Raw genomic sequence first — 44414 nt, 5'->3', positions numbered from 1 at the left:
GTGCCGGTCTGGATGGTGGCGAAGCGGCCGATCAGCGAATCGACGCTCACTGCCGTGGTCTCGTCCTGCGGCATCACGCGCGCGAGCAGGCGCGATCCGGCACCGGTGAACGGCAGCGCGACGGCGGCGGCAACGGGTCCGGCGAGCCAGGCGCTGGCGAGGCTTCCGGTCAGCGCCTGCCAGAACTGCTGGCCGGCATAGCCGATCACGCCGAAGATCATCAGGAACAGCGCGAGCCACATCAGCAACGGCAATCGCCCCAGGCCGAGCAGCGACAGTAGCCCGTCGCTGGCCACGTCGCCCATATCATGGTCCGCATCGAAATCGCCCAGCCCTGCGACCTGCGCGCCGCCGATCAGCAGCATCAGCAGCAGCGCGGCGGCAAAAGGCGTGTTCTGGCTGGCGAGCAGGAAGTCGAGCATCGCGCCAGACTAGAGCGTTTTCCCATTGAGCGAAAACGTTCTTGTTCTTTGATGCTGCATTTTCCGAGCCGTTGACCGTAAACGGTCAACTTGAAAATGCTTTGGTCACTGGCTCTCGGCAACACCATCATATTTGAGTTCGAGATAACGCCCGCGGATCGCGAGCTTGTCGGCATCGCCCTCGGCAATCGTGCGGGTGGCGCTGGCGATTTCGCGCTCGATGACGCCAAGGCCATGGATCAACTGCTCGTCGGGGGTGCGCTCGCCGCGCTTCTCCTGGCGCATGCTCGCCGGGATCTTGCGATAGCCGGTGATGAGTTCGGGCAGATGCTCGCCCACCAGCTTGCGGATCTCGCGCGCGGGCTCGCTGTTCTCCTCGAGCGTCTGGAGCTGCGGCGCGAGCATGTCGAGCTGCACGCCGATCTGGTCGATCAGCGTCACCGCCGGCGCGGGCAGCGCGGGGCGCTGGCTCTCCAGCCAGATCTCGGTCTTGCCGGCGAGCACCTTCAAGGGCTCCTTGGCGAGCCGTTCGGGCGTCGGCACCTTGAGCTTCATGCCGCTGCCGAGCACCACGGTGGCGACCACCGCCGCGAGCACGGTGAGCAGCACGCCATAAAAGCCGATGCCGTCGATGATCGCGCCGACAATGCCCGCCGCCACCAGGATGACGCCGATGCTGATCGCGATCGCCGCGATCTTCTTCCACATATGCTCGCGCTTGAGCGCGCGCGACTTGCTGCCGATCGACGGCCCCATCTGGACGCGACGCTTGACCGCGGCGGCATCGGCGAGGATCTGGTCGGACTGGCTGGTCAGCGATTTGGACATGGGCAAGCCTGGTTCAAGCCTCCAGCGAGCTCAGCAGCGACGGGCCCGACGACGCGCCGCCGCCGCCCTGCGAGGCGCCCTCGGCGCGCGCGATATAGCCCTTGGACTTCTCGACTTCCTTGCTCAGCGTGTCGACCGTGGTCTTCATGCTGTCCAAGGCCTTGACCTTGAACGTATCGATATTGTCCATCGTGTCGTAGATGTTCTGGAAGGCGCGCTGCAGTGTCTCGACCGGGATGGTCGCCGAGGCTGCCTGTTCATGGATCTTGGCGGTCTGGTCCTTGAGCATCGTGCCGGTCGAATCGATGATGTTCGCGGTGGTGGTGTTCAAGGCCGTGATCTGGTCGAGCACCAGCTTCTGCCCGACCAGCGCCTGCGCGACGGTGACCGCGGTGCGCAGCGCGGCGACCGTGGTGGTGCTGGCGCGGTCGACGCCCTTGACCAGCTCGACATTGTTCTTCTTGACCAGATCGAGCGCGAGATAGCCCTGCACCGTCACCGCCATCTGCGTCAGCAGGTCCTGCGTGCGCTGGCGGACATAGAAGAGCGCGGTCTCCTTGATCGCCTTGGCCTTGGCCGGATCGGTCATCTCGAGCTCGGCGGCCTTGGCCTCGAGCCGCGCGTCGAGCGTCTTCGACACATGGATCATCTGCTCGAGCTTGCCCATCGCGGCCCACAGATTCTGCCGTTCGACATCGATCGCGGCATTGTCCATCAGCAGCTCGTCCTTGCCGCTCTGCAAGCTGGCGAGGATCGACTGGATGTGCCCCTGGCTCGACTTGTAGCTGTCGAAATAGTCGCGCATCTTGTTGCCGAAGGGGATGATGCCGAAGATCTTCTTGCGGGTGAACAGGTCGCCCTTCTTGCCGGGATCGAGATCCTCGACCGTGCGGCGCAGCTGCGCGAGGTTCGCGCCGACCGAATTGTCATTGTCCATCGCGCGCACGGGGCGATCGAGAAAGCGGTTCGACTGGCCCGCCGCGTCGGTGATCTCCTTGCGGCCCATATTGGTGATCTGGTCGACGCGCTTGCCGAACTCGGGCGAGTTGACGTCCTGCGCGACGAGATCGCTGATGAAGCCGTCGACCTTCTCGTCGAGCTTCGAGCGCACCTCTTCGGACACCGGGACCAGCCCGGTCGCCTCGGCCGCCGTGACCACGGGCACCGGATCGGGCGCCTCCAGCGTCAGTTTCTTGTCCGCAATCGCAGTCTGCGTCGCCATGGCCTGTCCAGCTCCCATTCCCGCCTGAACTCCAAAATGAGGGGAGTCCGGGCATCAGGCAAGTGATAAGTGTTACTGTGTTAAGATAACAATACAGCCGCAAAGCGCAAGGGCTTTGGCGCGCGACACGATCGGCGTTGGTGCCGCGCGCGCCCTGGCGGCGAAGCTAGACCCCGATGTCCCATAATGCGACACATGCTGCGGTCACCAGCGCGAAGACGAGCAGCAGCACGGCGATCTCGACGGGCCGGATGGCAAGCTTGCGGGCATGTTCCTGCTCGAACGCCGCGATGCGGTAGCGGATGGTCTCGTCGCTCTTGAGCAGGCCGATGTCGAGCACCGGCGCGGTGCGCAGATAGCGGACGATCTCCTCGCGTTCGGTGCTTCCGATATCGGGATAGCGCGCCAGCAGCTGCTTCATGCGCTTGCGCCGGGCTTCGGGATCGGGATGGGCGGCCGCCTTGGGCGACCGGGTTTCGGTATCGTTCATGGGATGGTTTTCCTGAGATCTTGATGCGCGCTCAGCCCTGGCCGAGCAGTTCGACCATGCGGCGGGCGGTTTCCTGTTCGGCGCGGACGATATGGCTGACGCCCAGCTGTTGCAGATGCTGGTACTCGTCCTCCGAATGCGCGCGCGCGACGACGGTCAGCGCCGGATTGAGCGTGCGTGCCCGCTGGTGGATCGCGCCTGCCTCATAGCCTTCAGGGATCGCGAGGATCAGCGCGGTGGCGCGCTCGATCCCGGCGCGTTCGAGCAATCCGGGTTCGATGGCATCGCCGCGCAGCGTGGTCATGCCTTCGACCTGCGCGCTCGCCAGCTTGTCCGGATTGTCCTCGATCACCACCAGGCTGCCGGGCCGCTGCTTCAGCGCGGCGGCGACATGGCGTCCCACGCGGCCATGGCCGATGACGATGATATGTCCCTGATCGGCTGGCGGGCCCGAGGCGGGCTCGTCGTCTGAAAAACGTTCGTGCATCCGCGTCACCCAGCCAAACAGGAAAGGGTTGAGGAAGATCGAGAGGATCGCGCCCGCCAGGATCAGGTCGCGCGCGTCCGCGGGCAGCACGCCCAGGCTGGTGCCCAGGCTCGCCAGGATGAACGAGAATTCGCCGATCTGCGCGAGGCTGCACGCGATGGTGAGGCTGGTCCGGTTCGATTTGCGGAACAGCCGCGCGATGGCATAGGCCGCGATCGACTTGCCGATCACGACGATCCCCAGCGTGGCGAGCAGCGGCAGCGGCTGTTCGACCAGCACGTAGGGGTTGAACAGCATGCCGACCGAGACGAAGAAAAGCACCGCAAACGCATCGCGCAGCGGCAGCGTCTCTTCCGCCGCGCGCCTGCTGAGCGAGGTTTCGCCCAGGATCATGCCCGCGAAGAACGCGCCCAGCGCAAAGCTCACCTCGAACACGAACGCCGCGCCAAAGGCGACGCCGAGCGCGATCGCGAGCACCGCGAGGCGGAAAAGCTCGCGCGATCCGGTATGCACCACCCAGTGCAGCACATGCGGGATGACCCGGCGGCCGATCACCAGCATGAACACCACGAAGCCTGCGACCTTGAACAAGGTTGCGGCCATCGGCTGGGCGATGGCCATCAGGTCTGCGCCTTCGGGATTGGTGGCGATGCGCGCAAGAGGGGGCAGCATCACCAGCGCCAGCACCATCACGATGTCCTCGACGATGAGCCAGCCGATCGCGATCTGCCCGCGTTCGGTCTCGACCAGACCCCGCACCTGAAGCGCGCGCAGCAGCACCACGGTGCTCGCGACCGACAGCGCGAGCCCGAAGATGAAGCCCGCGATCGGCGTCCAGCCCATCGCCCAGGACAGGCCCATGCCGAGCAAGGTGGCGGTGGCGATCTGGACCAGCGCGCCGGGAATGGCGATGTGCTTAACCGCCATCAGGTCGCGCAGCGAAAAGTGCAGGCCGACGCCGAACATCAGCAGGATGACGCCGATCTCGGCGAGTTCGTTGGCGAGCTTGCCATCGGCGACGAAGCCGGGGGTGAATGGGCCCACCAGGACACCGGCAAGCAGATAGCCGGCAATGGGAGATATCTTGAGCCGCTGGGCCAGCGCGCCCATCAGGAACGCGACGACCAGACCGGCAACGATGGTGCCGATCAGGGGAGTGGCATGATGCATGATCAGTCTCTCTTTGCGAGAGGGAGGGTCTCGGGCTGCGCCGCGGCCGGTGCCAGAGACACGGCGCGAAAGCTGCCCGGCGATCGGGCGCGACGAACGGATAAGGAGCAGGACGCCGATCCCCGCAGGATCAGCGCGCTGCTACCGTCAGACCGGTCGTCGCGGGATCAGGCGGTCAGCGGCGGCGATCGCGGCCGGGCTGGCCCAGGAATAGGCCGCAGCGGCATCGCCATCCCCGCCCGAGCCCAGCCGCAACCTGTCATGCGCGGGTTCGGCGACCGCGATCGCGTCGCCCTGCTGACGGCTGAGCGCGACCTGCGTGGTAGCAGGGTTGAACGCGGAGCCGACCTGCTGGCTGGCGGGCGTGGAGCCGGGCAGCAGCGCGCTGGCGAGCGCAATGAACAGCGCGATGATGATGACCCAGGCAGGACGCACGGCTGCGGCCACGGAGGCAGCGGCGGCATCGGGGCCTGTGGGGCGTGGCAGAGAGGTCATGCCCGGCCGATATAGGGAGCGGGTGCCGGGCGGTAAACCCGGCAAGGCCCGCATTGTCGGCTCAAGCCGCCAGCTGGTACGGCTGGATCTCGCCTGACAGGTACAGGTTGCGCGCCTTGGCGCGGCTCAGCTTGCCCGACGAGGTGCGCGGCAGCGTGCGCGGCGGCACCAGTTCGATCACGCAGTTCATGCCGGTGATCGAGCGCACCTTCTCGCGGATTTCGTCGCGCAGGCGGCGGCGCTCGGCCTCGTCGGTGGTGCGGCACTGCACCAGCACGGCGGGCGCCTCTTCCCCGGCGGGGGTGGTGATCGAGAAGGCGGCAATGTCGCCGGACTTGAAGCCGGGCAGCTGCTCCACCGCCCATTCGATATCCTGCGGCCAGTGGTTCTTGCCGTTGATGATGATCATGTCCTTGGCGCGGCCGACGATATAGAGATAGCCATCGACCATATAGCCCATGTCGCCGGTATCGAGCCAGCCATCGACCAGGCACGCATCGGTCGCCTCGGGATCGCGGAAATAGCTGTGCATGATCGACGGGCCGGCGGTCCAGACCTTGCCGATCTCGCGGTCGGGCAGCGCCCTGCCGTCGGCATCGCGAATCTCGATCGCCATGTCGCGGCACGCCTTGCCGCAATTGACGATCGAACGATAACGCTTGGGCTTGGAAGGATCGACCGGCGCGCCCGACAGGCGCTGTTCCTCGACCAGATCGACGACAATGCCCTCGCCCGGCGGCATCAGCGTGACGGCGAGCGTCGCTTCGGCGAGGCCATAGCTCGGCAGGAAGGCGCTCGCCTTGAAGCCGGCGGGCGCGAACGCGTTGACGAACGCCTGCATGACGTCGGGGCGGATCATGTCCGCGCCATTGCCCGCGAGCCGCCAGCGCGACAGGTCGAAACGCTCCTCGACGCGCGACTGGCTGCCGATGCGGCGCGCGCAGATGTCATAGCCGAAGGTCGGCGAATAGCTGCACGAGGTGCCGGGATTGCGGCTGATCAGGTCGAGCCACGCGAGGGGACGCCGCGCGAAATCCTCGGTCTTGAGATAATCGGTCGAGACCTGATTGGCGACCATCGAGAGCATGCAGCCGACCAGGCCCATGTCGTGATACCAGGGCAGCCACGAGATGCAGCGATCGGTTTCGCACACGTGCATGCCGTGCGAATGCGCGGCGAGGTTGCTCAGCAGCGCAGCGTGCGTGACCGCGACGCCATGCGGGAAGCGCGTCGATCCGCTCGAATATTGCAGATAGCAGATATCGTCCGGGCTGGCGCTCGGCAAATCGGCTTCGGGCGCGGCTTCGGTCGCGAAGCTCTCCCAGTCGATCCCTTCGACGCCGCAGCGCTTCGCCGCCTCGCATCCCATTTCGGCGAGCTCGGCGGGATAGAACAGGAATTTGGGGTCGCTGCTGCGCAGCTGGACGCTCAGCTGCTCGACATAGCTTTCCTTGCCGCCAAAGCTGGTGGGCAGCGGCAGCGGAACGGGCCAGGCGCCGGCATAGACCGCGCCGAAGAAAAGCGAGGCGAATTCCGCGCCGGTCTCGGCGACGATCGCGATGCGGTCCTCGGGCCTGACGCCGCGCGCGATCAGCCGCCGGGCATGGGCGAGCGCATCGCTGCGCAGCTCGCTAAAGGGATAGGGCCGCATCAGGGTGCCGCGCGGATCGTGGAAGTTGAACCCGCGCACGCCGTTCGCGGCATAATCGAGCGCGTCGCCCAACGTCGCGAAATCGGCGAACCGGCGCGGCAGCGCATCGGCGGTGGGAGTAGGCTGCAATTGCGTCATGCGTATAAACCCGTTGCTTTCCTCTGCGCGCGCCGGTGACCCGGTCTGTCGCGCCCGCATGGACCAGACCCGCTAGCGCCTGCCCATGCCGTGTTGGCCTGCACGGGAACGCCGTTCGGCATCCCCGCAAATTGCCCCATCTCGCCTCTAGCCGATGACAAGCGTTCTAAATTCGACCCGACTGTGGCACAAAAATGGCGCATGACCGCTCCCGATGATCGACGCAAGCGCGAAAAGCGCCCGCCAAAGCCGCTCGACGAGCGCGCGCTCAAGGATCTGGCGCTGCATTATCTCGGGCGTTTTGCGACCACGCGCGCACGGCTCATCCAGTATATGCAGCGCAAGGTGCGCGAGCGCGGATGGGCGGAGGAGCGCGCGCCCGATTACGACCAGCTGGCCGATCGCTGCGTGGAGCTGGGCTATGTCGACGATGCCGCGTTCGCCGCAATGAAGGGCGGCGCGCTGCTCAGGCGAGGCTATGGCGCGCGGCGGGTCGAGCAGGCGCTGGTCGCCGCCGGGGTCGGCGAGGCCGAGCGCGGCGAGGTGCGCGAGACCGCGAGCGATCAGGCGCTGAACGCCGCGATGGCCTTTGCCCGGCGCAAGCGGATCGGCCCGTTCGCCTCCGACCCCGCCGATCCCGACCGCAGGCGCAAGCAGCTCCAGGCCTTTATCCGCGCGGGCCATGATTTTGCACTCGCCCGCACGCTTGTTTTCGCCGATAGCATGGAGGAGATAGCGGGGCTGGACGAGCAATTCGGGAGAGACACATGGTGACGAGATTCTGCGGGGCGATGCTGGCGACGCTGGCGCTTGTGGCGTGCAACGCCTCTGCCCCCAGCGATGCGGTGGCGCAGCGTCCGGCTGCAGACACTGCCGCGCTGTCGCCCGCCGGGCTCGATCTCGTGCCGCTGACGATCAGGAGCGGCGCCAAGACGCACAAGTTCACCGTCGAGATGGCGCGCAGCTCGCAGGAACAGGCGCAGGGGCTGATGTTCCGCACCGAGCTTGCCCCCGATGCCGGCATGCTCTTCCCCTTCCCGACGCCGAAGCCCGCGAGCTTCTGGATGAAGAACACGGTGATCTCGCTCGACCTGCTGTTCATTCGCGCCGATGGCACCGTCGAGAGCATCGCCGCCAACGCCGTACCCTATTCGCTCGACCCGATCAGCTCGGGCGAGCCGGTCGCTGCGGTGCTGGAGATTACTGCGGGCCGCGCCGCCGAGCTCGGGATCAAGCCGGGCGATACCGTGACCTGGCGCGACAAGCGTTGAGGCACCGGTGGCAGCCGCGCGCAAACGGGGCATGATCGCTCGCCTGATCGCACTGGTTTTCAAGCTGATTTTCGGCTTTGTGGCGCTGTCGCTGCTGATGGTCGTGATCTATCGCTTCGTGCCGCCACCGACGACGATCACGATGCTGACCGACGCCAATGGCGCGACGCGCGACTGGACGCCGCTCGACCGGATCGACCGCAACATGGTCTCCGCCGCCATCGCCGCAGAGGACGGCAAGTTCTGCACGCATAACGGCTTCGATACCGAGGCGATCGAGGATGCGATGCGGCGCAACATGCAGGGCGGGCGCATCCGCGGCGGATCGACGATCAGCCAGCAGACCGCCAAGAACGTGTTCCTCTGGCAGAATGGCGGCTTCTTCCGCAAGGGGCTGGAGGCGTGGTTCACCGTGCTGATAGAGGCCGTGTGGGGCAAGCGCCGGATCATGGAGGTCTATCTCAACGTCGCCGAAACCGGCATCGGCACATATGGCGTCGAGGCGGGGGCGGAGCGCTATTTCGGCAAGGGCGCAGCCTCGCTCACGCGCGACCAGGCCGCGCGCATGGCCGCCGCGCTGCCCTTGCCCAAGAAGCGGTCGGTCAAGAATCCCAGCGGCTTCGTGCGCCGCTATGGCAACAACATCGCGCGCCGCATCCGCATCGTCCAGCGCGACGGACTGGATAGCTGCGCACGGCCCTGAGGCCGGGATTTTCCGCCCACATCATCGTCATTCCCGCGAAAGCGGGAATCCCGCTTCAACTCAAGGCTTTGTGCAAGAAGCGGGACCCCGTGAGTTCACGGAACAAGTGCAACACCTGCTAAGATGGTGTTTTCGCCCGGCGTACCTGTTCCGGCGCGGACCGTGCCCACCAGATCGGCATAGAAGCGGCCCGCCACTTCGGCGCTGCCCAGCACCACCGACCCGCAGCCCAGCAGGCCCGCGGCGACGGCACCGTGAAATGCCTCGGGCGCGGCAGCATAGGTCATGCGCGATGCGACCACGCTCGGTACCAGGCCATGTTCGGCAATGGCGGCCAGCACGGCATTGGCGAACAGCTTCTGTACCTCGCTCGGTTCCTCGCCCGTCACCAGCAGCCAGAAATAGCTGGTGAAGTCCATCTTGCCGATAATGTCCCCGCAAAGATCGCGTCCGCGGACGGTGATGCTGTGCGCGTCGGAGGTGCAGATCGAGGTGAACGGGGCGTCCTGCTTGCCAATGCGCATATGTGTTCCTGTTCCGCTGCGCGGCGCGCCCATACCGGGCCGCCGCAGGTTTTCGATTTACGAAGTTGATTTCGTATATCGAATTTTCTATGAGTGGCGATCAGGGAGATGTCAATATGGCCAAGCCGCTCGCCAATGTCACCGTGCTCGAAATGGGGACGTTCATCACCGGTCCCTGCGCTGGAATGATGCTTGCCGATCTGGGGGCCGATGTGATCAAGGTCGAGCGGCCTGATGGCGGCGACCCGTTCCGCGCATTTCGCGGCGGTTTCTACAGCCCGCATTTCCAGACCTATAACCGCAACAAGCGTTCGATCACGCTCGACACGCGCGGCGGACCCGACCTCGAGGCATTTGATCGCATGGTCGCCTCAGCCGATGTGTTCATCCAGAATTTCCGCCCCGGCGTCGCTGACAAGCTCAAGGTCGACCCCGAGCGGCTGCGCGCGATCAATCCGCGGCTGATCTACCTCTCGATCTCGGGCTTCGGCGCGACCGGGCCCGACCGCGACCGGCCCGCTTTCGATACCGTCGCCCAGGCCGCCAGCGGCTTTTTGCGGCTGCTGGTCAACCCCGCCAATCCGCGCGTCGTCGGGCCCGCACTGGCGGATGCGATTACCGGCTTCTACGGCGCGCAGGGCGTGCTGGCGGCGCTGCACGAGCGCGCCAGCACCGGCAAGGGCCGGCTGGTCGAAGTCTCGATGTTCGAGGCGATGGCGCATTTCAACCTCGACGATTTCACCCATTATTTCTCCGACGATCAGGTGATGGGCCCCTATAGCCGGCCCAATGTCTCGCAATCCTATGTCTTCCAGTGCCAGGGCGGCGAATGGATCGCTCTGCACATGTCATCGCCGCCCAAATTCTGGGAGAATCTGGCGATAGCGGTCGGCCAGCCCGGAATGCTGGAGCGGCCCGAATTTGCCAGCCGCGAGGCACGCATCGCCAATTACGAGAAAGTCGCCGCATTCCTCGCGCCGCTGTTCGCGGCGAAGTCCCGCGCCGAGTGGTGCGCGACGCTGGAGAAGCTCGAAGTCCCGCACTCGCCGGTCTACAGCGCGCCCGAAGTGATCGAGACACCCCAGGCGCAGCATCTGGGGCTGGTGCTCGAAGACCCCAATGGTCCGCACGGGCCTTTCCGCACCATCCGCTCGCCGCTCAGCTTCGATGGCGAGCGCGCGACCAGCGTCACCGCGCCGCCGGTGCTGGGCCAGCATAATGACGAGCTGCTGGGCGCGAACCCTGAAGCATCCGCAGCTGCGGAGTGAGGGCGCTCGCCGAAGGGGACGACATCACCTTGCCTGGGCCCGGGCAAGCGGCTAGCGCTGCTGTCATGGATGAGCCCGCCAAGCCCGGCAAGGACAGCGAATATCTTTCGACGCTCGAGCGCGGGCTCAAGGTGCTGCGCGCGTTCGATGCCACGCATCCTGAAATGCAGTTGAGCGAGGTTGCGCAGGTCACCGGGCTCAGCCCGGCGGTCGCACGGCGTTGCCTCAACACGCTGGTGCAGCTGGGCTATATCGCGCAGTTCGGGCGCAAGTTCCTGCTGCGTCCCGAGGTGCTGAGCTTCGGTACGGCTTATCTGTCGTCGATGAATGTCGAGCAGGTGGTGCTGCCGCCGCTGCAGAAACTGCGCGACGATACCGGCGACAGCTCGTCCATGGCGGTGCTGTCGGGGACCGACATCCTCTATGTCGCGCATGTCTCGACCAACCGCCGCATCCGGCTGGGCGCGAATGTCGGCACGCGCTTTCCCGTTCATGCGACTTCGCTGGGCAAGGTGCTGCTCGCCTTCCAGCCCGAGCCGGTGATCGCGCGCTACAGGACGACGGCAAGCCTGCAGCGCTTCACCGAGCGAACGGTGACAACCCCCGAGGGACTGGAGCAGCGGCTGCAGAGCGCGCGCGAGACCGGCTATGATTCGGCGCTCGACGAGCTCGATTACGGGATCGTCTCGGTCGCGGTGCCGGTGTTCGATGCCCAGCGCAACGCGATCGCCTCGATCAACTGCTCGACATCGACCACCCGGATCTCGCAGGACGAACTCGTCCGAACGCGACTCCCCCTGCTGCGCGAAGCGGCAGCGGAGATCGGCAATGCGCTGCAGCGCTGGCCGACGCTGATGCACTCGCTGCGACAGAACTGACCCCCTGCCCGCCCGCGGTCGGGCTCAGCGTCAAACGTAATCCCAGCGCATCGACACCGGCCTACCCCTTGCTGGGCAGCGGCCCGTTGCAGCCCCCGCCTCGTTTCGCCTGTCGATTATAAACTTCGCATATCGAACTTGACTTCGTTTTACGAACAATTTACCCGAGGCATAACCCGCCCGCAGAGCCCCTTGAGGGCCGGAAAAAGGAGGCGGCGGGAATCACTGGATGAGGGGAGCAGGTGCAATGCCCGCGATTTGGAACAAGGTGCTGCTGACAGGTTCGGTTTCCGCGCTGGCGCTTCTCGGTGTCACGCCTGCTGTCGCGCAGGAACAGGCCGCGCAAGAGGCCGGAGACGGCGAAATCGTGGTCACCGCGCTACGCCGCGATTCCACGCTGCAGGATACGCCCGCAGCCATCACCGCCTTCAACGCGGAGTCGATCGAGAATGCGGGCATCGACAAGGCCGCCGATTTCATCGGCCTCACCTCCAACGTCCAGTTGATCGAGACACAGAACGCCGGCAACGCGTTCGTCATCATTCGCGGGATCACCCAGAACCGCAATTCCGAGCCCTCGGTCGCCGTGGTGGTTGATGGAGTGCAGCAGGTCAATGCTGCCCAGTTCAGCCAGGAACTGTTCGATATCGAGCAGATCGAAATCCTGAAAGGACCGCAGGGCGGTCTGTACGGGCGCAACGCCATTGGCGGCGCGATCATCATCAACACCAAGCAGCCGAGCGACGAATTCGAGGGCCGGGTGTTCGCCGGGATCGACAACGGCTTCGGCTACACGCTGCGCGCGGGCATTTCCGGGCCGATCAGCGACACGCTGAAATTCCGCCTCTCGGGCTCGTACCGCGATACCGAGGGCTATATCCCGAACACCTTCCTCGGCGAGGATGCCGATCCGCTCGAGGATATCTCGCTGCGCGGCAAACTGCTGTGGACCCCGACCGATCAGCTCAGCGTCGACCTGCGCGCCTCGATGTCGCTGCTGCGCACCCAGGCGCTTTATTACAACATCGTCGCCGATGTGAACGACACCAGCCTGCCCGTGCGCGTCAACAATGCCGGGCAGAACGACCGCGACATCTATAACGTTTCGGCCAAGATCGACTACAAGGCCGATTGGGGATCGATCACCTCGGTGACGTCCTATGACACCTTGTCCGAAATCCTCACCGGCGACGCGTTCAACTTCCTGCCGATCCGCGAGTCGCTGTTCTTCGCCATTTTCGGCTTCGACCTCAACCAGAGCCAGTTCCTCAATGTCGAGGCGATCAGCCAGGATCTGCGCATCCAGTCGAACGACGACACCGCCTTCACCTGGTCGCTCGGCGGCTATTTCATCGACACCAATCGCTATATCTCGACCGGCAACATGGTCGATACCGGGCAAGGCGTGTTCCCGGTGTTCCGCACGCCCAGCACCGATCCGCGCAACCCGCAGGCGACCTTCCTGGCGGATGCGCAGAACAATTTCGCCTGGGCGATCTATGCCAATATCGGCTACGAGTTCTCGGACAGCTTCCGCGTCGATGCCTCGCTGAGATACGACAAGGACCGCCGCCGCAACCGCACGCTGACCCCGACCGCCTTCATCCCCGTCGTTCCCGGCTTCCCCACCGGACGCACCGGCGAGGTCCGCCGCGAGACCTTCGATGAATGGCAGCCCAAGGTCACGCTGACCTACAAGCCCGCCGAGAACGTCACGATCTATGGCGGCTACAGCCGCGGCTTCCGTTCGGGCGGCTTCAACCAGACCGGCGTCGGCGCGGTGGCCGCGGGCACGGGTGTGGTCGGCGTCGCGGATATCTACGAGGCCGAGGTCGCCGACACGTTCGAACTCGGCGTGAAGACGAACCTGTTCGATCGCATGCTGACGCTCAATGCCAGCGCCTATACCACCAAGTCGGAAAACGGCTATTTCTTCGTGTTCCTCGCCGCCAACTCGACGCAGAATCTGGGCAATGTCCCCGAGGTGCGGCTGCAGGGCTTCGAGATCGACGGCACGCTGCGCCCGGCGCGCGGATGGGACATCAATTTCGGCCTGGGCGTCACCTATAGCGAGATCAAGGAATTCCCCGACCCGACCGTGATCGGCAACGAGGCGCCGTTCATCTCGCGCTACACAGTGAACCTGGGCACGCAGTACGAGACCAATCTGGGCGACAGCGACCTCAAGGGCCGCATCCGCGTGGATTACAACCGCACCGGCAAGACATGGTTCGACGTGCCCAATTCGACCGTGCGCCGCCCGGTCGATCTGGTGAACGCGCGCCTGACGCTCGATGGCGGCGCGTGGTCGCTCACCGGCTTTGCCGACAATCTGTTCAACGAGAAATACAATGCCGAATTCTCGCCCGGCGGCTTCGTGTTCAAGGCCCGCCCGCGCGTCTACGGCATCGAGGCGCTCTACAAGTTCTGACGCTCAAACGACGGGAAAGCATCCATGGCACGCATCCTCATCCTCTATTATTCGGGCTATGGGCATACCGAGATCATGGCCGGCGCCGTGGCCGAGGGGGTGAATGCGGTCGAGGGTTGCGAGGCCGTGGTCAAGCGCGTGCCCGAACTGGTGCCCGACGCCGTCGCAGCGGGATCGGGCATGAAGGTCGATCAGGCCGCGCCCTTCGCCAGCCCCGATGAACTCGCCGATTATGACGGCATCATCTTCGGCACCCCGACCCGCTTCGGCAACATGGCCGCGCAGATGCGCAACTTTCTCGATCAGACCGGCGGCTTGTGGGCCAAGGGCGCGCTGATCGGCAAGCCCGCCAGCGTGTTCGTCTCCACCGCGAGCCAGCACGGCGGGCAGGAAACCACGATCACCTCGTTCCACACCACGTTGCTGCACCACGGCATGATCGTCATCGGCCTGCCCTACAGCTTCGCCGGGAACACCATCATGTCCGAGATCAGCGGCGGCACGCCCTATGGTGCGAGCACGATTGCCGGCGGCGACGGGTCGCGCCTGCCTTCCGAAAACGAACTTGCAGGCGCCCGCTTTCAGGGCGAGCATGTCGCCCGCATCACGCTGAAGCTGTCGGCCTGAGGGGGCTGCTGACCTGCGTGGACACAAGATGAGGAGGAAGCCATGAGCCAGCTAGTCAACCGCCTGCACCACACCGCTTATACCACCCGCGATCTCGAGGCGACCCGCGCCTTCTACGAGGACGTGCTAGGCTTCCCGCTGGTCGCGACCTATTGCGAGAAGGACGAGCTGTTCGGCAAGGAGCGTACCTATTGCCACTGCTTCTTCGCGATGAAGGACGGCAGCGCGCTCGCCTTCTTCCAGTTCGCCAACGAGGATGATCAGACCGAGTTCAGCCCGCCGATTCCGGAATCGCCCTTCCATCACATCGCGCTGCATGTCGATCACGACGCGCAGGCCGAACTCGAGCGCCGCATCGCCGCTGCCGGGATCGTCGAGCCGCAGACCTATATCCTCGAGCACGGCTATTGCCGGTCGGTCTATGTCAAGGACCCCAATGGCATGATCATCGAGTTTACCTGCGACGCGCCCGAGGCGCTGGCGATCGAGGATCAGGTCCGCGCCAAGGCGCGCAGCGAGCTCGCGCGCTGGCTGGCCGGCGATCACAGCAACAACAACACGTTCCGCAGCGCAGAAGCAGCCTGATCCATGGGTGGCCCGGTGTGCAGGCTGGGCCATAGCCATGTCCTGACGCCGCCTGAGCCGCGCCTGGGCGGTACGACATCCTGGCTCGAGGTCGATGGCGGCCATCTCGCGGTCGAGCGGGTGGGCCGCGGTCCGGCGGTGGTGCTGCTGCACGGCTGGACGCTCGACCGCCGGATGTGGACGATGCAGGCGCGCGCGCTCGCGAACCGCTTCACCCTGATCGCGATCGACCGGCGCGGCTTCGGCCAGTCGAACGCAGCACCGGACCGGCTGCGCGAAACCGATGATCTTGCCCGGCTGGCCGACCGTCTGGAGCTCGCCTCGTTCCATCTGGTCGGCATGTCGCAGGCAGGCGCCACGGCGATCGCCTATGCCCAGCAGCATCGCGATCGGGTCATCACGCTGGTGCTGCAAGGCATTTCGCTGGCTGAAATACCCGACCATGCCAATGCGTCGGATCGTATTCCGCTCTCGGATTATGCCGAGCTGGTGCGGCAGGGCATGCTCGCATCGATGAAGCGGCACTGGGCGCAGCATCCGCTGATGACCGGCCTGGTCGGCGAGGCCGCTGAGATCAGCGCGGCCATGCTTGCCGATTATGATGGCCGGGACCTGATCGCAGGACCTGCCGGTCCATCGGCGCGGCTCGACGCGGTGGCGACGCTCTGCATGCCGGTGCTGGGCATGACCGGATGCCAGGACACGCCTTGGCGACGCGACGTGACCGCAGCCATCGCCCGCACCGCGCCCTTTGGCCAGGCGCGCTTCATCCGCGAGGCCGGGCACATGTGCAATCTGTCGCACCCGGTGGAATTCAACGCCGCGCTCGCCGCCTTTCTGAACCGGCCCCTGCAGCCGGTCCCCGACGCCACCAACGATTGATCCGCTGGAGTATTTGCCGATGTCCGCGCCTGACCGCTTCCTCACCACCCATGTCGGCAGCCTGCCCAGGCCCGAAGCCCTGCTCGACCTTGTCTTTGCCCGCGAGGGTGGCGAGCCCGTATCAGAGGCGGATTTCGATGCCGCGGTCGAGCAGGCGACCGCCTATGTCATCAAGCGCCAGATCGAGGCGGGAGTGAGCATCGTCAACGACGGCGAGCAGTCCAAGCCGAGCTATGCCACCTATATCAAGCACCGTCTCTCAGGCTTTGGCGGCGAGGCGGGCCAGTACGAGTTTGCCGATCTGGAGGCCTTTCCCGGCGCAAAGGCGCAGGTGTTCGGCAACAAGGGCCGCGCGAAGCGCTCCGCCCCGGCCTGCACCGCGCCGATCACGGTCATCGACATGGAAGCGCCGCGCATCGACGCCGAGCGGCTTAACCGCCTGGCGAACGGCCATCTGACCTTCATGTCGGCCGCCTCGCCCGGCGTCACCGCGCTGTTCTTTCCCAACCAATATTATGCCAGCGACGAGGAATATGTCTTCGCGCTCGCCGAAGGCCTGCGGCACGAGTACGAGACCATCGCCGCGGCGGGGATCACCCTGCAGGTCGATTGCCCCGATCTCGCCATGGGTCGTCACGTACAGTTCACCGATCTCAGCCTCGAGGATTTCCGCAAGCGCATCGGCATGAATGTTGCCGCGCTCAACCATGCGCTGCGGAACATCGCGCCCGAACAGTTGCGCATGCACCTGTGCTGGGGCAATTATCCCGGGCCGCACCATTGCGACGTGGCGCTGGGCGAGATCGCCGATATCGTCTGGACCGCACGGCCGCAGACGGTGCTGCTCGAAGGCGCAAACCCGCGTCACGCGCACGAATTCGCGTTCTTCGAGGCGCATCCGCTGCCCGAAGGCAAGGTGCTGTGCCCCGGAATGGTAGAGCCGCAAAGCCCCTATATCGAGCATCCCGAGCTCATCGCGCAACGCATCGGCCGCTATGCCGATCTCCTGGGCCGCGAACGCGTGATGGCCGGCGTCGATTGCGGCTTTTCGGTCCATGCCGGCAGCAACAGCCTCGATCCGGAAATCGTCTGGGCCAAGCTCGCCGCGCTGGCGGAAGGCGCAGCAATCGCGACGGCTCGCTATTGGTAGACACAAACGGCCCGCTCGTCACGATCGACGGCGGCGTCTTCCGGCCAGCACCGGCTCGATCACGACGGCACCGCTCTGCCGCGCCGGGCAATGCCCCAGGCGCGGCCGAGCTGCGGACGCCAGGCCCTGATCAGTTGCGCTTGCGGCTGGTGCGCAAGGCGCTCATCGATCCGGTGTACCGCGTGCCGACCATGTAGCTGCCGATCGCCGCCGCCGGGCCGCCGCGCGCATTGTCGGGGCGCGGCTGGACCGCAGCGAGATCGATCGGAGCCACGCCAACGGCCTGAAGGGCGAGGTTCAACGCCGCAGCATCGCCCGCCTTCAGCGCGGCAAATCCTGCCTCGACCTCGGCAAGCTCCTTCTCGAGCGCATCGACCCGCGCCAGCGCATAGCTGGTCGGTCGCGCCTCGGTCGCGGTGATCGCGCCATAGGCCATGTCCATATTCTCGCGCAGGCGTTCCTCGCCCGTGATCGCCCCGCCCTCGGTGGTGGCGACGACCTGCTTGCGCAGCGCGTCGGCCTTGTCGACCAGCGCCCGCGCCTTGGCCTTGTTTGCAGCCGAGGTCGATTCATTGTCGGCGACGGCCTGCGCCTGCGATTTCACCGCGTTCAGACCGGCAGTCAGCGCGCTCATCCGCACGAACAGGCCCTTCACGCGTTCGGCCGCGTCATATTGCGCCTGGCGATCGGCCGTCGTGAACTTGGCGCGCTTGTCCAGCCCGACCACCAGCGGCATCTCGGTGACCTTGCCGGCCTTGGTCAGCCGGACCGTATAGGTCCCCGGCATCACGCGCTGGCCCTGGGTCGAGGCGAAGGCCAGCGAAGCGGCGGGCGGCACCTGCGGCGGCTTGGTACGCATCGACCAGACCACGCGGTTGAGCCCCTTGCGCTTCGATGTCGGCAGCTCGTCGATCACCTTTCCACTGGGATCGACGATCTCCAGCTTCATCCGCCCCAGCACGTGCCGGGCCTTCTGGTAATAGGTGATGACCGCGCCATCGACCGGGTTCTGGCCGACATAAGTCGCATCGCCCTCGGGCCAGCCGCCATTGCCGCGGATCCGCTGCTGCACGGGTTCCGACCGGATCAGCGTCACGTCGCTGGCCAAGACGTCAGGGTTCAACGCCCGCACCGGGCTGATGTCGTCGATGATCCAGATGCCGCGGCCGTGCGTGGCCAGCACCAGGTCATCGCCCTGCGCCGCCACGGCGATGTCGCGCACCGCCACCGCAGGGAAGTTGCCGGGCCGGAACTCCTCCCAGTTCGCGCCCCGGTCGCGCGAAATGAACAGCCCGAATTCGGTGCCGACGAAGAGGATGTCGGGGCTCAGCCGGTCTTCCTTGACGACATGGGCATAGCCGCGCACGCCCGGCGTGGCAGGACCGACCAGCCGGGTCCAGCTCTTGCCGTAATCGGCGGTCTTCAGGATATAGGGCGCCATGTCGCCGAAGCTGTGCCGATCGACCGCGACATAGGCCACCGCCGGGTCATGCCGGCTGGCCTCGACCCAGGCGATGCTGACATCGGGGCCGAGCTTCATCGCCTTGCCGACAATGGCCCAGTTCTGGCCGCCGTCGCGCGTCAGCTGGACATTGCCGTCATCGGTGCCGACCCAGATCTGCCCCGCCGTCAGCGGGCTTTCCGAGATCGAATAGATGGTCGTGTGCATTTCCGCCGACGAGTTGTCGACGGTGATGCCGCCCGACTTTTCCTGCTGCTGGCGTGCCGGATTGTTGGTGGTGAGATCGGGCGAGATCCGGTCCCAGGTCGTGCCGTGATCGCGCGTGCGGAACAGGAACTGGCTGCCGATATAGATCGTGCCCTTTTCGTGCGGCGACAAGGCGATCGGGGTGTTCCAGTTGAACCGCAGCTTTTCCTTGTAGCCGCCCTTGGGCTGGATATCGCGCGATTCGAGCGTCTTGCGGTTGATCCGCGCGATATTGCCGCCCTGATATTCGGCATAGACATAATCGGGGTCCGCGGGATCGGGGAACACCCAGAAGCCATCGCCGCCGTACAGATTCTCCCAGCGGCTGTTGGTGATCCCACCCGGATATTCGCTGTCGCCCACCCAGCTCGAATTGTCCTGCAACCCGCCATAGACCTGATAGGGGTCCTTGTCGTCGATGCTGACATGATAGAACTGGCTGATCGGCAGGTTGAAGCTCTTCACCCATTTGCTGCCGCCGTCATGGCTGATCCACAGACCGCCATCGTCGCCGCCGATGATATGCTTGGTATTGGTCGGGTTGATCCAGATGTCGTGCCAGTCGCCATGGCTGCCGCCCGATGCATTGGCGAAGCTCTTGCCGCCATCGTCGGACACGATCATGTTCAGGTTCATCTTGAACAGCCGGTTGGCGTCCTTGGGATCGGGCACGATCTTGCTGAAATAGAACGGCCGCCAGACCATGTTGCGGCTGCGGTCGCGCTCCTCGAAGCTCTTGCCGCCATCTTCGGACACGAACAGCGCCGAGCGCTCGCTTTCGATAAAGGCATAGACGCGGTTCGGGTCCGCGGGCGAGAACACCGCCTCGATCCGCCCCCAGGGCCCCTTGGGCAGGCCTTTGGTGGTGCTGGCATCCATCGCTTCCCACGTCCGCCCGCCATCGTTCGACATCTTCATGGCGCTGCCCGAAGCCACATCCGGGCCCTCTCCGCCAGACCGGAAGGTCCAGCCCTTGCGGCGGAAATCCCACAGCCCCGCCATCACCCGATCGGGATTGGCCGGATCGAGCGCGACCGACGAGCAGCCGGTCGACAGGTTGCTGCCTTTCAGGATCTGCGTCCAGGTGACGCCGCCATCGGTGGTCTTGTAGAGGCCGCGATCCGGGCTGTCCGACCAGAGCGCGCCGGGCGCGCAGACATAGACGATGTCGCTGTTGGTCGGATGGACGACGATCTTGGTGATCCGCTCGGTCTTGGGCAGGCCCATCCGCGTCCAGTTGTCGCCGCCATCGGTCGACTTGTAGACGCCGTCGCCGATCGACACCGAATTGCGCGTCCAGCTCTCGCCGGTGCCGACCCAGATGGTGTTTGGGTTCGACGGGTCGATCGTCACCGCGCCGATCGACTGGACCGGCTGCTTGTCGAAGATCGGACGGAAGGTGGTGCCGCCGTCCTCGGACTTCCAGACGCCGCCCGATGCCGCGCCGACATAGAGCGTGACCTTGCCGTCCTTGCCCTGCACGGCGTCGATCGCGGCGATGCGGCCCGACATCTCGGCCGAACCAATATTGCGGATGCCGAGCCCCGAGATCCCGGATGCCGCGGGGGCTGCCGGGGCTTGCTGGGCATGGGCCGGAGCGGAAAGAGCCAGCATGGTGCTGGCGAGAAAAAGGGTGCGGCGCATCGGATCAGTTCCCCTTGGGTGCGGTGGCCGGGCTGGCGGGCTGGGCGAACAGGCTGGCAGGCGCAGGAACGTTGGCGGTACCCGAGGCGATGATCGTCCGCTGCCGGTTATTGCCTTGCCCCGCCAGCCAGCTTTCGACCGACATCGGGAAATAGACGCCGGCGATCTTTTCATAGTCGCCGAATTCATATTCGAAGACCTGCGGCGCCCCGCGGATCTTGCGCGTCTCCACCATCTTCACCTCCAGCATCGTGTCGGGGTCGAGCAGATAGACGAACTCGTCGCCATCCTTTTCGGTGACCTTGAGCTTGTAGGTGTTGGTGCCGTCGAAATCCTCGCGGCCCAGATAGGTGACGGTCGACCCCTGCATGGCGGCCTTTTGCAGAGGCCCGCGGATCGATCCGGTATCGGCCATCGAGCGCGCCTCGTCGTCGCTCATCCGCTCGGCGTCCTTGCGCCCCTCGAACGGGTTAATGCGCCAGCCGGTCTTGCCGTCCCAGCCCTGCACCAGCGTGAGGCCCTGCAGGGCCATATCGACGCGGACGTCGCCCGCCTTGGTGCGGACCTCCTCATAGGTCAGCTGGAAATCGCCCGGGAAGATGACCATGCCGTCGAACTTGACCGACTCAATGGCATCCAGCGCAGCCGCGCCGCCACGAGCGGCAAGGTTCTGCGCCACCAGTTCGTCGGCAGACTGTGCCATCGCGGGTGCCCCGGCAGATAATAGCACACCCAGCAGCACGGCTGCGGACCGAAGCGATATCATATGGCGACTCCCCTGAAAGACGATGGCGCAGGTTATCAAGCTGTCTTGCGAAGACAACACACAAAGTCATCCGGGCAAAGCCGACAGGGAAAATTCATGCCACGCCCCCCGCCCGGCAACATGGCCGGACGGATCCCCGGACTGGTGCTCCACACGCCTGACGCCAGCGACATGCGGATTCCGCAAAACGGCGCGTGCGCGCGGTCGCCCGGCGGTTCGGGTCTGCGGCCTTCACGTCGCCTTTCGGCGTTGCTGCTTTTCGAGAATGGCGCGCTCGGCCTCGTCAACCGCTACCGAGTCCGCCAGGACGGCACCGCGCTGCCCCAGCGGGCGGTCGGGGCCGACCGTCGAATCGCGGAAGGTCTGCCGCTCGGTCTCGGCGTTGATTTCGGCGCCGATCAGCACCGCATAGGCCGAGAGGAACAGCCACATCAGAAAGATGACGATGGCCGCCAGCGATCCGTAGGTGGCGTTGTAGTCGCTCAGATTGGCCGCATAGAATCCAAAGCCCAGCGTGATGACTAGCCACAGGACGGTCGATGCGATCGAGCCCAACGACAGCCAGCGCCATTTGGCGGCACGCCGGTCCGGCGCATAGCGAAAGAAGATCGCGAAGGTCGCGCTGACCAGCATTGCTGCGACCGACCAGGTCAGCACCTGGATCAGCATCAGCGCCCCGGTTCCTAGAAACGGCGAGAGGAAGTTGCGGATATAGCCGAACAGCGAAATCGCGACCAGACCGACAATGGCGACCCCCGCCATGCCCAATGTGATGAGCGCAGCGACCGCAGTGGTCCGGAAGAATCCACGCGTCTCATGCTCTTCGTAGATGATGTTGAGCGCGCGCATGATCGCCGTCGCCGCGCGCATGGCGCCATAGGTCGACAGCAGCAGCGCCAGCACCAGCCCGAGCCCCTGTTGCGCGGCGCTGGTGGTCACGATCTGCAACAGCTGCTCGCGCAGGATGACGATGACCTCGGGTGGCACGACACCGACCAGCAGGTCGAGGCTGCTGGCGACCGTCGAAGGGTCGGCGATCAGCCCGTACAGCAGCACCACCACCGCGATCAGCGGCACGAACGCCAGAAACGCGAAAAACGCGACACCCGCTGCCAGCAGCGCCAGATTGTGGACGCCATCCATGATGTAGACGCGCTTGAAGATGGCCATCCAGGCGCTCCGTGGCATCTGCCAGGGCGCATCGGACTGCGCGCCGGGCACCTGTTCCGACAGCGCCCGGACCGTGTCCGGATCGGCATGGGCGGCCGCCGGCTGTTCGGCGGGGGAAGAGACCGTGTTCATTGCCCGCCCTTCTGGGCCGGCTGTTCGATGGGGCGCGCGCGCTCCATTTCCGCAGCGGCCCGATCCGCCTCACGCGCCGCCGCGAGCTGTGCGCGTGTCTCCGCCTCGATCTTGCGCGCCTCGGCCGACAGCGCGCGCGACTGCTGCTCGAACTTCTCGTCGAAACTCGGCTCGCGCTGACAGGCCGTGGCCAGCGTCAGGCAGGTAACTGCAGCAAGGATGAGGCGAGCGCGCATCAATAGTCCTTCCGATACTGCACGTTGACGTTCGAGCCGCCGAAACTGCCGACCTGGCTGAGCACCGACAAGGCCTTGCTCAGGCTGATCTCGATCTGCGTCGCGGTGAAGCCGCGCGTGTCGGTGATGATTTCGACATAGACGTCGTTCGAGATATACTGGCCGACGGCGAGCGACGTCCCGCGACCGGTCTCTTCATCGGCGCCCAGAATGCGCAGCCGGTCGACGCCCGATGCCGATTGCAGCACGCCCAGCGGGTTCAGCCCGCCGCTGCCGCCACGCAGGCTGTTGAGCGAGGCCGCCAGCTGCACCGCCTGGATCGGGGTCAGCTCGCCGATCGAATTGCCGAACAGGATGCGCGCCATCACCTCGTCCTGCGGCAGCGAAGGCGTCGACGAAAAGGCGATGTCCGGATTCTCGCCGGTACCTGACACGACGATGTTCACCGTCACGTCGCCCGCCTCGCCGCTCGCGCGCAGATTGATCGCAGGATTGGTCGCGCTGCCGCCGTTGAAACGCAGCCGCCCTTCTTCCAGGTCGAACGAGCGCCCGGCAAAGCCCAGCGTGCCGCGCACCAGATCGATCCCGCCGGTGATGCGCGGATTGCCCGTGGTGCCCGCAATCCGGATATCCGCCGCCCATTCCGAATCCAGCCCCATGCCCGAGACGAAGATCTGGTTGTCGGCAACCACCTTCACATCGAGCTTCCAGTTGCTGGGTACGCCCGATATCGGTTCGGGATCGCCCGTGATCCGGGCGCGGTCCAGCGCCGGCTTGCGCCGCACGCCGGTCAGCTTCGCGACCCGCGCCGAACCCTGGCGGACGATGCGATAGCGCGTTTCGGGAAGGCTGATCGTGCCCGAGATGACCGCGCCCTGCGCGGCGCTGTTGACGATGCGCAGCTGTCCGGTAGCGGTCGCCGCAAGATCGTTGCCCTGCGCGAGGCGTGCCCTGTCGAGGTCGAGCGCCAGCTGCACCGGGAAGCCCTGCGCCGAGCTCAGCGAGACAAAGCCCTCGCCGCGGATCGTGCCATCGCCGGCGCGCGCCGTCAGTTCCTCGACCTGGAGCCGGTCGCCGGTGAAGCTGCCGCGCAGCCGCATGTTGGTCAGCCGGGTGCCATATTGCTCGTTCTCGTAGGTCAGGCTGTTCGCCCGCACGATGCCGCGCAGCTGCGGCTGCTGGACACGTCCGGTGAAATCGGCCGCCACCCCGATCGCGCCGGTCAGGCTCTGGTCGGGCAAGGCCGCGAGCGAGAAGAGCGTGTCGGCAGGGCCGTTATAGCGCAGGCCTCCGCTCAATGGGGCAGCGAGCAGCCGCGTCGTCCAGCTCCCGGCGCCCGGCGGCAGCGGATTGAGCCTGACCTGCATCCGACCGATCACCGCGCCGCGCCGCCGGATGATCGCATTGGCCGAGCCGCCATCGGGCTGCAACTGTCCGACCACGCTCATGTCCACCGGCTGCGACACCGATGCCAGGCTGGTCCGGGTGAAGTCCTCGATCCGCAGCCGCGCGTCCGCCGAGGGGAAGCTGGTCGCGCTCGCCTGTGCAAAGTCGAGGCTGCCCGATGCGGTGCCGCCCAGGCCCAAGCCGGGCATGATCGGGTTGATCAGCGCCAGATCGACATCGCTCAATCGCGCCTCGACATTCATGCCCGCGCCATAGCTGCCGGCAAGCTGGATCGTGCCGCGCGACAGGTCGATCGTCGTGGGCATCAACCGGTATTGCGCGTTCTGCGGGATGATCCGGGCGGGGCTGCGCGTCTTGAAATCGATGCCGTTGGCGCGCCCATCGAGCGCGATCCGCCACAATTCGGGCTGCAATGCGGCGTTGGCAGCGACGCGGAACGGAAAGCCGTTGCGCCCTTCGGCCATGACCCGGGCGCTTCCCCGGCCGCCGCGATAGTCCACCTTGGCCCGCGCGGCGATGATCTGCAGCTGGTTCATGCGGGCACCTGCGATCTGCACGTCCGCGACGACCTGCGGGGTCTCGGCCAGGACCATGTCCGCCGAGACGATCGCGCGACCGATGGTCAGCCCGGCCCGGCCCGGCAGCCGCGCGTCGCGGGCATTGAGCGCCACGACCGCGCGCTGATAGGCGCCCGCGGCAGACAGGCTGACATTGCCGTTGATCCCCGCACCATCGGCGGCAAGATCGCCCGCAAAGGGTCCGGCGGCGGTCTGGCGGACGCGTCCGGTAATGCCAATGTCGGCAAAGCGGGTGCCGGGATTGACCGCGATCTCGAGCGGGCCCCGGCCGGTGAAGATATCGACATCGGCAGTGAACGGGCCGTAATCGGTGTCGCCCGATCCCTCGACCGCATAGCTTGCACCGTTGCCGCGCAGGGTCGCGACGACATTGGACATGCCGACGCCAAGCCCGGGCCGCGCCGCCCGGATGGTTGCGACCGGACGCGTCACCGTGCCGGTCACTGCGACGGCAAGCGGCCCGTACTGGTTCGAACTGCCGGAAGCGTTGAAGCGGATCTGGCCATCCGCGCCATAGGACCCGCTGCCCTGCGACAGGCGGAACGAGGGCGCCGCCACGCTGAGGCGCGAAATGCGGCCGATGCCGTCGCTGCCATAGCTGACATTGGCGTTGATCAGCGATTTGCCGCCGAGAAACTCGCGCAGGCCATCGTTGAAGATCTGGCTCGACCGCGCGCGGACGGTGCCCGCGAGGCGAAAGCCGCCATTGCCCGTCGTCTCGAGGTCGATATCGGTCGCGACGTTGAAGATGCCGACGCTTTCGACCCGATAGCCGTTGACGCGGCCGTTCAATGCGCCGGTGTACAGCCCGGTGTTGAGATCGGCGAGGAGAACGGCGGTCGCATCGATCCGGCTCGAGCGGATGCGCATATTGTCCGACATCAGCCGCGCGTTGGAATAGGCGAGGTCGCCGTCGAGCCGCACATTCTCGAGCAGCCCGCCGGCAGCCGCGTTCAGCCCCGCGATCCGGCTCGCACGCGCGCTCACCGGGATGATCCAGGCGTCGCGGTCGAGCCGCGCCGCGCCGCTGGCGCGCAATCCGAGGATCGCCATGTCGTTGAAGCCGAGCCTGGCTGCGTTGACCTCATAGGCGATGGTCGGTGAGGCAAATGCACCGTCGAGCGTGAGATTGGCCACGATCCCAGCGCCATTCAGGTTCTCGGCGATGGTACCCGGGCGCATCAGGCGGAAGCCGATGGCCAGATCGCGCATCCGGCTTGCGCCCAGATCGACCAGGCCCTTGGCGTCCAGCGCGAAATTGGGGTTTCCGACCCGCGCGGCGAGATCGAACCGGCGCTCGTTGGCGGTGGTCGTGATGTCGATCGCGGTCTCGGGTGCCAGCAGCGTTCCGGGCTGGCTCTTGAGCAGCAAGGCCGGACGCATCGTGCCGCGCGCGGCGAAGGTGCCGTTGCGGGCGGTCAGTGTGACGTCGCCGAGCGACTTGTTGCCCAGCGAGCCGCTGAGCGCGCCATTCCAGGCGGTCCAGTCGCCCTTGCCGCTGACGTCGACCCGCATCGGCTGGGCAATGCCGGTCAGGCCCGCGATCAGACCCTCCGCTGGCGCATCGAGCCGGAAGGTCAGGTCGAGCGTGTTGGTTTCGGGCACCGCGCGCAGATCGATGACCGCGCGTTCGCCGCCCGCAAATCCCGCGCCGGCGGTGGTGGCCGCGCGCGCGCTGACCACGGCGGTGCGGTCGGCAATATGAACCTTGCCGGTCAGCGAGGCACGGTGTCGCTGGCCTGTGACGGCGGCGTCGATATCGATCCGGCGCAGCTGCAGCTCGGCGATGTCGATGTCGAGATCGGGCAGCAGCGGCTCGTTGGTCGGCGGGGTTTCGTTGAACGCGGGCAGTCGCCGCAGGCGCAGCTGCGGTACGATCAGCGAGCGGATATCGACATGGCTGCCGATAAAGGCAAACGGCCGCCAGTCGACCTCGACCAGCGGCGAGGATGCGAACACGCCCTGCGGATCGCGCAGGCTGAGATCGCGAATGCGCATTTCGCCATAGAGCGATCCTTCGATCGCGCCGATGCCGATGCTCATCCCGTTCTCGAACTCGAAGCCCTCGATTTGCTTGGCGACGAAGCGCTTGCCGCTGCTGCTGTCCAGCCAGACATAGGCGATGGCAAACAATGCCAGGATCGTGCCGATCAGCACCGCAAGGCCGATCGCGATCCGGCGCGGCCAGGATGCGCGCGCCGGGCGCGCCACGGCCTGCTGCTCGTCCGGTATGGCGACGCTGTCTTCGGTGCCGGCCATCAGAACGCCTGCCCGATCGAGATATAGATCGCGACGCGCGATTCACCGGGGCGCCGTCCCAGCGGCGTGGCGACATCGAGCCGCATCGGGCCGAAATTGGTATAGAAGCGCCCGCCGATGCCGACGCCATAGCGGAGATCGTCGAAGCCGGGCGTCGAGCGGGTCGAGACTCAGCGGCGGCAAAACCACCCTCGCCGCGACCGGATCAAATTCACCGTTTACATCCGTAGTCGGATCGATTACACCCGTAGTCGTATCTCCTGCAACAAGGCGAAGGCGACTCGATGGCTCCCGAACGGATCAGTGATGCGGAACATGCGGTGATGGAGGTGCTGTGGCAGCGCGCGCCGCTCACCGCGACCGAGGTGGCCGACGCGCTGGCCGATGCGCGCGAATGGTCGTTGCAGACGGTCAAGACGCTGCTGTCGCGGCTCACCAACAAGGGCGCGGTGTCCTATGATCAGGACGGCCGCCGCTATCTCTACAGCCCGATTCTGGCGCGCGAGGACTATGTCGGCGATGAATCGCGGCGGTTGGTCGATCGGTTGTTCGGCGGCCGCGCTGCGCCGCTTATCGCGCATCTGGCAGAACAGCAGAAATTCACGGCGGAGGACCTGGCCGAGATCGAACGGCTGATCGGGGAGTTGAAGTCATGATCGGGGAATGGCTCGCATTTGAATCGCTCAGCGATTTCGCGCATGGCGTGGCCGGGCAATGGCTGGTCGACACATTGATCGTCACCGCCGCGCTGATGGCGCTGGTGCTGGTGCTGCGCCGCCCGGTGGCGAAGCATTTCGGCGCGGAACTCGCCTATGCGCTCTGGGCGATCCCGCTCGCGCGGCTGTTCATGCCGCCGCTCACCAAGACCATCGAAATCCCGGTCAGCGCGCCCGCTGCGCCTGACGTCATCGATGGCGGCACGGCGATCGTCCCGGCCGCGGTGGCCGCTGCCGCGCCTGCCGTCGACGCGATGCCCGAGCCCAGCCTGGTGCAGAGCCTGCTCGCCGATGCCGACTGGTTCGCGATTGGCGTGACGGTCTGGCTGTGCGGCGCGGCGATCTTCCTGATCGCGCAGCTTTCGGCCTATCTGCAGAACCGGCGCGAACTGCTCGAGGATGCGGTCGAGGTGACCCGCATCGACGATATCCGCGTGATCGAGATTGCGGGCATTTCCGGCCCATTCGCCTTCGGTCTGTGGCAGCGCTATATCGCGCTGCCGATCGGCTTCACCCGCGATTACAACCCGGTGGAGCGCGAACTGGCGCTGGCGCACGAGCGATCGCACCACCGCGCGGGCGATCTCTGGGCGAACTTCGCGGCGCTGGCGATGCTGTCGCTGCACTGGTTCAACCCCATCGCCTGGATGGCCTGGCGCGCCTTCCGCTTCGATCAGGAAGCGGCGTGCGATGCCCGCGTGCTGCGTCGCCGGACGATGGCTGAGCGCCAGGCCTATGCCCGCGCCATCGCCAAGGCAGCGACCGGCCAGACGCTTGCCTTTGCCAGCCCGCTCAACCCCAAGGAAAAGATTGTCGAAAGGCTGAAGATCATGAAGCAGTCGGAAGCGTCCAAGGGCCGCAAATGGCTCGGCGGTTCATTGATCGGCGGCGGTCTGGTCACCGCGATGGCGATGACCGCGACGGTGAGTTATGCCGTGCAGCCAGTGGCGCCGGAAGCTCCCGACGCGCCGCAAGCGCCGAGCGCTCCCGATGCGCCTGATGCACCGGAGGCTCCCGAAGCGCCTTCGGTCGAGGTCGATAACGGCGTCTATGTCTATACGCTGCGCCGCGATGACGGGAAGAAGGTGGTGCTGCGGCTCAACCGTCCGGCCCGTCAGAAGGAACTCGACCGGATGGCGGCGGATGCCGAGCGCTCGCGGGCCGATGCCGATCGCATGATTGCCGATGCGGATCGGGCGGTTGCCGATGCCGATCGTGCGGTAGCCGATGCCGGCCGGGCGGTCGCCGATGCCGAACGCGGCCGTGCCAACGCCTATGCGCATGCTTCTCGTGTGGTGGTCCGCAGCGGCAAGCCCGGCGACAATGTGATCGAACTGGGCGACGGCCACACGCTTCGCATCCAGACCAGCGATTGCGAGGGCAAGGCTAAATCCGCCGCGTTCATGACCCAGACCGAGACCCGCAATGGCCAGGTGACGCGCACCAAGGTCGTCACCTGCGGCCAGGTGATGCCCGACGAGGCGGAGATTGCCGCGCATATCGAACGCGGCATGATCGAGGGCCGCAAGTCGATGGAGCGCGCGCGCGCCGAAATCCGTCGCAACCCGCACCTGAGCAGCGAGGAACGCGCCGAGGCACTGCGCGACCTCGATGAGGGCCTGCGCGAGATGCGGCAGAGCCTGGCCGAAGCGCGCCGCGAACTGCGTCGCGACATGGCCGAAGCCCGGCGCGAGATGAGCCGCATTCCGGCGCCGCCCGAAGCGCCCGAGCCGCCCGCTCCTCCGGCGCGGACCTGGTGATCGCGAACGACGGAACGGCTGAGGGGGCTGCGCGGCAAATGTTGCGCAGCCCCTTTCGCTTGCGGGTGATCGGTGCCACCTAGGGCGCATGGAACTGCCCGCTGATCTGCCCACCGGCCTTGCCGAGCCGCTCGAACCGCTTGTCCGCCGCGTGCTCGCGGGCAATCCGTCGCCCTTCACCTATACCGGGACGCAGACCTATGTCGTCGGCGACGGCGCAGATGTCGCGGTGATCGATCCGGGTCCGGCGGACGAGGACCATATCGCGGCGATCCTGGCGACAGTGGGCGAGGCGCGCATCGCGGCAATCTTGTGCACGCACACGCACCGCGACCACAGCCCCGCTGCCGCGCCGCTCAAGGCGCGCACCGGGGCACCGGTCATCGGTTGCGCGCCGCTGATCCTCGCCGACGATGGCCCGCGCGCCGACGAGGCGTTCGACACGACCTACGCACCTGACCGGGTGCTCGCCGATGGCGAGCGCGTATCGGGCAGCGGCTGGACGATCGAGGCGGTGGCGACCCCCGGGCATACCAGCAACCATCTGTGCCTGGCGCTGGTCGAAAGCGGCGCATTGTTCACGGGCGATCATGTGATGGGCTGGTCCACCAGCGTCATCTCGCCCCCCGATGGCGACATGGCAGCCTATATGCAAAGCCTCGCCAAGCTGCAGGAACGATCGGACCGCATCTATTACCCGGCGCATGGCCCTGCGGTGGAAAATCCGGCGCAGCTGGTGCGCGGTATGATGGGCCATCGCAAGCAGCGCGAACGTCAGGTGCTGCGCCAGCTCGAAGCGGGTCCGCAGACCATCCCCGCGATGGTGCCGGCGATGTACAAGGGCATCGACACGCGGCTCTACGGTGCGGCGGGCCGGTCGGTGCTGGCGCATCTGATCGATCTGGAAAATCGCGGTGCCGTGGCCCGCGATGGCGAGCTGTGGCGGCTGGTCGCCGGCGCGCGCGAGACCGCAAACAGCGTTTCGTAAATCGCTGCTTCCGCGTTATGCTCCCGCCGGGTCCGGGGGGAGTCGAAACATGGCGATTACGGGCGTTCTGCGGCAACAATCGGCTCGGGCCGAACCCTTTTATGCTTGGTCGGCGACGATCATGGCGCTGCTCGTGGTCGCGGGCTTCAGCCTGCACCTAGCCATGGGGCGATCAACCTTCGCCGCGCGGCCGCTGGTGCACGTGCACGGCGTGGTGTTCATGGGCTGGGTGCTGCTGTTCACCGCCCAGGCCTGGCTGGCCGTCCAGGGGCCGCACAGCGCGCACCGGCTGCTCGGGCGGATCACTGCCGTCTGGGTGGTGCTGATGATGGCACTGGGGTTCTGGATCACCATCGACGTCGTCCAGCGCGGCATCACCCCGTTCTTCTTCCAGCCGCAGCATTTCCTGATCGCCAACCCGTTTAACCTCCTGATGTTCGGATGCCTGATCGTCGCGGCGTTGCGGCTGCGCCACCGGCGCGACTGGCATATGCGGCTGCAGCTCTGCGCCATCACCAGCCTGCTCAACCCCGGCCTGGGGCGGCTGTTGCCGATGCCCCTGCTGATCCCGTACGCCTGGGAAATCCCGCTGCTGGTCGCGCTGGTCTTTCCGATCGCGGGGATCGCTCGCGACTTGAGGCACGGCATCCGCTTTCATCCCGCCTATCTCTGGGGCATGGTCGCGATCGTGCTGCCGATCCCGGTGGTGAGCCTGATCGCGCCGACTGCGCTGGGCGATGCCATCTATGCGGCGGTCGTCGCCGGACATCCGGGCGAAGCCATTGCGGGTATGGCATTTCCGCCGCCGCCCCCCATGTAACGGCGCAGCAACAGCAATTGCCCTGTCGCCGCCCGCCGTCTAGGGAGGGGCCGGGGGCATGGGTGCCCCCTTGTTGAGGAACTGCCATGACTGCACAACCCCGCGAGAACCTTTCCGGCCTCGACCTGCGCGCCGAGATCGACCGGCTGCGCAAGGAAAAGAACGCGGTCATCCTGGCGCATTACTACCAGAAGCCCGAGATTCAGGATCTGGCTGATTTCGTCGGGGATTCGCTCGAGCTGTCGCGCATCGCGGCGGAGACCGATGCCGATGTCATCGCCTTTTGCGGCGTCAAGTTCATGGCCGAAACCGCGAAGATCCTCTCGCCGGACAAGATCGTGATCCTGCCCGACATGGACGCGGGCTGTTCGCTCGAGGACAGCTGCCCGCCGGACAAGTTCGCCGCCTTCCGCGCCGAGCACCCGGACCATATCGCGCTCACCTATATCAACTGCTCGGCGGCGGTGAAGGCGCTCAGCGACATCATCGTCACCTCGTCCTCGGCGGAGAAAATCCTGAGCCAGATCCCGGCCGACCAGAAGATCATCTTCGGCCCCGACAAGCATCTGGGCGGCTATCTCCAGCGCAAGCTGGGCCGCGAGATGCTGCTCTGGCCGGGCGTGTGCATCGTGCACGAGGCGTTCAGCGAGACCGAACTGCTCAAGCTCAAGGCGCAATATCCCGACGCGCCGGTCGCAGCGCACCCGGAATGCCCGGCGCATATCATCGACCATGCCGATATGGTCGGATCGACCAGCGCGATCCTGAAATTCGCCAAGGAAACGCCGAGCGAGGTGGTGATCGTCGCGACCGAACCGCACATCATCCACCAGATGGAAAAGGCGGTGCCCGAAAAGACGTTCATCGGCGCGCCGGGCGCGGACGGCAACTGCAACTGCAATATCTGCCCCTATATGGCGCTCAACACGATGGAAAAGCTCTATGTCGCGCTGCGCGATCTGGAGCCGCGCATCGAACTGGACGAGGCGCTGCGCCTCCAGGCGAAGAAGTCGCTCGACCGGATGCTCGAAATGGCGAGCAGCACGGTGGGGCAGGGCGATCTCGGTCGCCCCGATCTCGCGCACCAGGGCTAAGCAGCCCCAGCGCCGGCGCTATTTGTGCACCGCATTGCGCCCCGCCATCGCCGAATAGAAGGCGAAGGCGGGGGCCATGTCCTTTTCATAATCGCCGGTCGGGTGGATCACGGGGCCCAGCCCCGCGCGGCGGTTGCCATAATCCATGAAGCCGCAGACGATCGGCACGCCCGCGCCGAGCGCGATCCGGTAGAAGCCGGTGCGCCAGGCGTCGACGGACTTGCGCGTGCCTTCGGGCGCGATCGTCAGGATGAAGTCCTTGCGGGCGGCGAACTCGGTGATCATCTGCTGCACCATGTCGCCCGCCGCGCTGCGATCGACGGGCACGCCGCCCATCTGGCGCATGAAATTGCCGAACGGCCAGCGGAACAGCGAGGTCTTGGCCATGAAATGCGTCTGCAGACCGAGCTCGCGTGTCACGCCCATGTAATTGGGGAAATCCCAGTTGCTGGTATGCGGCACGGCGATGATGACATAGCGTCGCTCGGGCGGGGGCGTGCCGACCGCCGTGAAGCGGTGGCGGCGATAGATGAACATCAGCAGCGCATAGAGCGCGCGCGCCATCCAGCCGAGATGCGCGGTCGATGGCTCGCGCGAGCGCGCAGCCTGGCTTGCCTTGGTCATCCTACCCCCGGTCGCACCTTGCCCCATCCGGCGAGATAGCCGTAGCGGCAGGTGCCTATCGCCTAGTGACGCAAGCGCCGCGCGAGATCAACGGCACAGTTCGCGAAAATGGCGGGCGTCGATCCGCTGGAGCCGTTCTGCGATCTCGGTTAGCTTGCAGCCATGATGCGCGCACTGCCCCTGCCGTTTTCGGCCCTCCTGCTCTCGGCCCTGGTCGCGCTGACCGGCTGTGTCGGCGCATCCGGGCGCGCAGGCCTCACGAGCGACGCACCTGCCTTCGATGTCGCGCGCGCCTTTGTCGGGGCGAGTGCGGGCGAGGGACGGCTGAAGATCGCATTCCGCAGGACGCGCCCGGTGCATGTCGAAAGCAGCGGCCATCGGGCCGAAGACGGGACGATCGTGGTCGACCAGGTGATCACCGAGCCGGGCCGCAAGACCAGCACGCGCCAGTGGCGGCTGCGCGAGGTCGCACCGGGGCGCTATGCCGGCAGCCTGTCCGATGCCACAGGCCCGGTCGAGGGCGTGGTGCGCGGCAATTGCCTCGAGCTGCGCTTCCGCATGAAGGGCGATCTGACCGCGCGGCAATGGCTGTTCGCCATGCCCGATGGCCGCACGGTCCAGAACCGCATGTCGATCCGCAAATCGGGCATTCTGGTCGCCCGGATGCGCGAGACGATCACGCGCAGGGATTGATCGAAAAAAACTCGGCTCAACGGGAGTAGATATGTTGTACACAATATAATCGCTTCCTATCTATCCGTTACACACGGACAACAAGGAGCAGACCATGAGCACTCTCTACACCACGCGCGTCAACGCCTATGGCGGTCGCAGCGGCACCATCAAGAGCGAGGACGGCATTCTCGACCTCGCGCTCGCCATGCCGAAGGAGCTGGGCGGCAAGGGCGGCGCGACCAACCCCGAACAGCTGTTCGCCGCAGGCTATGCCGCCTGTTTCGAGAACGCCGTCATTCATGTCAGCCGCAACATGGCCGACAAGGTGAAGGACAGCGACATCGAGGTCGCGGCCGAGGTCAGCCTGCTGCCGACCGAACAGGGCGGCTTCCAGCTCGCGGTCGCGCTCGAGGTCGAGATCACCGGCGTCGACCAGGCGAAGGCCGAGGAAATCGTCCAGGCGGCGCACGCGGTCTGCCCCTATTCGAACGCGATCCGCGGCAATGTCGACGTCAAGATCAGCGTGTTCGCGCAATGACCGGCAAGGTGGCAGCGCCGGGCGATGATCCGCTTCTGCTCGATCGGCAGGTGTGCTTCCCGCTTTACGCTGCCACCAACCTGCTCAACCGGCTCTACGGCCCGGTGCTCAAGCCGCTGGGGCTCACCTACCCGCAATATCTGGTCATGCTGGTGCTGTGGGAAGAGGAGCCGCAAACAGTCGGGGCGCTGGGGGCGCGGCTCTATCTGGACAGCGGGACGTTGACCCCGCTGCTCAAGCGGATGGAGCAGGCCGGCCTGGTCAGCCGCACCCGCGATGCCGAGGACGAGCGGCGCGTGCTGATCGGCCTGACCGAGCGGGGCAGGGCGCTGCGCGCCGACGCGCTGCACGTGCCAGCGACGATCGCGGGCGGACGTTCTCCCGAGGGGCTCGACAAGCTTCGCGAGGGCGTGCGGCGGCTGGTGGCGATGCTCGCCGCGCCGGGCGGGGCCGGTTGACCGCGCTCAGCGCCGTTTCGCGAACGGCCAGTCGGTCACCCCGCCGACCCACAGCGCCCACCAGATGATCAGCGGTTGCAGCATCAGCCGCGGACCATGATAGGCCCAGGGCAGGCGGTTGCCGCCGATGGCGATGTCATTGATCGCATGGTTGAAATTGGCGGGCCACACGCACAAGGCATAAAGCGCGAGCCCGATGCCCGCCGCCCGGCGCAGCCGTGGGATCATCAGCCCGATCGCGCCCGCGATTTCCGCGACCCCGGTCCAGAACACCACCGCGTGCGGGCTGGGCACCCAATCGGGCGTGATCGCGACAAAGCCGCCGGGCGAGCGGATATGGATCACGCCCGCCGCGAAATAGATCAGCGCCAGCAGCCAGCGCAGACCGGTGCGGACGGGAGATGGCCGAGGCACGGGGCGTCTACCGCTTGCGGACGAACTCGGCGCGGAGCACCAGGCCCTTGATGCCGTCGAAGCGGCAGTCGATTTCCTGCGCGTCACCGGTCAGCCGGATCGACTTGATCAAGGTGCCGCGCTTGAGCGTCTGGCCCGCACCCTTGACCTTGAGGTCCTTGATCAGCGTGACCTGATCGCCATCGGCGAGCAAATTGCCCACGGCATCGCGGACCTCGATGCCCTCTTCGCCCGCCGCGGTGCCCGCTTCGCCGGGCGCGATCCATTCGCCGCTCGCCTCGTCATAGACATAGTCCTCGCCATCGGGTGTCGACATGGGCGCTCTTTCAGCTCTTCAGGGTAACGATGTTCAGCCCGCCGGGCTTGGTCGTCGGATTGGAGGCGTTCTGGGGCTTGGGCTTTTCGGCCTTGGGCTTGCGGACTTCGCGGTTCGATTTCTTCTGGCCCTTAGCCATGGTCTGTTCCTTGTCCAGGCGGGGCGCCCGGGTAGGAACCATAGACCGGATCGGCGCGCATTGCGCCCGAAATCGGTGGGTCAGCCGGATGCGACCGGTGCCGCTGTCTTTGCGGGCACGCGCTTCTTTCGCGCAGGCGCGGGCTTGTTGGCGCGGTGCTTCTTGGCCGCCTTGGGGATCGGCGCATCGGGGCCGTCGGGCTTGGGCTTGAAGCGGCACAGATCGGCCACCGGGCAGCGCCAGCATTCGGGCCGCCGCGCCTTGCAGATATAGCGGCCGTGCAGGATCAGCCAGTGATGACCGTGCACGCGGAACGGCCCCGGCGTGCCCTTGTCGAGCGCCTTTTCCACGTCGATCACGGTGCGACCGGGCGCGAGGCCGGTGCGGTTGCCGACGCGGAAGATATGCGTGTCGACCGCAAAGGTCTCCGCTCCGAACGCGGCATTGAGCACGACATTGGCGGTCTTGCGCCCGACGCCGGGCAATGCGGTCAGCGCATCGCGGTCTTGCGGAACCTCGCTGCCGTGCCGCTCGATCAGCGCCTCGGACAGCGCGATGACATTCTTGGCCTTGCTGTTGAACAGCCCGATCGTCTTGATGTGCGCCTTCAGCCCTTCCTCGCCCAGCGCGACCATCTGCTCGGGCGTCTTCACGATCTCGAACAGCGGGCGCGTCGCCTTGTTGACGCCGACATCGGTCGCTTGGGCGGAGAGGACTACCGCGACCAGCAGCTGGAAATGGTTGCCATATTCCAGCTCGGTGACCGGCGCGGGATTGGTCTCGGCGAGGCGGCGGTAGAATTCGAAAGTGTCGGCCTTGTTCATGCCGCGCCTTGTGCCAGAGCCAGGTCCACCGCGGCAAGGGCGTGCAGTTCGGTCGTGTCGAACAGTGGCACGGGGCTGTCCTCGTCGCGCACCAGCAGCATGATCTCGGTACAGCCGAGGATGATCGCCTGCGCGCCGGCCGCCGCCAGCCGCGCCATGACCGCGCGATAGGTAGCGCGCGACTCTTCGGTCACGATCCCGCGCACCAGTTCGTCATAGATGATCCGGTGGACGTCCTGCCGGTCCGCCGCTTCGGGGACGATCACCTCCAGCCCGTGCCGCTGCGCGAGGCGATCGCGCAGGAACGGCTGTTCCATGGTGAAGCCGGTGCCGAGCAGGCCGACGCGCGTCAGGCCTTGCGCGGCGATGGCGGACCCGACCGGGTCGGCAATGTGCAGCAGCGGAATGCCGATCGCCGCCTGCACCCCATCGGCCATGCGGTGCATCGTGTTGGTGCAGACGACCAGCAGCTCGGCGCCGCCGCGTTCGGCCTGGCGCGCGGCGGCAATCATCCGCTCCGTCAGCGCGTCCCACTCGCCCGCATGCTGCAGCGCCTCGATCTCGGCGAAATCGACCGAGACCATCACGCTCGCGGCGCTGTGCGTTCCGCCGAGCCGTTCGCGCACCGCCCGATTGATCAGCCGGTAGTAATGCGCCGAGCTTTCCCAGCTCATCCCGCCGAGCAGGCCGATGGTGCGCATCAGGGATTGGCGTTGGCGACAGGCGGTTTGCCCGCAGGGTGCTTCGCCTTCCACTCCATCGCCCTGCGCACGCGGCGCTCGACCGAAGGATGCGTGTAGAACAGCATTTCCTGCAGCGGATGCGGACGCGGATAGCGATATTCGGCGGTCTTGACGAGCGCGCCGGCCAGCGCGTCGGGCAGGTTCACCATCTGCAGCGAATAGGCATCGGCCTCGCTCTCGCCGATCCGGGTCAATGAATTGGTCACCGGCATCGCCAGCGTGCCCAGGATCGACAGCACCAGCATCAGCACCGGAAGCCCGCGCGGATCGGATATCTCGGTGGTCGGGCTGCCCAGCGCCCTCGCGAGGCGCGGATGCAGCCGATCGGCGAGGAAGAACAGCACGACGACGAGCACGCTCAGCACCCCGACCGAGCGCCAGACATGGCCGAGCACATAATGGCCGATCTCGTGCCCGGTCACCGCGCGCACCTCGTCGAGCGAGGCCTGTTTGAGCGCGACATCCGAGATGGCGATCCGCGCGGCGCTGCCGATGCCCGAGACGTTCGCGGTGAAATTGTTCGACTGGCGCGATCCGTCATAGATGAAGATCCGGTCTTCCGGGATATCGACCTGCTTCGCCATCTCGAGCACCGCATCGCGCACCGGGCCCTCGGGAATCGGCTGGTATCGGTTGAACAGCGGCTCGATCAGCGTCGGCGCGAGCAGCAGCATCACCGAAACGGCGGCGGCGGCAAAGCCCGCAGACCAGAGCCACCAGCGCCTGCCGGTGCGGCGCATCAGCGTATAGACGCCGAGCAGGAACAGGCTGCCCATCACGGTGCTGATCGTCATCGCGATCGCGCCCTGGCTCAGGAAATCGCCGAGCGGCTGGCTGGTCAGGCCATAGCTCTTCTCGTGCCACCAGTCCGAATAGATCGTCCAGGGCAGGCTGAGCAGGGTAGAGGCGACCGAGAAGCCCGCCACCGTCAGCACGGTCCGCAGCGCCCAGCCCCGCCGTTCGAGGCGCGCCCAGATGCGATCGGTAAGTTTCAAGCGGACGAGGATGACGGTAATGACCAGCGTGACGATCAGCCCGCCCAGGATCATCCATTCGCTCGATGCGGTATAGGCGGCGGACTTGGCCAACGCCTCTGCGCCCAGACCGTCGATATAGGCCTTGGTGGCTGCCTCGGGATGGAATGCCATGCTGCGCCCCGCTGTATTGGTTGAATAATACAGGCTTAGGCGGCGACGCGGCTGGCGTCAAGCCGATGAGGTCAGGCGAGCCCCAGCACCTGCGGCATGGTATAGCGCCCTGCCGGCTGGTTGTGCAGCCACAGGCACGCCTTGACCGCCCCGCGAGCGAACACCATCCGGCTTTCGGCGCGGTGGGTGAGCTCGATGCGTTCGTTGTCGCCCGCCAGGAACACGGTGTGATCCCCCGCCACCGATCCGCCGCGCAAGCTGGCAAAGCCGATCGCGCCGCGCGCCCGCGCGCCGGTCACGCCGTCGCGCCCGCGCTCGCTGTCGCGTGCCAGGTCGAGCCCGCGCGCGCGCGCCGCCGCCTCGCCGAGTAGCAGCGCGGTGCCCGATGGCGCGTCGACCTTGTGACGGTGGTGCATCTCGGCAATCTCGATGTCCCAGTCCTCGCCCAGCCGGCTTGCCGCCTCGTGCACCAGATGCGCAAGCAGGGTGACGCCGAGCGAGGTATTGCCCGTCTGCAGCACCGCGATGCTGTCCGCCGCGCTGTCGATCAGCCAGTGGTGGCGTTCCTCGAGCCCGGTGGTGCCGATGACGATAGGCACGTTCGCCGCGATGGCCGCGTCCAGGTTCGCCTCGAGCGCGGCGGGCACCGAGAAATCGACCAGCACGTCGCTCTCCTTCGCCAGCGCCAGCGGATCGCCGCCCTTGTCGATCCCGCCCGACACGCTCGCGCCTGCCTCGACAATCGCGCTTTCCAGCGCTTGGCCCATGCGGCCCGCAAGCCCGATAATCCCGATCCGCGTCATCCGTCTTCCCTCAGACTGTAATTCGCCCGGCCAATGCCCTATTGCCTGGCTCATGGCAAAGATTCCCAGCATCGTCATCCTCACCGGCGCCGGCGTCAGCGCGGAAAGCGGCATCGATACCTTCCGTGCCGAAGGCGGTCTGTGGGAGCAGCACCGGGTGGAGGATGTCGCAACGCCCGAGGCGTTCGCGCGCGATCCCGATCTGGTGCTGCGCTTCTACGACATGCGCCGCGCCGCGATCCAGACCAAGCAGCCCAATGCCGCGCACGAGGCGCTGGCCCGGCTCGACCGCGAATGGCCGGGCGAGCTGCTGATCATCACCCAGAATGTCGACGACCTGCACGAACGCGCCGGCGCGAGCCGGCTGCTGCACATGCACGGCACGCATCTCACCGCCTGGTGCCTCGCCTGCGACGCGCGGCCCGAATGGCGCGAGCCTTTGATCGACCGGCCCGCCTGTCCCGAATGCGGCGTGGCCGGCCAGCTGCGCCCCGACATCGTCTGGTTCGGCGAGATGCCGTACGAGATGGAGCGGATCTACGAAGCGGTGGGCGCGTGCGACCTGTTCGTCTCGATCGGTACCTCGGGCGCGGTCTATCCCGCCGCCGGCCTCGTGCGCGAGGCGCGGGCCCGGGGGGCGATGACGCTCGAGCTCAATCTGGAGCCGAGCCAGGGCAGCTATTTCTTCCACGAATCGCGCCACGGCCCGGCGACGAAGCTGGTGCCCGAATGGGTCGGCGAGATGCTGGGGCAGTGATGAAGCGCCCATAGCCCTCCACCTCGATATGGGGCGAACGTCCTCAATGACCGCGCAAATGCCGAACCAACCCTCGTCATTCCCGCGAAAGCGGGAATCCCGCTCGGGTCGTCGGCGCTATAGCGGGATTCCCGCGTTCGCGGGAATGACGAAATTGCGGGGCTGGTGCCGCTTCAGCTTTCCAGCTGCTGCAGCAGCGCGCGGACGTCGCCGTCCATATCGGCATCGCGGGTGCGCAGGTCCTCGATGAGGCGAACGGCGTGGATCACCGTCGAATGGTCGCGTCCGCCGAACTTGCGGCCGATCTCGGGGTACGAGCGCGGGGTCAACACCTTGGCGAGATACATCGCCACCTGGCGCGGGCGCACCACGGCGCGGGCGCGGCGCTTGGACGACATCTCTGCGCGATCGACCTTGTAGAACTGGCAGACCGCGCGCTGGATCTCGTCGATGGTAATGCGGCGGCGGTTGGCGCTGAGCAAGTCGGAGAGCTGCTCCTCGGCCAGTGCCAGCGTCACCTTCTGCCCGGTGATCTGGGCATAGGCCATCAGCTTGTTGAGCCCGCCGACCAGCTCGCGGACATTGCGGCTGATCGTGCGCGCGAGAAACTCGGTCACCTCTTCAGGGACATCGCCCATCCGCATCTGCTCGACCCGGGCGCGCAGGATCGCGCGGCGCAGCTCGATATCGGCGGGCTGGATATCGGCGACCAGGCCCATGGCGAGCCGCGAGAGCAGCCGCTGGTCGACCCCGTCCAGGGCCTGGGGCGCACGGTCCGAGGTGACGACGAGCCGCTTGCCCGCGCCCAGGATCGCGTCGATCGTGTGGAGGAATTCCTCCTGGGTGGAATTCTTGCCGATGATGAACTGGATGTCGTCGACCAGCAGCATGTCGAAGCTGCGCAGCCGCGCCTTGAACGCCATCGAATCGCCGCGCTGGATGGCGCTGACGAAATCGTTCATGAACTTTTCCGCCGGGCAGTAGCAGATGCGCGCCTGCGGATTGGCCTCGGCATAGGCATTGCCGATTGCATGGAGCAGATGCGTCTTGCCCTGGCCGGTGGCGGCCTTGAGATAGAGCGGGCTGAACAGCGGCTTTTCCGCCGCGGCCATGCGCTGCGCGGCGTTGAACGCGAGCACGTTCGACTGGCCGGTGATGAAGCCCGAGAAGAGCTGCGAGGGATCGAGCGCGATGCGGTTGCCGCTTTCGGCAGCGCGCGGGGCAGCCGCGATCGGGGCCACCGGCGCGGGCATGCGCGGACGGGCGATCTCGGCCTCGCGCGGGGCGGCGGCGATGGCGACGCTGCGCACTTCGGGGCGGACGATCTTCCACGCCAGCGCGAGCCGGTCGGCAAAGCGCTCACGCACCCAGTTGGCGGAAAATTCGGACGGCAGGTGCAGGTGCAGCTGGCCGGAGGCGGGCTCGAAGCTGCCGGGGCGAATGGGGCGGATCCACTGGGTGTGGATCTGAGCGCCCAGATCCTTGCGTAGACCTTCGCTGATCTCGTTCCAGTCGGCCGCCCAATCTGCTGCGCCGCTCGAATCGCTGAGTTCGATCATGCCTGAATGCCACTTCTTGTATCTTGGTCATTGCTGACAATGGGTCCGGCGGACCAATCGGACCAGCCGGATAGGACGGACGTGCGGCGGGCAACCCTTGACTTCGGTTGCACCCTGCGCCGCTGCTTTTAGCTAGATCGACATACCTCGACCCGGGTCTGGCCTGCGCAAGCCGCTATCGCTTGCGCGCCATCGGGTACGTCCGTGCAGGCGCGAGGTATCATCAACGGGCAAAGCCCGGTCCATCCCAATAAGTGGCAATCCGACCCAGTTACGCAAAACCTGCTACCTCCCCCTCGCTCGCATCGCACCGGGGCCTATCCCCGCTGCGATCATCATCCCGCATGCCGCCCAACCCCTTGGTCAGCGCGGGGAACCACCCCAATTCTGGGGCACAAAGACCATCCACCGAAAAACACATGGGTCTTTCGATCAATGTATCCGTCAGTTTGTGCAGTGGAGAGGAGGGCTGAACGCTCGCCTCTCGAGCTTGGTGTAGCGGCGAGCAAACGAGTCGAGCAAGAGCCGCCGGGTAAAAAAAATGAAATAATGCCGCTTGACTCGGTTAACACGAGGATATTGCTGGATTCACATTGTTTATAATGGGAATTCAATAGCTTAGACCAGCGCGTGTTACCTCGGGCCGGGCGAATCGCGGAAAAAGCTGGGCTTGGCAAAGCGCCTGTGTGACGGTGCCATTACCGTGATGTGACACCGGTTGCGCGATGTTACAAAAGCTTGTCCGACCGCGCCGCGCCAAGCCCCTGTGCGATGGGCACGAAAAATCCGCCAGACCGGAGACCGGTCGGCGGATCGTGCTTCGTTGCCGAAAGGGGATGGGGCGCCAGGCCCCGATCCGAATCAGGCCAGCGCGGCGAGGCGCTTGGTCAGGCGTGAGAACTTGCGCGCGGCAGTGTTCTTGTGCAGCACGCCCTTGGCGACGCCGCGGGCCAGCTCGGGCTGGGCGCTGGCGAGCGCTGCCTGGGCGGCTTCCTTGTCACCGGCGTCGAGCGCCGATTCGACCTTCTTGACGAAGGTGCGGATGCGACCGATGCGGTTGCCGTTGACGACGGCACGACGCTCGTTCCGGCGGATGCGCTTCTTGGCTTGCGGCGTATTGGCCATAGTTTCTCACACGTCTTTCAATAGGCGATCACGGCTGATCGGCGGATTTCGGGTAAAGCAGATTGGCCGCCCGGTGGCGGTGCCAGCGCTTTGAAGCCGCTGCCGTTAGCGATTCTCATGGCCCACGTCAACGTCTCAATGCCGCGCGCCGGTGGCAGACTGGCTATTTCTGGCATCTGCGGCACCAGAACGTCGACCGGCCCGATTGCACCACGCGCTCGACCGTGCCGCTGCACGGGCAGGCCTCGCCCTCGCGTCCGTACACCCGCCATTGCTTGGCGAAATAGCCCAGCTGCCCATCGGGCCGGGCATAATCGCGCAGCGTCGATCCACCCGCCAGGATCGCATCGGCCAGCACCGCCTTGATCGCGGCGACCAGCGGCTTGAGCTTGGCGGGGCCGATCTGCCCTGCGGCGCGCAAGGGCGAGATTCGCGCCATGTTGAGCGCCTCGCAGACATAGATGTTGCCGAGGCCCGCGACGATTCGCTGGTCGAGCAGCATCGCCTTGATCGGGGAAGCGCGACCGGCCAGGCGTTCGCGCAAATAGGCGGGGGTGAATTCGTCGCCTAGCGGTTCCGGACCCATCGCGGCGAAGGAGGGGAAGCTCGCCAGTGCATCGGTGGTCACCAGGTCGACCGAGCCGAAGCGGCGCGGATCGAACAGCGACAACCGGTGGCCCGATTCGGTCTGCAGCACCAGATGATCGTGCGTGCCGATCTCGTCGGGATCAATTCGCCAGCGCCCCGACATGCCGAGGTGGAACACCATCGAATCGCCCCGGTCGGTGCCGAGCAGCCCGTATTTGGCGCGGCGGCCGAGCGAGATGATCCTGGCCCCCGTCATCCGCTGGCCCAGATCGACCGGAAAGGCGCGGCGCAGGTCCGCGCGGCGCGCGACGACGCTGGTCAGCCGCACGTCCTGCAGCACGGCGGCAAGCCCGCGCACGGTGGTTTCGACTTCGGGAAGCTCTGGCATGAAAAGGTCCGTTATCAGGCTTTGCGCTGGACACAAACATGCTTACATGGCGGCCATGACCGAGACAGTGCCCTTTGGCTATCAGGATATCGACCCGGCGGAAAAGCAGGGTCGGGTTGGCGGCATCTTTTCGAACGTCGCGGCCAAGTACGACATCATGAACGATGCGATGTCGGGGGGCATGCATCGTCTCTGGAAGGACCGCTTCGTGCGCCGGGTCAAGCCGCGCGCCGGCGAGGACATTCTCGACATGGCGGGCGGCACGGGCGACATCGCGTTTCGCATGGTCAAGTCGGGCGCGAACGTCACCGTTGCGGACATCAATCAGGACATGCTCGATGTCGGCATCGAGCGCGCGGTCGCGCGCGGCGAGGACCGGCTGGTCTGGTCGTGCCAGGATGCCGAGAATCTCAAATTCCCCGATCGCAGCTTCCACGCCTACACGATCGCCTTCGGCATCCGCAACGTCACCTATATCGACAAGGCACTGGCCGAGGCGCACCGCGTGCTGCGCTATGGCGGGCGCTTCTTCTGCCTCGAGTTCGCAACCACCGAATGGCCGGTGTTCGGCGAGGTCTACGACGCCTATTCGCACCATCTGATGCCGCGCCTGGGCCAGATGATCGCGGGCGATGCCGACAGCTATCGCTATCTCGCCGAATCGATCCGCCGCTTCCCCAAGCCGCCGGTGTTCGAACAGATGATCAAGGATGCCGGGTTCACCGCGACCAGGGTCGAGCCGATCCTGGGTGGCGCGGTCAACATCCATAGCGGCTGGAAGGCGTGATGGGGGTAGGGCCGGCGGGACGGCGGGG

44 protein-coding genes and 1 pseudogene are annotated in these 44414 nt (G+C 66.1%); 20 read left to right on the top strand and 25 right to left on the bottom strand.

The annotated features are described in order from the left end of the window. The 7 genes from DM995_RS22295 to DM995_RS10430 all read right to left on the bottom strand — a co-directional run. Positions 1 to 422: OB-fold-containig protein (locus tag DM995_RS22295; RefSeq protein ID WP_232824301.1), on the bottom strand; the 422-nt coding region annotated here is incomplete at its 3' end. A 105-nt stretch (positions 423 to 527) separates the two neighbouring features. After that, positions 528 to 1250 carry a hypothetical protein gene (locus tag DM995_RS10455; protein WP_023838765.1) on the bottom strand — a complete coding sequence of 241 codons (723 nt, stop codon included), beginning with the start codon at positions 1248 to 1250 and terminating at the stop codon, positions 528 to 530. A gap of 13 nt (positions 1251 to 1263) precedes the next feature. Beyond that, positions 1264 to 2472: a toxic anion resistance protein gene (locus tag DM995_RS10450; RefSeq protein ID WP_023838766.1), complete on the bottom strand. Its 1209-nt coding sequence runs from the start codon at positions 2470 to 2472 to the stop codon at positions 1264 to 1266. A gap of 166 nt (positions 2473 to 2638) precedes the next feature. Next, positions 2639 to 2962 (bottom strand): hypothetical protein, encoded by a 324-nt coding sequence (locus DM995_RS10445; protein WP_116969387.1) that lies wholly within the window; start codon positions 2960 to 2962, stop codon positions 2639 to 2641. 31 nt (positions 2963 to 2993) lie between these two features. Then, positions 2994 to 4619 (bottom strand): cation:proton antiporter domain-containing protein, encoded by a 1626-nt coding sequence (locus DM995_RS10440; RefSeq protein WP_116969386.1) that lies wholly within the window; start codon positions 4617 to 4619, stop codon positions 2994 to 2996. Positions 4620 to 4766: 147 nt separating this feature from the next. Beyond that, on the bottom strand, positions 4767 to 5066 hold the full coding sequence (locus DM995_RS10435) for a hypothetical protein (RefSeq protein ID WP_116969385.1): 300 nt from the start codon (positions 5064 to 5066) through the stop codon (positions 4767 to 4769). A 109-nt stretch (positions 5067 to 5175) separates the two neighbouring features. Next, positions 5176 to 6903, bottom strand: a complete 1728-nt coding sequence (locus DM995_RS10430; RefSeq protein WP_116969384.1) for a fatty acyl-AMP ligase — start codon at positions 6901 to 6903, stop codon at positions 5176 to 5178. A gap of 201 nt (positions 6904 to 7104) precedes the next feature. Here DM995_RS10430 and DM995_RS10425 point away from each other — a divergent pair, with 201 nt between their 5' ends. From DM995_RS10425 to mtgA, 3 genes are read left to right on the top strand one after another with little or no spacing between them, the layout of a single operon-like run. Continuing rightward, the gene (locus DM995_RS10425) at positions 7105 to 7677 is read left to right on the top strand and encodes a regulatory protein RecX (protein ID WP_116969383.1); all 573 of its coding nucleotides are present in this window, start codon (positions 7105 to 7107) and stop codon (positions 7675 to 7677) included. Then, entirely contained in the window at positions 7671 to 8174 is a 504-nt protein-coding gene (locus DM995_RS10420; RefSeq protein WP_116969382.1) for a DUF192 domain-containing protein, read from the top strand. The genes DM995_RS10425 and DM995_RS10420 overlap by 7 nt, the downstream gene beginning before the upstream one ends. A 31-nt stretch (positions 8175 to 8205) precedes the next feature. Beyond that, positions 8206 to 8877, top strand: coding sequence for a monofunctional biosynthetic peptidoglycan transglycosylase (gene mtgA, locus DM995_RS10415; protein ID WP_116970418.1), 672 nt, complete (start codon positions 8206 to 8208; stop codon positions 8875 to 8877). A gap of 95 nt (positions 8878 to 8972) precedes the next feature. Here mtgA and DM995_RS10410 read toward each other — a convergent pair whose 3' ends face one another. Further along, the gene (locus DM995_RS10410) at positions 8973 to 9401 is read right to left on the bottom strand and encodes a citrate synthase family protein (RefSeq protein WP_232824299.1); all 429 of its coding nucleotides are present in this window, start codon (positions 9399 to 9401) and stop codon (positions 8973 to 8975) included. A gap of 116 nt (positions 9402 to 9517) precedes the next feature. Here DM995_RS10410 and DM995_RS10405 point away from each other — a divergent pair, with 116 nt between their 5' ends. The 7 genes from DM995_RS10405 (at position 9518) to DM995_RS10375 (ending at position 17222) form a co-directional block, all read left to right on the top strand. Continuing rightward, a complete protein-coding gene (locus DM995_RS10405) occupies positions 9518 to 10669 on the top strand; it encodes a CaiB/BaiF CoA transferase family protein (RefSeq protein ID WP_116970417.1) in 1152 nt (383 codons plus the stop codon). A gap of 65 nt (positions 10670 to 10734) precedes the next feature. Continuing rightward, the gene (locus DM995_RS10400; RefSeq protein WP_116969381.1) at positions 10735 to 11547 is read left to right on the top strand and encodes an IclR family transcriptional regulator; all 813 of its coding nucleotides are present in this window, start codon (positions 10735 to 10737) and stop codon (positions 11545 to 11547) included. Between the two features lie 247 nt (positions 11548 to 11794). Continuing rightward, positions 11795 to 13978: a TonB-dependent receptor gene (locus DM995_RS10395; protein WP_198669321.1), complete on the top strand. Its 2184-nt coding sequence runs from the start codon at positions 11795 to 11797 to the stop codon at positions 13976 to 13978. A gap of 24 nt (positions 13979 to 14002) precedes the next feature. Further along, on the top strand, positions 14003 to 14605 hold the full coding sequence (wrbA, locus tag DM995_RS10390; protein WP_116969379.1) for an NAD(P)H:quinone oxidoreductase: 603 nt from the start codon (positions 14003 to 14005) through the stop codon (positions 14603 to 14605). A 42-nt stretch (positions 14606 to 14647) separates the two neighbouring features. Further along, on the top strand, positions 14648 to 15190 hold the full coding sequence (locus tag DM995_RS10385) for a VOC family protein (RefSeq protein ID WP_116969378.1): 543 nt from the start codon (positions 14648 to 14650) through the stop codon (positions 15188 to 15190). Positions 15191 to 15193: 3 nt separating this feature from the next. Continuing rightward, complete coding sequence (locus DM995_RS10380; protein ID WP_116969377.1) at positions 15194 to 16072, top strand: alpha/beta fold hydrolase; 879 nt, start codon at positions 15194 to 15196, stop codon at positions 16070 to 16072. 19 nt (positions 16073 to 16091) lie between these two features. Beyond that, the gene (locus DM995_RS10375) at positions 16092 to 17222 is read left to right on the top strand and encodes a cobalamin-independent methionine synthase II family protein (RefSeq protein ID WP_116969376.1); all 1131 of its coding nucleotides are present in this window, start codon (positions 16092 to 16094) and stop codon (positions 17220 to 17222) included. A 130-nt stretch (positions 17223 to 17352) separates the two neighbouring features. On the opposite strand, the gene DM995_RS10370 is transcribed toward DM995_RS10375, so the two are convergent. The 6 genes and pseudogenes from DM995_RS10370 to DM995_RS10345 all read right to left on the bottom strand — a co-directional run. Further along, entirely contained in the window at positions 17353 to 20574 is a 3222-nt protein-coding gene (locus tag DM995_RS10370; protein ID WP_116969375.1) for a WD40/YVTN/BNR-like repeat-containing protein, read from the bottom strand. A 4-nt stretch (positions 20575 to 20578) separates the two neighbouring features. After that, positions 20579 to 21277, bottom strand: coding sequence for a LolA-like protein (locus DM995_RS10365; protein ID WP_116969374.1), 699 nt, complete (start codon positions 21275 to 21277; stop codon positions 20579 to 20581). Positions 21278 to 21571: 294 nt separating this feature from the next. Then, positions 21572 to 22642 carry a YihY/virulence factor BrkB family protein gene (locus DM995_RS10360; RefSeq protein ID WP_116969373.1) on the bottom strand — a complete coding sequence of 357 codons (1071 nt, stop codon included), beginning with the start codon at positions 22640 to 22642 and terminating at the stop codon, positions 21572 to 21574. Next, positions 22639 to 22878, bottom strand: a complete 240-nt coding sequence (locus DM995_RS10355; RefSeq protein ID WP_116969372.1) for a hypothetical protein — start codon at positions 22876 to 22878, stop codon at positions 22639 to 22641. The genes DM995_RS10360 and DM995_RS10355 overlap by 4 nt, the downstream gene beginning before the upstream one ends. Continuing rightward, a complete protein-coding gene (locus tag DM995_RS10350) occupies positions 22878 to 27122 on the bottom strand; it encodes a translocation/assembly module TamB domain-containing protein (RefSeq protein WP_116969371.1) in 4245 nt (1414 codons plus the stop codon). The genes DM995_RS10355 and DM995_RS10350 overlap by 1 nt, the downstream gene beginning before the upstream one ends. Next, a pseudogene (locus DM995_RS10345) lies at positions 27122 to 27274 on the bottom strand (BamA/TamA family outer membrane protein); the annotation flags it as partial. The pseudogene DM995_RS10345 and the gene DM995_RS10350, both read right to left, overlap by 1 nt. Positions 27275 to 27406: 132 nt before the next feature. On the opposite strand from DM995_RS10345, the gene DM995_RS10340 reads away from it, so the two are divergent. The 5 genes from DM995_RS10340 (at position 27407) to nadA (ending at position 32500) form a co-directional block, all read left to right on the top strand. Continuing rightward, positions 27407 to 27778, top strand: a complete 372-nt coding sequence (locus tag DM995_RS10340; protein ID WP_060979086.1) for a BlaI/MecI/CopY family transcriptional regulator — start codon at positions 27407 to 27409, stop codon at positions 27776 to 27778. After that, the gene (locus tag DM995_RS10335; protein WP_116969369.1) at positions 27775 to 29598 is read left to right on the top strand and encodes a M56 family metallopeptidase; all 1824 of its coding nucleotides are present in this window, start codon (positions 27775 to 27777) and stop codon (positions 29596 to 29598) included. The genes DM995_RS10340 and DM995_RS10335 overlap by 4 nt, the downstream gene beginning before the upstream one ends. 88 nt (positions 29599 to 29686) lie before the next feature. Beyond that, positions 29687 to 30586: an MBL fold metallo-hydrolase gene (locus tag DM995_RS10330; protein ID WP_116969368.1), complete on the top strand. Its 900-nt coding sequence runs from the start codon at positions 29687 to 29689 to the stop codon at positions 30584 to 30586. A gap of 49 nt (positions 30587 to 30635) precedes the next feature. After that, positions 30636 to 31406, top strand: a complete 771-nt coding sequence (locus tag DM995_RS10325) for a hypothetical protein (RefSeq protein ID WP_116969367.1) — start codon at positions 30636 to 30638, stop codon at positions 31404 to 31406. An 86-nt stretch (positions 31407 to 31492) separates the two neighbouring features. Next, positions 31493 to 32500 carry a quinolinate synthase NadA gene (gene nadA / locus DM995_RS10320; RefSeq protein WP_116969366.1) on the top strand — a complete coding sequence of 336 codons (1008 nt, stop codon included), beginning with the start codon at positions 31493 to 31495 and terminating at the stop codon, positions 32498 to 32500. Positions 32501 to 32518: 18 nt separating this feature from the next. On the opposite strand, the gene DM995_RS10315 is transcribed toward nadA, so the two are convergent. Further along, positions 32519 to 33124, bottom strand: coding sequence for a lysophospholipid acyltransferase family protein (locus DM995_RS10315; protein ID WP_116969365.1), 606 nt, complete (start codon positions 33122 to 33124; stop codon positions 32519 to 32521). A 165-nt stretch (positions 33125 to 33289) separates the two neighbouring features. Here DM995_RS10315 and DM995_RS10310 point away from each other — a divergent pair, with 165 nt between their 5' ends. The 3 genes from DM995_RS10310 to DM995_RS10300 all read left to right on the top strand — a co-directional run bounded on the left by DM995_RS10310 (position 33290) and on the right by DM995_RS10300 (position 34795). Next, positions 33290 to 33817, top strand: a complete 528-nt coding sequence (locus DM995_RS10310) for a DUF3833 family protein (protein ID WP_157973159.1) — start codon at positions 33290 to 33292, stop codon at positions 33815 to 33817. A 94-nt stretch (positions 33818 to 33911) separates the two neighbouring features. After that, positions 33912 to 34337 carry an organic hydroperoxide resistance protein gene (locus DM995_RS10305; protein WP_031318844.1) on the top strand — a complete coding sequence of 142 codons (426 nt, stop codon included), beginning with the start codon at positions 33912 to 33914 and terminating at the stop codon, positions 34335 to 34337. Continuing rightward, the gene (locus tag DM995_RS10300) at positions 34334 to 34795 is read left to right on the top strand and encodes a MarR family winged helix-turn-helix transcriptional regulator (protein WP_116969363.1); all 462 of its coding nucleotides are present in this window, start codon (positions 34334 to 34336) and stop codon (positions 34793 to 34795) included. Before DM995_RS10305 ends, DM995_RS10300 begins: the two co-directional genes overlap by 4 nt. 6 nt (positions 34796 to 34801) lie before the next feature. Here the strand turns inward: DM995_RS10300 and DM995_RS10295 are convergent, their stop codons facing one another. The 7 genes from DM995_RS10295 to dapB form a co-directional block, all read right to left on the bottom strand. After that, a complete protein-coding gene (locus DM995_RS10295) occupies positions 34802 to 35209 on the bottom strand; it encodes a DoxX family protein (protein WP_198669320.1) in 408 nt (135 codons plus the stop codon). A 7-nt stretch (positions 35210 to 35216) separates the two neighbouring features. After that, a complete protein-coding gene (locus DM995_RS10290; RefSeq protein ID WP_116969362.1) occupies positions 35217 to 35525 on the bottom strand; it encodes an alkylphosphonate utilization protein in 309 nt (102 codons plus the stop codon). A 10-nt stretch (positions 35526 to 35535) separates the two neighbouring features. Continuing rightward, the gene (locus DM995_RS22645) at positions 35536 to 35664 is read right to left on the bottom strand and encodes a hypothetical protein (RefSeq protein WP_286164944.1); all 129 of its coding nucleotides are present in this window, start codon (positions 35662 to 35664) and stop codon (positions 35536 to 35538) included. A gap of 80 nt (positions 35665 to 35744) precedes the next feature. Further along, positions 35745 to 36488, bottom strand: coding sequence for an endonuclease III (gene nth / locus DM995_RS10285; protein WP_116969361.1), 744 nt, complete (start codon positions 36486 to 36488; stop codon positions 35745 to 35747). Continuing rightward, positions 36485 to 37189 (bottom strand): aspartate/glutamate racemase family protein, encoded by a 705-nt coding sequence (locus DM995_RS10280; RefSeq protein WP_116969360.1) that lies wholly within the window; start codon positions 37187 to 37189, stop codon positions 36485 to 36487. Before DM995_RS10280 ends, nth begins: the two co-directional genes overlap by 4 nt. Next, positions 37189 to 38379 (bottom strand): M48 family metallopeptidase, encoded by a 1191-nt coding sequence (locus DM995_RS10275; RefSeq protein ID WP_116969359.1) that lies wholly within the window; start codon positions 38377 to 38379, stop codon positions 37189 to 37191. Before DM995_RS10275 ends, DM995_RS10280 begins: the two co-directional genes overlap by 1 nt. A 71-nt stretch (positions 38380 to 38450) precedes the next feature. Beyond that, on the bottom strand, positions 38451 to 39182 hold the full coding sequence (dapB, locus tag DM995_RS10270) for a 4-hydroxy-tetrahydrodipicolinate reductase (protein ID WP_116969358.1): 732 nt from the start codon (positions 39180 to 39182) through the stop codon (positions 38451 to 38453). 52 nt (positions 39183 to 39234) lie between these two features. Here dapB and DM995_RS10265 point away from each other — a divergent pair, with 52 nt between their 5' ends. After that, on the top strand, positions 39235 to 39939 hold the full coding sequence (locus DM995_RS10265; RefSeq protein ID WP_116969357.1) for an NAD-dependent deacylase: 705 nt from the start codon (positions 39235 to 39237) through the stop codon (positions 39937 to 39939). A 173-nt stretch (positions 39940 to 40112) separates the two neighbouring features. On the opposite strand, the gene dnaA is transcribed toward DM995_RS10265, so the two are convergent. The 3 genes from dnaA to mutM all read right to left on the bottom strand — a co-directional run bounded on the left by dnaA (position 40113) and on the right by mutM (position 43599). Next, on the bottom strand, positions 40113 to 41498 hold the full coding sequence (dnaA, locus tag DM995_RS10260; protein ID WP_023839754.1) for a chromosomal replication initiator protein DnaA: 1386 nt from the start codon (positions 41496 to 41498) through the stop codon (positions 40113 to 40115). An 861-nt stretch (positions 41499 to 42359) separates the two neighbouring features. Beyond that, positions 42360 to 42623, bottom strand: a complete 264-nt coding sequence (rpsT, locus tag DM995_RS10255; protein WP_023839753.1) for a 30S ribosomal protein S20 — start codon at positions 42621 to 42623, stop codon at positions 42360 to 42362. Between the two features lie 163 nt (positions 42624 to 42786). Next, positions 42787 to 43599, bottom strand: coding sequence for a bifunctional DNA-formamidopyrimidine glycosylase/DNA-(apurinic or apyrimidinic site) lyase (mutM, locus tag DM995_RS10250; RefSeq protein WP_116969356.1), 813 nt, complete (start codon positions 43597 to 43599; stop codon positions 42787 to 42789). Between the two features lie 55 nt (positions 43600 to 43654). Here mutM and DM995_RS10245 point away from each other — a divergent pair, with 55 nt between their 5' ends. After that, positions 43655 to 44386, top strand: coding sequence for a class I SAM-dependent methyltransferase (locus DM995_RS10245; protein WP_116970415.1), 732 nt, complete (start codon positions 43655 to 43657; stop codon positions 44384 to 44386). Positions 44387 to 44414 lie beyond the last annotated feature (28 nt).

The organism is Blastomonas sp. UPD001, from assembly GCF_003426715.1.
GTDB lineage: Bacteria > Pseudomonadota > Alphaproteobacteria > Sphingomonadales > Sphingomonadaceae > Blastomonas.
This window is presented reverse-complemented; position numbering and strand designations above follow the sequence as displayed.

Bases quoted from the DNA above. Each gene is read 5' to 3' on its own strand.
- DM995_RS10455 (WP_023838765.1), bottom strand. From the start codon at position 1,250: ATGTCCAAATCGCTGACCAGCCAGTCCGACCAGATCCTCGCCGATGCC.
- DM995_RS10450 (WP_023838766.1), bottom strand. From the start codon at position 2,472: ATGGCGACGCAGACTGCGATTGCGGACAAGAAACTGACGCTGGAGGCG.
- DM995_RS10445 (WP_116969387.1), bottom strand. From the start codon at position 2,962: ATGAACGATACCGAAACCCGGTCGCCCAAGGCGGCCGCCCATCCCGAT.
- DM995_RS10440 (WP_116969386.1), bottom strand. From the start codon at position 4,619: ATGCATCATGCCACTCCCCTGATCGGCACCATCGTTGCCGGTCTGGTC.
- DM995_RS10430 (WP_116969384.1), bottom strand. From the start codon at position 6,903: ATGACGCAATTGCAGCCTACTCCCACCGCCGATGCGCTGCCGCGCCGG.
- DM995_RS10425 (WP_116969383.1), top strand. From the start codon at position 7,105: ATGACCGCTCCCGATGATCGACGCAAGCGCGAAAAGCGCCCGCCAAAG.
- DM995_RS10420 (WP_116969382.1), top strand. From the start codon at position 7,671: ATGGTGACGAGATTCTGCGGGGCGATGCTGGCGACGCTGGCGCTTGTG.
- mtgA (WP_116970418.1), top strand. From the start codon at position 8,206: ATGATCGCTCGCCTGATCGCACTGGTTTTCAAGCTGATTTTCGGCTTT.
- DM995_RS10410 (WP_232824299.1), bottom strand. From the start codon at position 9,401: ATGCGCATTGGCAAGCAGGACGCCCCGTTCACCTCGATCTGCACCTCC.
- DM995_RS10405 (WP_116970417.1), top strand. From the start codon at position 9,518: ATGGCCAAGCCGCTCGCCAATGTCACCGTGCTCGAAATGGGGACGTTC.
- DM995_RS10400 (WP_116969381.1), top strand. From the start codon at position 10,735: ATGGATGAGCCCGCCAAGCCCGGCAAGGACAGCGAATATCTTTCGACG.
- DM995_RS10395 (WP_198669321.1), top strand. From the start codon at position 11,795: ATGCCCGCGATTTGGAACAAGGTGCTGCTGACAGGTTCGGTTTCCGCG.
- wrbA (WP_116969379.1), top strand. From the start codon at position 14,003: ATGGCACGCATCCTCATCCTCTATTATTCGGGCTATGGGCATACCGAG.
- DM995_RS10385 (WP_116969378.1), top strand. From the start codon at position 14,648: ATGAGCCAGCTAGTCAACCGCCTGCACCACACCGCTTATACCACCCGC.
- DM995_RS10380 (WP_116969377.1), top strand. From the start codon at position 15,194: ATGGGTGGCCCGGTGTGCAGGCTGGGCCATAGCCATGTCCTGACGCCG.
- DM995_RS10375 (WP_116969376.1), top strand. From the start codon at position 16,092: ATGTCCGCGCCTGACCGCTTCCTCACCACCCATGTCGGCAGCCTGCCC.
- DM995_RS10370 (WP_116969375.1), bottom strand. From the start codon at position 20,574: ATGCGCCGCACCCTTTTTCTCGCCAGCACCATGCTGGCTCTTTCCGCT.
- DM995_RS10365 (WP_116969374.1), bottom strand. From the start codon at position 21,277: ATGGCACAGTCTGCCGACGAACTGGTGGCGCAGAACCTTGCCGCTCGT.
- DM995_RS10360 (WP_116969373.1), bottom strand. From the start codon at position 22,642: ATGAACACGGTCTCTTCCCCCGCCGAACAGCCGGCGGCCGCCCATGCC.
- DM995_RS10355 (WP_116969372.1), bottom strand. From the start codon at position 22,878: ATGCGCGCTCGCCTCATCCTTGCTGCAGTTACCTGCCTGACGCTGGCC.
- DM995_RS10350 (WP_116969371.1), bottom strand. From the start codon at position 27,122: ATGGCCGGCACCGAAGACAGCGTCGCCATACCGGACGAGCAGCAGGCC.
- DM995_RS10340 (WP_060979086.1), top strand. From the start codon at position 27,407: ATGGCTCCCGAACGGATCAGTGATGCGGAACATGCGGTGATGGAGGTG.
- DM995_RS10335 (WP_116969369.1), top strand. From the start codon at position 27,775: ATGATCGGGGAATGGCTCGCATTTGAATCGCTCAGCGATTTCGCGCAT.
- DM995_RS10330 (WP_116969368.1), top strand. From the start codon at position 29,687: ATGGAACTGCCCGCTGATCTGCCCACCGGCCTTGCCGAGCCGCTCGAA.
- DM995_RS10325 (WP_116969367.1), top strand. From the start codon at position 30,636: ATGGCGATTACGGGCGTTCTGCGGCAACAATCGGCTCGGGCCGAACCC.
- nadA (WP_116969366.1), top strand. From the start codon at position 31,493: ATGACTGCACAACCCCGCGAGAACCTTTCCGGCCTCGACCTGCGCGCC.
- DM995_RS10315 (WP_116969365.1), bottom strand. From the start codon at position 33,124: ATGACCAAGGCAAGCCAGGCTGCGCGCTCGCGCGAGCCATCGACCGCG.
- DM995_RS10310 (WP_157973159.1), top strand. From the start codon at position 33,290: ATGCGCGCACTGCCCCTGCCGTTTTCGGCCCTCCTGCTCTCGGCCCTG.
- DM995_RS10305 (WP_031318844.1), top strand. From the start codon at position 33,912: ATGAGCACTCTCTACACCACGCGCGTCAACGCCTATGGCGGTCGCAGC.
- DM995_RS10300 (WP_116969363.1), top strand. From the start codon at position 34,334: ATGACCGGCAAGGTGGCAGCGCCGGGCGATGATCCGCTTCTGCTCGAT.
- DM995_RS10290 (WP_116969362.1), bottom strand. From the start codon at position 35,525: ATGTCGACACCCGATGGCGAGGACTATGTCTATGACGAGGCGAGCGGC.
- DM995_RS22645 (WP_286164944.1), bottom strand. From the start codon at position 35,664: ATGGCTAAGGGCCAGAAGAAATCGAACCGCGAAGTCCGCAAGCCCAAG.
- nth (WP_116969361.1), bottom strand. From the start codon at position 36,488: ATGAACAAGGCCGACACTTTCGAATTCTACCGCCGCCTCGCCGAGACC.
- DM995_RS10280 (WP_116969360.1), bottom strand. From the start codon at position 37,189: ATGCGCACCATCGGCCTGCTCGGCGGGATGAGCTGGGAAAGCTCGGCG.
- DM995_RS10275 (WP_116969359.1), bottom strand. From the start codon at position 38,379: ATGGCATTCCATCCCGAGGCAGCCACCAAGGCCTATATCGACGGTCTG.
- dapB (WP_116969358.1), bottom strand. From the start codon at position 39,182: ATGACGCGGATCGGGATTATCGGGCTTGCGGGCCGCATGGGCCAAGCG.
- DM995_RS10265 (WP_116969357.1), top strand. From the start codon at position 39,235: ATGGCAAAGATTCCCAGCATCGTCATCCTCACCGGCGCCGGCGTCAGC.
- dnaA (WP_023839754.1), bottom strand. From the start codon at position 41,498: ATGATCGAACTCAGCGATTCGAGCGGCGCAGCAGATTGGGCGGCCGAC.
- rpsT (WP_023839753.1), bottom strand. From the start codon at position 42,623: ATGGCCAATACGCCGCAAGCCAAGAAGCGCATCCGCCGGAACGAGCGT.
- mutM (WP_116969356.1), bottom strand. From the start codon at position 43,599: ATGCCAGAGCTTCCCGAAGTCGAAACCACCGTGCGCGGGCTTGCCGCC.
- DM995_RS10245 (WP_116970415.1), top strand. From the start codon at position 43,655: ATGACCGAGACAGTGCCCTTTGGCTATCAGGATATCGACCCGGCGGAA.